Below are 57,671 nucleotides of genomic sequence, written 5' to 3' on the forward strand. Positions count from 1 at the left end.
AAGCGCTCTATCAGGCTTTTGACAGCCATCCCGAAGGGCTGATGCCCAACGAAGTCCGTCAGGCACGATTAACCTACGGAGAAAATCAAATCCCCGGCGAACGGGCCGCCCCCTGGTGGCTGCATTTGTGGCGCTGCTATCGTAACCCCTTCAACCTGTTGCTGACGCTGCTGGCGCTGATTTCCTACGCAACGGAAGATCTGACCGCGGCACTGGTCATTGGGCTGATGGTACTGATCTCGACGCTACTGCATTTTATTCAGGAAGCGCGTTCGGGAAAAGCCGCGGATACGCTGAAGGCGATGGTCAGCAATACCGCCACCGTACTGCGATGCGATGAGCAGACCGGACGCAGCGAGTATCAGGAAATCCCGATGGATCAGCTGGTGCCTGGCGACATCGTCAAGCTGGCGGCCGGCGACATGATCCCGGCCGATCTGCGCGTGTTGCAGGCGCGCGATCTGTTTATCAGTCAGGCATCGCTGACCGGCGAGTCGCTGCCCGTCGAAAAAGTCGCGCAAAGCCGTCTGGCGAAAAACGCCCCGGCGCTGGAAAGCGACACGCTGTGCTTCATGGGCACCAACGTCATCAGCGGTACGGCGCAGGCGATAGTGATCGGTACCGGCGCCAACACCTGGTTCGGCCAGCTTGCAGGCCGAGTAACGAATCAGCCCGGGCAGGAAAACGCCTTTCAGAAGGGCATCAGCCGCGTCAGCTGGTTGCTGATCCGCTTTATGATGGTGATGACGCCCATCGTGCTGGTCATCAATGGCTACACCAAAGGCGACTGGTGGGAAGCGGCGCTGTTCGCGTTGTCGGTCGCCGTCGGCCTGACGCCAGAAATGCTGCCCATGATCGTTACCTCAACGCTGGCGAAAGGCGCGGTAAAACTCTCTCGTCAGAAAGTGATCGTCAAACGTCTGGACGCCATTCAGAACTTCGGCGCGATGAATATTCTGTGCACCGATAAGACCGGCACGCTGACGCAGGACCATATTGCGCTGGAAAGTCATACCGATGCGTTCGGACGCTGCAGCCAAAAGGTGTTGCGTCTGGCGTGGTTGAACAGCGCGCATCAAACCGGGCTGCACAATCTGCTGGATCAGGCCGTGCTGGAAGGCATATCCGATAAAGAGCAGCGCGACGTCCTCTCCCGTTGGCGCAAGGTGGATGAGATCCCCTTCGACTTCGAACGCCGCCGGATGTCGGTCGTCGTCGCCGAAAACGATCGGGAACATCGGCTGATTTGTAAAGGCGCGCTGGAAGAAATGCTGAGCGTGTGTTCCTCCATACGGCTCGGCGAAGAAACCATGATGCTGGATGAGGATCGGTTGCTGCGGATCCGCCATCTCACCGACGACTGGAATCGCCAGGGCCTACGCGTCGTGGCCGTCGCCAGCAAGGNGGTCGACGCCGAGCCGCGGGATTATTCCCGCGTCGATGAGTCGGACCTGATTCTGGAAGGCTATATCGCCTTCCTCGATCCGCCGAAAGAGAGCACCGCGCCCGCGTTGAAAGCGTTGAACAACAGTGGGATCGCGGTCAAAATCCTGACCGGGGACAGTGAACTGGTGGCCGCCAAGGTCTGTCGCGATGTCGGCATCGACTGTTCGCAGACGCTGCTCGGCAGCCACCTCGACGAAATGACCGATGAGGAACTATCGACTCAGGCTGAGACCACCACGCTGTTCGCGCGACTGACGCCGATGCACAAAGAGCGGATTGTGCGTCTGCTGCGGGCGCAGGGCCATGTCGTCGGCTTCATGGGCGACGGCATTAACGATGCCCCTGCCCTGCGGGCGGCGGACATTGGCATCTCCGTCGACTCCGCGGTGGATATCGCCCGGGAAGCCGCCGATATCATCCTGCTGGAAAAAAGCCTGATGGTGCTGGAGCAAGGGGTTGTCGAAGGGCGTAGAACCTTCGCCAACATGCTGAAATACATCAAGATGACCGCCAGCTCGAACTTCGGCAACGTGTTCAGCGTTCTGATCGCCAGCGCATTTCTCCCGTTCTTGCCCATGCTGCCGCTGCATCTGCTGATACAGAACCTGATGTACGATATTTCGCAGATCGCTATTCCGTTCGATAACGTGGACGATGAGCAGATTCGCCGTCCTCAGCGCTGGAATGCCGGAGACATAGGTCGTTTCATGGTGTTCTTCGGCCCGATCAGCTCTATTTTCGACGTGGCGACGTTCGCCCTGATGTGGTGGGTATTCCAGGCCAACACACCGGAGATGCAGACGCTGTTCCAGTCCGGCTGGTTCATTGAAGGACTCCTGTCGCAGACGCTGATTGTGCATATGATCCGTACCCGTAAAATTCCATTTTTCCAGAGCCGTCCGTCATGGCCATTGGCAATGATGACGCTGCTGATTATGGCGGCAGGGATCGCGCTGATATTCTCACCGCTGGCCGAGTTCCTGGAACTGCAGTCACTGCCTCTGAGCTATTTCCCGTGGCTCATCGCCATCCTTTGCGGCTACATGATGCTGACGCAGGTAATGAAAGGCTTCTTCGCTCGCCGCTACGGCTGGCAATAAACGCCCCTCTCAACGGCTGCGCCCCTCCTGGGAGCGCAGCCTCCTTCTCTCTTCTCCCGTTTCTGGCCTGCCACAGCCCCGTTTTTATGCCACATCCGCTATTATCTGTCGCAGAACACTTAACCGGCGGCGGCGCTTCCCCGCCTTGCTGTCGTACGCGCCGTCCCTCAAGGAGACTCTTTCATGACCATTCGTTTCCGTCTGCTTACCTTGCTGCCGCCCCTGATCGCGCTGGCAGGCTGCGCCCATCAGCAACAGCTGCCCCAAGTGCAGCAAGAGATTAGTCAGTTGAACCAGCGCTTGCAGACGCTGGCTGAACAGGCCGTGGCGCTCGAGCGCCAGAACACCCTCAACGCACACTCCAGCGCAGGTGTTCACTTGCTGCCGGCAGCAAAAAATTATGCGTTGGTGGACAGTGCGATAGGCCGACTCAGCGTCTCTCTCAGCCAGGTTTCACAGGAAGCCGAGACGTATGCCCAGTTGCATATCCGACGGCTCGATGGCGGAGCGCTGCCCAATTTCCGCGCCCTACTGGATTGGGGCTTGCTGGATGCGTCGGGAAAGCCGCTGACAGAGAGCGCGCAGACCCAATCCTTTACGGTGACGCAAACCATGCTCCCCAAAGGGGAGGTCACGATCGCGCTGCGCCTGACCGGCCTATCGCTTGAACAGCTGGGTTTCATCCGCCTGTATGATATCGAGAAGGTCTCCGCCTCTGCGCCGCAGACGGACCACATTTCTCCGCCCGCGCGATGACGAACAGCGCCGGTAAGCGCGTCTCGCTTGGGCCACGGCTCTCTATCGAATGCCGTGGCCCAAGCAAAAAAAAACCCGCCGTCACAGGCGGGNTTTAGCGTTTCACCGAGGACGTTACGGTAACAGCGACGGCTGATCCGCGCCCTCTTTCTCGACTTTCTGCTGGAGCATGTGCTCGCGCTTCATACCCAGCTTCAGCGCCAATGCGGACGCGACGTAAATCGAAGACACCGTACCGATGGAGACGCCGATCAGCATCGCCAGCGAGAAGCCCGACAGCATCGCACCACCGAAGATATACAGCATCAGCACCACCACCAGCGTGGTGGCGGACGTCATGATGGTACGGCTCAGTGTCTGCGTCAGCGACACGTTCATGATCTCATACGGCGTACCGCGGCGGATCTTACGGAAGTTCTCACGGATACGGTCGGAGACCACGATACTGTCGTTCAGCGAGTAGCCGATAACCGACATCAGCGAGGCCACAATCGTCAGATCGATCTCGATCTGAAACAGCGACAGCACGCCCAGCGTGATGATGACGTCATGCGCCAGCGCGATAACCGCCCCCAGAGCCAACCGCCATTCGAAACGGAAGCCAACGTAGATCAGGATGCAGATCAGCGCCGCCAGCAGCGCCATGCCGCCCGCCTGCGCCAGATCGTTACCGACGCTCGGTCCAACGAACTCGATACGTTTCACTTCGCCGTGCTGGGAAGTGCTCTGGTTAATCACGTTCAGCACCTGATTGCCCAACTCCTGCCCGGAGTTGCCGACATTCGGCGACATACGCACCATCACGTCACGGCTGCTGCCGAAGTTCTGAACCAGAGGGTCGGCGAAGCCGGCCTTCTCCAGCGCCAGACGCATTTCGTCCAGATCGCCCGGTTTTTCCAGATGAATTTCGATCACCGTACCACCGGTGAAATCCAGTCCCCAGTTGAAGCCGCGAGCGCCGATCAGCACCAACGAAATCACCAGCAGAATCCCCGAGATCAGGAACGCCAGATTGTCCCAGCGCATAAAGTCGATGACTTTACGGCCGTAGTTGAGTTGCTCAACAGTATATTCCTGTGCCACAACGCACTCCTCAGATAGACAGCTTGTTAATGCGTTTACCGCCGTAAAGCAGGTTCACGATGGCACGGGTACCGACAATCGCCGTAAACATCGAGGTTGCAACCCCGATCGTCGTGGTGATGGCAAAGCCTTTGATCGAGCCGGTACCAACCGCATACAGAATCACGGCAGTGATCAGGGTCGTCACGTTGGCATCCACGATACTGGAAAACGCGCCTTTGTAACCCTCATGAATCGCCTGTTGCACCGTTCGACCGTTTTTCAGCTCTTCCTTGATACGTTCGTTTATCAACACGTTCGCATCAACCGCCACCGCCAGCGTCAGCACGATACCGGCAATCCCCGGCATGGTCAGCGTCGCGCCGGGCAGCAGGGACATAATCCCGACAATCAGCACCAGGTTAGCGATCAGCGCCGTGGTCGCGATAATCCCGAATTTGCGGTAGTAGACCACCATGAACACAATGGACGCGATCAGCCCCCACAGGCAGGCTTCCAGACCCTGAGTGATGTTCTGCATCCCCAGCGTCGGGCCAATAGTCCGCTCTTCGACGATCTGAATCGGCGCAATCAACGCACCGGCGCGCAGCAGCAGCGACAGCTGACGAGCTTCGTTCGGATTGTTGATACCGGTGATACGGAAGCTGTTACCCAGGCGAGACTGAATGGTCGCGACGTTGATGACCTCTTCCTGTTTCTCCAGGATAGAGCGGCCGTTGGCGTCTTTCTTACCGCTGTCCTTATATTCCACGAACAGCGTCGCCATCAACTTGCCGATGTTGTCCTTGGTGAAGTTGGACATGATATTGCCGCCGGCGCTGTCCAGAGAGATGTTGACCTGAGGACGGTTATATTCGTCGGAACTGGACGTGGAATCGGTGATGTGGTCACCGGTCAGGATCACACGCTTGTACAGCACGACAGGACCGCCTTCGCGCATCTGCTTCACTTCCGAGTCACCCGGGACGCGGCCGCTGGCTGCCGCCGTGGAATCCGCGTTAGCGTTGACCAGACGGAACTCCAACGTCGCCGTCGCGCCCAAAATTTCTTTCGCGCGCGCCGTATCCTGAATACCCGGCAGTTCGACGACGATACGGTCAGCGCCCTGACGCTGAACTAACGGCTCCGCAACGCCCAGCTGGTTCACACGGTTACGCAGAATGTTGATGTTCTGCTGGACCGCGTACTCGCGGGCTTCGCTCAATCGCGCATCGCTCATGACCGCACGCAGCGTCGCGTCGCCATTGGCGTTAATGACCAGGTCGCGGTGGCGGGACGTCAGGTAGCTGACGCCTTGATCGCGAGTCTGACCGTCGCGGAAGCGAATTTCGACGCCGTAGTTATCACTCTTGCGGACGGACGCGTAAGGGATGTTTTTCTCGCGCAGGTCGCTGCGCAGGGAGTCCATGGTTTGCTCCTGCAACTTGCCCAACGCGGTATCCATATCCACTTCCATCAGGAAGTGCACGCCGCCGCGCAGGTCAAGCCCCAGCTTCATGGGTTCAGCGCCGAGCACTCTCAGCCACTGCGGGGTCGCGGGAGCCAGATTGAGCGCAACGACGAACTTGTCGCCCAGCTCGCCGAGCAGCGCTTCACGAGCGCGGAGCTGTACGTCAGGGTTGGAGAAACGAGCCAGTATCGCGCCGTTTTCGAGCGCAATCGACTTGCTGGAAAGATTCTGTTCTTTTAAGACATTTTGGACCTGGACCAGCGTAGATTCACTGGCGGCGACACCGCGCGCGCCAGTGATCTGAATCGCCGGATCCTCACCATATAGGTTAGGAAGCGCATACAGCAGACCGATAAGAACAGCCACGATCAGCATGATGTACTTCCACAAAGGATAACGGTTTAACACGGTAGTTCCCTTTGGGAAGAAGCAAAAATTACAGGGCTTTCATAGTACCCTTCGGCAGCACGGAGGCGACGAAATCACGTTTGATCACGACTTCGTTATTTTCGTTCAGTTCGATGGCGATATAGCCATTCTCGGAGACTTTAGTCACACGACCTACCAGGCCGCCGTTGGTCAGCACTTCATCCCCTTTGCTGATGGAATCCATCAACTTTTTGTGTTCCTTGGCGCGCTTTTGCTGAGGACGCAGGATCATGAAGTAGAAAATCAGACCGAACACAACCAGCATGATGATCAGAGAGTAAGGGCTTCCCTGCGCCGGAGCCCCCGCTGTTGCTGCAACGGCATCGGAAATGAAAAGACTCATGTAAATTTCCTCTTTATAAAAACGAAAAAGTGATCAAACCAAAAAAAGTCAAGGGAGCGACGTCCGCCGCCGCCCTCATACTGCTTATACGACTTATACGACTTATGCTGCGTCGATCGCCGGCGGAACCGGCTTACCAAGACGCTGGTAAAAGGCGGTGACAAAGTCATCCAATTTACCGTCTTCGATAGCCTGACGTAAACCCGCCATCAGCCGCTGATAATAGCGCAAATTATGGATGGTATTGAGACGCGCGCCGAGTATTTCGTTACAGCGATCAAGATGATGCAGATAAGCACGGCTGTAATGGCGGCATGTATAGCAATCACATTCGGCATCCAGCGGCGCGGTATCATCCTTATGCTTGGCGTTGCGAATTTTCACCACGCCGTCGGTCACAAACAGGTGACCGTTGCGGGCGTTGCGAGTCGGCATCACACAGTCGAACATGTCTATGCCGCGTCGCACGCCTTCCACCAAGTCTTCCGGCTTCCCAACGCCCATCAGGTATCGGGGTTTGTCTTCCGGAAGCTGAGGGCAGACGTGTTCCAGAATGCGATGCATATCCGCTTTCGGCTCACCGACCGCCAGGCCGCCCACAGCGTACCCATCAAAACCAATGTCTACCAGCCCTTTTACCGACACATCTCGTAAATCTTCGTAAACGCTGCCCTGCACGATGCCGAACAGCGCATTGCCATTGCCCAGTTCGTCGAAGCGCTGGCGGCAACGCTTTGCCCAGCGCAGCGACATTTCCATCGAGCGTTTAGCGTAGTCCCAGTCGGCGGGATACGGCGTGCATTCGTCGAAGATCATCACAACATCCGATCCCAGGTCGTGCTGAATTTCCATCGATTTTTCCGGGCTAAGGAAGATCGCATCCCCGTTGATCGGGTTACGGAAATGAACGCCTTCTTCGGTGATCTTGCGGATATCGCCCAGACTAAATACCTGGAAGCCGCCGGAGTCAGTCAGTATCGGCCCCTGCCAGTGCATGAAGTCATGCAGGTCGCCGTGCAACTTCATGATCTCCTGCCCCGGCCGCAGCCACAGATGGAACGTGTTGCCCAGAATGATCTGCGCCCCCGTCTCTTTCACTTCTTCCGGCGTCATGCCTTTGACCGTGCCGTAAGTCCCCACCGGCATAAAAGCCGGGGTCTCGACGACGCCACGTTCAAACACCAGTCGTCCGCGGCGGGCACGACCATCCGTCGTAAACAATTCGTACTTCACTTAACCTCCAGCACCAGAGAAACAGTCTGATGTCGTTGTTGATGACCTATAAATAATAGGGATTGCTGGCGGCCTACGCCGCCGGTAATCGTCGGTTTATTCGCCGACGCTTTCCTGTTCTGCTCCGGGATTGCGAGTAATAAACATCGCATCACCGTAGCTGAAAAAACGGAGCTGCTCCGCCACGGCCAGACGATAGGCGTTCATGGTATGACGGTAGCCGGCGAAAGCGGAGACCAGCATGATCAACGTGGACTCCGGCAGGTGGAAATTGGTGACCAGCGCATCGATGACGCGGTAGTGATAGCCGGGATAGATAAAGATGCGGGTATCGCCGAAGAACGGGGCAATAATGGCCTCCGAACTGGCCTGCGCCGCGCTCTCCAGCGAACGGACGGACGTCGTGCCGACCGCAATCACCCGGTTACCGCGCGCTTTACACGCCAGCACGGCATCCACGACGTCCTGCGGGACTTCCGCATACTCGGCGTGCATAACGTGATCTTCGATGCTGTCGACCCGGACCGGCTGGAAAGTCCCCGCGCCCACATGCAGGGTGACGAAGGCCATTTCAATCCCTTTGTCGCGCAACGCGGCCAGCAGCGGCTCGTCGAAATGCAGGCCGGCGGTCGGCGCCGCCACCGCGCCGGGACGCTGGCTGTAGACAGTCTGATACAGTTCCCGGTCGGCATCCTCATCAGGACGGTCGATATAGGGCGGCAGCGGAATATGGCCGATGTCGTTGAGAATAGTCAGGACGTCGCGCGGATCGTCGAAACGAATTTCGAACAGCGCGTCCTGACGGGACAGCATCGTGGCCGCCACGCTTTCATCCTCGCCCAGCACCAGCTCAGCGCCCGGCTTAGGCGCCTTCGAGGCGCGGACATGCGCGAGCACGCGATGCGCGTCCAGCACCCGCTCCACCAGGACTTCCAGCTTACCGCCGCTCGCTTTGCGTCCGAACAGGCGGGCTGGGATCACGCGTGTATTGTTGAAAACCAGCAGGTCGCCGGGTTCCAGCTTATCCAACAAATCGCTAAAGATGCCCAGAGAGGTCTCGCCGCTCGGCCCATCCAGCGATAACAGACGGCACCCGCTACGCTGCGCCTGGGGATAATGGGCGATGAGGGACTCAGGGAGTTCAAACGAAAAATCGGCAACACGCATGACTATTCACTTAGCTATCTGACAGAGGGAAAAAGAGGCGGCCTAGTCTAGAGCCGGGAACGGCCAGCTGCAAGAAATAAGCGGTCTGCAAAGGGAATTGCACTTATACTGCCGGGATGAATTTTCTTGCCCATCTCCATCTAGCCACGCTGGCCGATAGCTCCCTGCTGGGAAACCTGATGGCTGACTTTGTGCGCGGCAACCCCGACGGCGTTTTTCCCGATGAGATCGTCGCCGGTATTCGGCTGCATCGTCGAATTGACAGCCTGACGGACAGCCTGCCGGAAGTCCGTGCCGCATGCTGCTATTTCAGTCCGAATTATCGCCGTGTCGCGCCGATTACGCTCGACGTGCTGTGGGATCACTTTTTGGCTCTGCATTGGTCGAGGCTGGCCCCTCACGTCACATTGACGCAGTTCGTCGCCGNCGCACGTCATGAGATCGAGCCTCAGTTACCGCACACCCCTGAACGTTTCCGCAATCTGAACAATTATCTGTGGAGCGAACGTTGGCTGGAGCGCTATGCCGAGCTGCCATTCATCGGCGAAGTTTTGTCCCGCATGGCGCAACGTCGCCCTCGACTGGCGGCGTTGGCCGGCTCTTTCGAGGATATTGAGCGCCACTATCATCAGCTTGAACCCCTGTTCTGGCAGTTTTATCCCGTGATGATGGAGACCGCCAAAAGCGGACGACTGTCATCGCCTGACCCGCGGTAACAGGACGACTTCGTAAACTAATACCAATTGATGCAATAGGCTAAACCTATCTCATTGATTGGCCGACCATCCCTTTATTCACCCTGGCGAAATNCCTATACTCGACAGGGTTTATATCCCTCCGCTTTACTCATTTAACACCACGGGAGTTATTATGGTTCTGGTTACTCGTCCCGCCCCCGATTTCACTGCCGCCGCCGTTTTAGGCAGCGGAGAGATCGTTGAAAATTTCAACCTGAAAGAGCACATCAACGGTAAGCCGGCCGTCATCTTCTTCTGGCCGATGGATTTCACCTTCGTGTGCCCGTCAGAGCTGATCGCCTTCGACCATCGTTACGAAGAGTTCCAGAAGCGCGGCGTTGAAGTCGTCGGCGTCTCCTTCGACTCCGAGTTCGTCCACAACGCCTGGCGTAACACCCCTATCGATAAAGGCGGCATTGGCGAAGTGAAATACGCGATGGTAGCAGACATCAAACGCGAAATTCAGAAAGCCTACGGCATCGAACACCCGGACGCGGGCGTCGCGCTGCGCGGTTCTTTCCTGATCGACCAAAACGGCATCGTGCGCCATCAGGTGGTCAACGATCTGCCGCTGGGTCGTAATGTTGATGAGATGCTGCGTATGGTCGATGCGCTGCAGTTCCACGAAGAGCATGGAGAAGTTTGTCCGGCGCAGTGGGTGAAGGGAGAAGAAGGCATGGGCGCGTCTCCGGACGGCGTCGCCAAATATCTGTCTCAGAACGCCAACAAGCTGTAATTCANCGGCCTGTAACGTCAAAAACCCCGCGGTGATGGCCGCGGGGTTTTTTATTGGCTGAGATTCAAGCCGGACCGAGCAACACGGTCACGCCATCCGGCCTGCGGTCATCAGGCGGCTTTACGTCGCAGGAAGACGAAATAACCCGCCAGTAACAGCGCAATCCACAGGCAACCGGCATACAGCGAGATACGCGTGTCCGGGAAGTAGCCGATCAGGCCGATGATAAACGCCAGGAAAACAATCCCTACTGCGGACGTTACCGCCCCGCCCGGCACCGGGAATGCCAGCGCTTTAGCCTGTTCGCGGGTGAGCTTGCGGCGGAAGGCGATTTGGGAACACAGGATCATAATCCATACCCAGACCGTCGCGAAGGTCGCCAGCGACGCAATAACCAGGAACACTTTTTCGGGCATGATGTAGTTCAGATAGACCGCCGCCAGCAGCGCCACCATCATCACCACGACCGTCACCCACGGAATGCCGCCACGGGACAGGCGCATGAAGACTTTCGGCGCATGACCTTGTTCAGCCATGCCGTGCAGCATCCGCCCTACCCCGAAGACATCGCTGTTGATCGCCGACAGCGACGCGGTGATCACGACGAAATTCAAAATACCGGCCGCTGCATTGATTCCCATGTGCTGGAAGGTCATCACGAACGGGCTGCCGCTGGTACCCACCTGATTCCACGGATAAATGGACATGATGACGAACAGCGTCCCGACATAGAACACCAGAATGCGCCAGGGAACAGAGTTGATGGCGCGCGGGATGGACTTACGCGGGTCCTGCGCTTCGCCGGCGGTAATACCGATAATTTCCACGCCGCCATAGGCGAACATCACCATTTGCAGCGACAGTATCATCCCCATCACCCCGTGACTGAAGAAGCCGCCGTTGGTCCAGAGGTTATGGATGCCGGTCGGTTCGCCGCCGTTGCCTATCCCCCAGATAATGATGCCGATACCCGCGGCAATCATCAGAATGATCGTCGCGACCTTGAAGAAGGACAGCCAGAACTCCAGCTCGCCGAACACCTTCACGTTCATCAGGTTTATCGCGCCAATGATCAGCACGACGCTCAGTACCCAGACCCAATGCGGCACCGCAGGGAACCAGACGCCCATATAGATGCCGAACGCCGTGACATCGGCAATCGCCACGATCAGCATTTCAAAGCAGTAGGTCCATCCGGTGATGTAACCGGCCATCGGACCGAGATAATCGCGAGCATAGCGAGAAAAGGAGCTGGCTTGAGGGTCGTTGACCGACATCTCTCCCAGCGCGCGCATAATGATGTACGCCGCTACGCCGCCAATGAGATAAGCCAGCAATACGCTGGGGCCTGCCATCTGAATGGCGCTGGCGGAACCATAAAACAGACCGGTTCCTATCGCCGAACCTAAGGCGATAAAACGGATATGCCGCGCGCTTAAGCCACGCTTGAGCTTGGACTCTTGTTCCATATTTAAAGCAACCCTGTTTTACAAACGAAAAAAACCACAGGCGGGAGCCTGTGGTGAAAATCCCTCTTGCCGTACTAAGTGCGCGCGGCAGCCGTCTGACGAGCGATCAATCGGTCGTAAACGGCAGCCACCAGCAACACGGCCAGAGACGGTAACAGCCAGGCCAGTCCTTGTTTACTCAACGGCAGGTAGTTCGCCCACTCTGGCAACCAGGACGCAAAGGCCGACGATTTTACGCCATCAATCACGCCGAAGACCAGACTAATCAGCATGGTGGGCGCGACGATATAGCTGCTGTTATTCCACCAGCGCAGGGTGAAGCTCAGCATCACCAGCACGATACAAGGCGGATAAATCGCGGTCAGCACCGGAATGGACAGCTGGATCAAATGGCTCAGTCCCAGATTGGATACCACCATAGAGAACAGCCCCAGAATGAAAACCAGCGTACGGTAGGAAAATGGCAAGTGCTCGGCAAAAAACTCCGCGCAGGCACAAGTCAAGCCGACCGCCGTGACCAGACAAGCGACAAAAATCAGGATCCCCAGGAACGCGCTGCCCATATTGCCGAACGTATGTTGGACATACGCATGCAGAATCTCGGCGCCATTCTGAGCTTCCGGGATCAACTGACCGCTATGCGCCCCCAAGTGGAACAGACTCAGATAAACCAGCGCAAGACCGATGCCGGCAATCAAACCAGCCATAATGGTGTAACGGGTCAGCAGCTTGGCGTCGCTGACGCCGCGTGAACGGGCCGCGTTAACGATGACGATACCGAACACCATCGCACCTAACGTGTCCATTGTGATATAGCCATTGAGGAAACCGCTAGAGAAGGGAATGGACTGATACGCTTCCGCCGGCGGGATAGACGAACCGGCGGGCCATAACAGGGCGGAAACCCCAAGGATGCCCAATGCAATGATTTTCACCGGTGCCAAAATATGACCAACGGTATCCAGCAGACGGCCGGGATAGAGGGAGATGCCGATGACAATGGCGAAGTAGACGAGGCTATAAATCAGCAGCGGCATGCCGCCGGAGCCGACTAGCGGCGCAATACCGGCTTCAAAGGAAACGGTCGTAGTACGCGGCGTTGCAAACAGCGGACCGACAGCGAGGTAACAGACCGTCGCCAACACGAGACCCGCTTTTCGGCCAATCGGCGTACTCAGAGCATCGATCCCGCCGCCCACGCGCGCCAGCGCAACGACGGTAATCACAGGCAGACCCACGGCGGTAATCAGAAAGCCTAGAGCGGCGATCCAAACGTGAGGACCCGCTTCCAGTCCGACAATGGGCGGGAAAATAATGTTGCCCGCGCCAACAAACAAGGCAAAGGTCATAAAACCTAATGCCACGATATCTCTGGTTTTTAAACGATAATTCATACGTATGTCGTGTTGCCTGTAAAACGAACTGAAAAAAGACCGGAACGAGGTCGTCGCCGGTATGGATCCGCTCTTGATTTCGGATGGTGCGCAGAAGTATAGGAATGGTTGTTTTCCACACAGCGTTTGTGGTGGCTAAGTAAACCGTTTATAGCGAAAAAATACAAGGCGCGATCATAAAAGCAGAATATCGAACTGAATTATTTATTCTACCCAGTGAATGTGATTAGTTTTTCTTTATTGGCTAACACATGATTTGTGCATTTAAGGCCCATCCAGAGCAATAATATGGCACTTTCATGCCGCTCTGCGCTAAACACAGTCATAAACAAAACTTATTGATATAAAAAACGCCGATATTCACTATCGGCGTTATAAAAACAACACGCATACGGCGTTACCATACGCGTTTAGCAATCTCCACAACCCGCTTCAGCTTCTCCCACTGCTCTGCTTCGGATAGGGTATTGCCCTCTTCGGTAGAAGCAAAACCGCACTGCGGGCTGAGGCAAAGCTGATCCAGCGCGACATATTGCGCGGCTTCGGCAATCCGTTTCTCCACGTCGGCCACCGCCTCCAGCTCGCCGGTTTTGGTGGTAATCAACCCCAGCACGACCTGCTGATGGCCCGGACGAATAAATCGCAGCGGNTCGAAGCCGCCGGCCCGTTCCGTGTCATATTCCAGGAAGAACTCATCCACGTTCACGCCGCCAAACAAGGTGCTGGCGACAGGCTCGTAGCCGCCTTCGGCGATCCAGGTGGAGCGAAAATTGCCCCGACACACATGCAGGCCAATGACTAAATCGGCCGGTTTGTTGGCCAGCGCCTGATTCAGCNCCCGCGCATACGTGCTGGCGAGGACTTCAGGATCTTCACCGCGCTCGCGGATCTGGCGTTTCTGATCTTCGGAGCAGAGATATGACCACACGGTGTCGTCCAATTGTAAATAACGGCAGCCCGCATCGTAAAAGGCCTGAATGGCGTCCTGCCAGGTCTGAGCCAGGTCGTCGAAATAAGCGTCCAACGTCGGATAAACGGCGCTGTCGATCGCGGCGCGGCCGCCCCGGAAGTGCAATACGCTGGGACTGGGGATCGTCATTTTAGCGGCGGCGTCTCCCGCAATGCTGTTCAGATAGCGAAAGTCGTCCAGCATCGGGTGGCGCGGATTGAACCCGACCTTCCCTGTGACCTTGATGCTGCGGGATTTGGTCTGAATACCGTTGAACTGGATACCGTGGTCGGCTTCATAGCCTTCAACCCCTTCCAGCCCTTCGAAGAAGTCAAAGTGCCACCATGAACGGCGAAATTCGCCGTCGGTGACCACCTGCAACCCCACCGCTTTCTGACGCTCGACGGCGTGCAGAATTTCTCGGTCTTCCACTTCGCGCAGCTGCGCCGCATCGATTTCACCCGCCAGGCATTGCTGACGCGCCTGCTTGATCGCCGCCGGGCGCAGTAGACTACCCACGACATCAGCACGGAACGGAGGTTTAGGTTGTGTCATGTTTGACTCCTGAGTCGCTGCTGGCGGTGGCTGACCGCAACAGACAGGGTTAATGAGAAACCGTGGAATATCGCACTTAAACCGGACATCCAGACGGCTATAGCGATTTCATCCTGACATGAATTGCGCCATCGGACAATAGAATAGTTTTCATTCCGCGTAACAGCGTTGCACAGAGGAGCAAAGAAGCAGGGGACGTTTAGCAGGCCATCGGACAATGATGGCCTGCCAGGTTATAACAAGGAAGGCGTCGAATGGGACTCCGGAGAAGGCGACGTCACAATCAGACGGTTGGGCAGCGTGAATAAAAAGCGGGAACCGGCTCCCAGATCGCTGAGAATTTCCAGTCGGGAGTCGTGATGGCTAAGCGCATGTTTGACGATGGCCAACCCCAGACCGCTACCGCCCGTCTGGCGCGAACGCGCCTTGTCGACGCGATAGAAACGTTCCGTTAGCCGAGGCAGATGCTCCGGCGCGATGCCCGGCCCGTTGTCGCTGACCTGGAATTGCGCCCCCTGAGACGTCCGCTGCCAGGTGACCTCGATTCGTGTCCCTTCCGGCGTGTGGTTAATGGCGTTATACACCAGATTGGAGACGGCACTGCGCAGCTGTTCTTCATTCCCGAACACGTGTAGTTGTTCGTTGACGCGAAAGACAATCTCGTGCCTGTCCTGACTTAAAGTCTGCGCCTCGCGCTGCAACACCCGCAACATCAGGGGAATGTCGACCTTCTCATCGAGATTGATGGTCGCAGCCGCTTCAATCTTGGAGAGCGTCAGCAGCTGTTTTACCAGACCATCCATCCGCCGCGTCTGCTCTTGCATGGTGTTGAGTGCCTTTGCCTGCGGCGGCCCCTCCATCGGACCGTCGTGCATCATCTCCAGATACCCTTGCAACACGGTGAGCGGCGTACGCAGCTCGTGGCTCACGTTGGCGAAAAAGTTGCGGCGAGCGCCTTCCAAATGATGCATTTGGGTGACGTCACGCACCACCATCATCGTTTGGCCTTCAGAATACGGCATTAGCCGAAATTCGACGTGGTGGCCATTGTTCAGCTGCAGCGTCAGCGGGCGATCGAACGTCTGCGACTGCATGTAGTGGGAAAATTCAGGGTAACGTAAAAGATTGAGTACATTTTGCCCGTTGTCGTCTGGCCAGCGCAGCCCCAGCAGGTGTTGAGCCAGACGGTTGCACCAGATGATCCCGCCCTCTTCCGTCGTGATGACGAGTGCGTCGGGAAGCGACTCCGCCCCGCTGCGAAAACGTTTGATCAGCACCGCCAGCTCGCGACGACGACGACGGCTGCGCAATTGCATTTGGTACAAACCGTAGAGCAACGGCTCCCAGCTGCCGCGACCGGGAGGCGGCGTCATGCTGCGGTCGACCCAGAGCCAGTGAGACAGACGCAGCTGGTTATAGTAGTTCCAGCACAGGGCGGCCAGCACCGCCGCCAGCAAGAACCACGGCAGATAACCGATTATCAGCCCCAGCAGCAGCGCGGGAAGACAGAAGAACGCCAACTCCGCCGCCAGCCTTTTCCAGGATAAACGTTCTAACACGTGAGGTTGTCTCCACAGCGTCCGGGATCAGTAGCGCGTCGAGAATCGGTAACCGGTTCCCCGGACAGTCTGCACCATTTTGTCGTGCCCGCTGGCTTCCAGCGCTTTACGCAGGCGGCGTATATGAACATCGACGGTACGATCTTCCACATAGACATTCGTGCCCCAGACATGGTTCAGCAATTGTTCTCGACTATATACCCGTTCCGGGTGAGTCATAAAGAAATGCAATAGCTTGAACTCGGTCGGCCCCATGTCCAGCGCCCGGTCCTCGGTGGTGACGCGATGCGACGAGGGGTCCAGGCTGAGACCACGCATTTCGATCACCTCTTCGACGGCCATCGGAGAAATGCGGCGCATCACCGCCTTGATACGCGCCACAAGCTCCTTGGGGGAGAACGGTTTGGTGATGTAGTCGTCCGCGCCGACTTCAAGACCTTTGACGCGGTCTTCCTCTTCGCCGCGCGCGGTCAGCATCATGACGGGAATATCGCGGGNCAACGTTTCACGCTTCATGTGTTTGATGAACTGCAAGCCGGAACCGCCTGGGAGCATCCAATCCAATAAGACCAGTTCAGGATAAGGTTCCGACAGGCGATTGATCGCACTGTCGTAATCTTCGGCTTCTACAGGCTGATAACCGTTCTGTTCCAGAACGAAACACACCATCTCACGGATAGGCGTCTCATCTTCTACTACCAAAATGCGTCTTGCCATCGTTAATCCTGCCGTTAATCGTCGCTATTGGCGTGCGGTAGGGATTATGCGTCAGTTTTATGACAGATTTATGATAAAGCGGTTCCCTCGTCATCCTCGGTTAACTGACTGCGTGGGGGCGGATATTCCCTGAGACAGCCCTAAACTGTCTGTCTATAATCGCCGATAATCGTAACACTCAGCTATCCCGACGCCGCAACAGGACGCGCCATGCAAATTATTCATACCTCCGACTGGCATCTTGGACAGTACTTCTACACTAAGAGCCGGGCCGCGGAACATCAGGCGTTTCTGCGCTGGCTGATTGAGCAGGTGGAGCAGCATCACGTCGATGCCATCATCGTGGCCGGCGACATTTTCGACAATGGCACGCCGCCGAGCTACGCCCGGGAGATGTACAACCGCTTCGTGGTCGAACTGCATAAAACCGGCTGTCAGCTGGTTATTTTAGGCGGCAATCATGATTCCGTCGCCACCCTGAACGAGTCCCGACTGTTACTTTCCTGCCTGAACACGCAGGTCATTGCAAGCTGCGAAGGCGATCTTGAACAGCAGGTCATCGTGCTGAACAACCGAGAGGGCAAGCCCGGCGCGCTGCTATGCGCTATTCCGTTCCTGCGACCACGCGACGTGCTGACCAGCCAGGCCGGGCAGTCGGGCGCCGACAAGCAGCTGGCGCTCCAGGAAGCGATCGCCAACCATTATCAGCGCAGCTATCAGCTTGCCGTGCGCCGACGCGAAGCGATGGGCCTCGCGCTACCGATCGTCGCCACCGGCCACTTGACCACGGTGGGCGTGACCACGACCGATTCCGTGCGGGATATCTACATCGGTACGTTGGATGCCTTCCCCGCTCAGGCGTTTCCGCCGGCGGACTATATCGCGCTCGGTCACATTCACCGTCCTCAGCGCATCGCGCAGACGGAACACATTCGCTACAGCGGCTCGCCTATCCCCCTCAGTTTCGACGAGTTGAACCACGAGAAATCGGTCTATCTGGTGCGTTTCGAGCAGGACAGGCTCGAAGACGTCTCGCCCCTGNCGATCCCCGCCTCTCAGCCGATGCAACTGGTTAAAGGCAGCCTGTCCGAGATCGAACGTCGCCTGGCCGGTTTTCGTGAATACGACGGTGAAAAGCCGGTTTGGCTGGACATTGAAATCGCTACTCAGGACTACCTGAGCGACATCCAGCAGCATATTCAAAACCTGACGGCCGATTTGAACGTGGAGGTGGTGCTCTTGCGCCGCGCGCGCGAACAGCATCTACAGATGCTGGTTCAACAGGAGAAAGAGACGCTGGACGAACTGCTGCCCGGTGAAGTCTTCGAGAGACGGCTGGCGCTGGAGCCGGATTTGGAGGAGCGCCAGCAGCAACGTTTGCGTACGCTGTTCAATCAGGTGCTGCAAGACGTGGAAGACGATAGCCAGGAGGCAACCGCATGAAGATTTTGAGTCTACGGCTGAAAAACCTCAACTCGTTGCAGGGTGAATGGAAAATCGACTTCACCCGCGAGCCGTTTGTCAGCAATGGTCTGTTCGCTATTACCGGCCCCACCGGCGCCGGTAAGACCACGCTGCTGGACGCCATTTGCCTGGCGCTGTACCACCAGACGCCGCGACTGAAAGTCACCCCCAGTCAGAACGAGCTGATGACCAGGCACACCGCGGAATGCCTGGCCGAAGTCGAGTTTGAAGTGAAAGGCGTCGCCTATCGCGCCTTTTGGAGCCAGCGCCGTGCGCGCAACGCGCCGGAAGGCAACCTGCAGGCGCCGAAGGTGGAGTTGGCGTACTGCGCGGACGGCAAAATCATCAGCGATAAAGTCAACGACAAGCTGTCGACCATCGCGCAGATTACCGGGCTGGACTTTGACCGTTTCACCAAATCCATGATGCTGTCCCAGGGGCAATTTGCGGCTTTTCTCAACGCCGACGCCAATGAGCGCGCCGAATTGTTGGAAGAGTTAACCGGCACCGATATCTACGGGCGGATCTCCGAGCGCGTCTTTGAGCAGCATAAAGCCGCGCAAAACGCGCTCGAACAGCTACAGGCGCAGGCCGGCGGCATTGAATGTCTGAGCAGCGAGCGGCGTGCTGAACTTGAACAACAGCTCAGCGAACTCCAGCAGCAAGAGCTGGAGAATACACGCCATCGTGACGATATCACCGCCCATCAGCGCTGGTTTGAGACGCTGCACGAACATCAGCGGGCGCTCACCTCAAGCCAAGGAAAACTGCGGTCGCTACAGTTGGACTACGTTCAGGCGAAGCCTCAATTGGAACGTCTGGAGGCCAGCATTCCTGCAGAAAAACTGCGCCCGCTCTACAATGAACGCCAACGTTATACAGAGGAAAAGACGCAACTGGCGAATCTTATCGCCAAACTCGATCGGCAAATGACGCAGCAGCAGAGCACGCTGACGCAACTGCAAACGCAGAAAGAAAATGCCGCAGCACGTCAGCAACAGCACGCCGAAGAACGCCAGCGTCAAGAAACGCTAATCAGCGAGCAGATCCAGCCACTGGACCAGCGCATCGCCACGCTGCGAGAACAACGCGACCAGCAGCAGCAGTTGCAAGACCAGCAGAAGCAACTGCAAAAAGTTCTGATCGAAAACCAGTCCGAACTGCGTCAGGAACGCGATCGCGTTCAGACGCAGCTGGCTCAAATCGCCGAATTCAGACAGCAACATAGCCTTTATCAATACTGGGGCAGCCACATTCCGTTATGGGAAGCGCAGTTTCCCCAGTTGCAGGCACTGCAACAGGAGCTGAAATCACAGCGAACCAAGGCGGACGAAGAGCAGGTTCGCGCCGATTATCTTCAGCAACAGCACGCTGCGCTGTTAGAAAAACAGCAGGCGCAACGGACAACGACGGAAGGCGCTCGGCAAAATTACGAACAGTTGCAGCAGCGCGTCCGAGAGCGTGAAGCGTCGCAACCGACCGACGACCTGCGTCAGCAGTTGAGCGATTTAGCGGCTCAACGTCAAGACCGTCAGCAGTTCGCCNCCCGCGCTACTGTTCTGCAACGTTTGCTGAGCCAACACACGCTGCTGGAATCTCAGCTACTGGACGACCACCACCGTATTCAGCAGTTAGAACGGGAACAGGAGCAGCAACGGGGAGAACATCAGCAGCGCGTCGGCCACCTGGACGATCTGGAAAAACGCCACGAACTGGAACTGCGCATCGCCAATCTTGAAAACGAGCGTACACAGCTGCAGCCCGGTAAAGAGTGCCCACTGTGCGGCTCTACGCATCATCCGGCGATCGAACGCTATCAGTCGCTGCGCCCGTCCGAAACCCAACGGCGGCTGCATTCGCTGCGGCAGGAAGTGGATGCCTTGCAGGCTAAAGTGGTGCAAACCACCACCCAATTGCATCTGTTGCAGCAGCAGCGACAGCAGCAGCATCTGAGGCTGAATCAGGTCAACGATGAAATCGCCGACCTGCGACAGGAGTGCCAAAACGTCAGTGAACGCTTGCACATCGACTTTGACCTGAATCAGCCGGAAGCACTGAGCCGCTGGCAGGAACAGTGCGACGCGCAGGAGAAAGCGTTGCAGGCGCAGCTCGCCGAGCGTGAACAAACTCGACGACAAATTCAGGATAGTAAGGATTTACTGACCTCCGCGCAGCAGTCGCTGCAACAGACTGAACAGCAGCTGGCGCTGAATGCCCAGCAACGGGAAGCGTTGACCCAGTCCCGCCAGGCATTACAGCAGGCGCAGGAAAAAACCGAGAAAGAGCTGGCCCGACTGAATGACGCCCTGAGTCATAAGCTCGCCGAGTTTACTCTCGACGCCCCCGCTGACGGCCGGCAAGAAGAGTGGCTGAATCTTCGCCGGCGCGAATGGCAGCGCTGGCAGGAGAGCGAACACGAACAGCACGTGTGCGAACCCAAACTATCGGCGCTGATCGCCGACACCGAACATACGCAACAGCGTCTGAAAGACACGGAAACGGCCCTCGCCACGCTACAGCAACAGCTGAAAGCGACGCGGCAATCGCTGGAAACGGCGCAACAGTCGCGCTGGAATTTGTTGGGCAATCAGAGCGTTAAAGAGGTACAGGCGCACCTGCGTCAACAGGCGCAGGAGGACGAGCGCGATCTTAGACTGGCACAGGATCAGTGGCAGTCAGGCCAGTCACAACTCAGCCGGATGACCGGCGAAAGACAGTCGCTGAAACAGCAGAGACAGCGCACCGAGAACATGCTGAATGAGGCGGAAAGCCGCTTTACCGACGCGTTGCGGGCTAGCCCGTTCGATGATGAGAGCGACTTTACCCGCGCGCTATTGAGCGAAGAGATCCGCGAGAAACTCATCATACTGAAAGAGCAGCTCAATCAGCGTCAGCAGCAGGCCGATGCGCTACATGCGCAGGCGGAAGAAAAACTCACTCAGCATCAGGCGGCCAGACCGGCATCGCTGCAGGAGAACCTGGTCTATGCGGACGTGCTGCAAATGCTCGCCGAACTCGACAATATGCTGAAGAACGGCGCGCAACGGCAGGGCGAGATCCGTCAACAGCTGCAAAGCGACCAGCAGTGGCAGGACAAGCAGCGCNCTTTGCTGGAAGAGGTCGCGCGGCGCCGACAACAATGCGAAGACTGGGCGCAGCTAAATCAGCTGATCGGCTCTCAGAAAGGCGATAAGTTCCGACGCTTCGCTCAGGGGCTGACGCTGGATCACCTGGTATTTTTGGCCAACCGCCAGCTGTCGCGCTTGCACGGACGCTACCTGCTGCAGCGTAAAGCCTCCGACACGCTGGAACTGCAGGTGGTCGACACCTGGCAGGCCGACGCCACGCGCGATACCCGCACGCTCTCCGGCGGCGAAAGTTTCCTGGTCAGCCTGTCGCTGGCGCTGGCGCTTTCCGATCTGGTCAGCAACAAGACCCGCATCGACTCGCTGTTCCTCGATGAAGGCTTCGGGTCGCTGGATGGCGACACGCTGGACTCAGCCTTGGACGTGCTGGACAACCTCAATGCGACGGGAAAATCCATCGGCGTCATCAGCCACGTCGAAGCGATGAAAGAGCGTATTCAGGTGCAAATTCGGGTGAGAAAACGCAACGGGTTGGGGATCAGCCAGTTGGACAGTCTCTACGCGGTCAAATAACCCCGGCGTGATACTTGCGCCAATCCGGCGGGCGACGGCAACCACCTTTTTATCTTAACGTCGCCCGCCTCAGTCGTTATCATGCGCGCTGACATTAATCCTGCGCGCGTCTTCTTTTTGCGCATCAGCCTGGAATAACAGAATGCTGTGGTTTAAAAATTTAATGATTTATCGCCTCAGCCGCGACGTCCGCTTGTCTGCGGATGAAATGGAAAAGCAGCTGGCCTCATTCTCTTTCACGCCGTGCGGCAGTCAGGACATGACCAAGAGCGGCTGGGTGTCGCCGATGGGCTCCCACAGCGATGCCCTGACGCACGAAGTTAACGGCCAAATTCTGATCTGCGCCCGCAAAGAGGAAAAGATCCTGCCGTCGCCGGTCATCAAGCAGGCGCTGGAAGCCAAAATCGACAAGCTGGAAAACGAACAGCACCGCAAACTGAAAAAAACCGAAAAAGACGCCCTCAAGGATGAAGTGCTGCACAGCTTGCTGCCGCGCGCGTTCAGCCGGTTCAGCCAGATCTGGCTGTGGATTGATACGGTCAACGGCCTGATTATGGTCGACGCCGCCAGCGCTAAAAAAGCGGAAGATACGCTGGCGCTGCTGCGCAAANCACTCGGCTCCCTGCCTGTTGTGCCGCTGACGATGGAAAGCCCCATCGAGCTGACGATGACCGAGTGGGTTCGCTCCGGCCAAACCCCGCAGGGCTTTGCCTTGATGGACGAAGCCGAGCTGAAGGCCATCTTGGAAGACGGCGGCGTGATTCGCTGCAAGAAACAGGATTTGGTCAGCGACGAAATTGCCGTACATATCGAAGCGGGCAAGCTGGTGACCAAACTGGCGCTGGACTGGCAGGAGCGAGTTCAACTGATGCTGGCCGACGATGGGTCGCTGAAACGCCTGAAATTCTCAGACGAGCTGCGGGAGCAGAATGACGATATCGACCGTGAGGATTTTGCACAGAAATTCGATGCGGATTTCATTCTGATGACGGCGGAATTGGCCGCGCTCATCGCTAACCTGATCGAAGCGCTGGGCGGCGAAGCCCCGCGTTGATCCCTCCCTGATCTCCTTCGTTAACATTCCCCCGCCTGTAGGCGGGGGAATGTCGATTACAGTTTGAAGTGACCGACCGCCGAATTNAGCTCCTCGGTTTGCGATTGCAGCGAAGCAAACGCGGCGGCAGATTCCTGAACTAACGCCGCATTCTGCTGCACCATCGAGTCCAGCTGCGCCATCGCCTTGTTGATCTCCTGAATTCCCCTCATCTGCTCTTCCGATGCATGGGTGATCTCTGACATCACCGTCGTGACCGTCGATACGCCGCCGACAATTTCATTCATGGTACTGCTGGCCTGACGCACCTGTTTAGAGCCTGCGCCCACGCTGCGCACCGTGGACTCAATCAGCGCCTTGATCTCTTTGGCTGCCTGGGCGCTGCGCTGAGCGAGCGCTCGCACCTCACCCGCAACGACGGCGAATCCCCGGCCCTGCTCGCCGGCGCGAGCGGCTTCGACTGCGGCGTTAAGCGCCAGAATATTGGTCTGGAACGCAATGCCGTCAATCACGCCGATGATGTCGCCGATTTTTCCGGAGGCCACCACGATATCGTCCATGGTCACAATCACATCCGAGACCACTTTGCCGCCGCTGCGGGCATCTTTCGCCAGTATCAGTGAGCGCTCATTGACATGCTGGGCCGACCCCGCCGACTGAGTGACCGTCGCCGAAATCTGTTCCAGCGCCGACGCCGTTTGCTGCAAGCTCGCCGCAGAGGCTTCGGNACGAGAGGACAAGTCGTTATTGCCCGCGGCAATCTCGTTGGCCGCCATTTGCAGCGAGGCGCTCACATCGCGGATTTGCAACATAATCATGCTGAGTTTATCGACGAAGCGGTTAAACGAACGTGCGATCTGCGCCACTTCATCATGGCCTTCATCCGGCAACCGTTGGGTCAGGTCATTGGTTCCGTTGCTGATGTCGTCCATCGCATCGCGCACCTGTAGCAGACGTCTCAGCGACGAATTCACCATCACGCTGACAATCAGCGAGCCGAGTAGCGCAATGACCACCAACGTAATCACCGACGTCAGAAGCAGCGAATGCATCCCCGCCGTCGCCTGCGCCTTGTCGAGCGCGACGAGCACATACCAGTCCGTCCCCGCGACAGGTCTGGCAAGCACCAGTTTGTCGACGCCGGAGAGCTTTACCTCGACGGGAGTTTTAGCGGACAAAATGCGATCTAAGGCCACCTCTGGCGCGATCTCCTTCAGCGGTTTCATCGTCAGTTCAGGGTTGGGATGGGCGATGATGGTGCCATCGGCCTGAATGAGCAGGCCGTAACTCTCGGTGGTGGGATGAATGGCATTGACGTTGGCGATCACATTTTTCATCGCCATATCACTGCCGACAACGCCTATCAGGGTACCGTTATCAATAACCGGCGCGACAAACGACACCACGATGGTATTGGTAACCATATCCACATAAGGTGCGGTCACCAGCGGCTCGCCCTCTTTTACCGCCTGCTGATACCACGGCCGTACCGTCGGGTTATAGTCTGCGGGAATGCCGCCGGTCTCGACGAACTTGGCCGTCCCGTTAGCGTAGCCCATATACACGTTGATAAAGTCGCCCGACCGGGTTATCTGCCGGAATATCGGCACAGGGTCGTCGCTGCCAGCGGCGACGTCATACAACGAAGCCATCATCTGTTTTTTCGATGCCACCCAATCGCCAATAGCCAGGCTGTGGCTTTCCGTCACGGCAGACAGCATATTATCGATGGATTTATCGTTATATTTCCCTGCCACTTGGTAATTCAGGAAGGTATTAATGATCAGAGATAAAACGATAATTGCGGTACATACAGCCAAAATACGAGCGCGTGTAGTTTTGAGCATAGTAGTCAACCATTTGTAATAACGTTTTGAATATCCAATGTAATTTCCTCAATTGAATACCAGAGGATTTCTTTTCTTTATATACTTGGCCAGCGTCCTGTTTTTCCTCCTGATACACCCCATTTCCTCCCCGCGCGGNCGCGCCCCTTCAGCAAAATACAACGGAAGGGAATTTATTCACAGCGTTATATCCTTTTTTTAATATAAGAAAATAGCATCAAGATCGATAAATCAGGCTCGCATGAACCCCTTTAATAAAAAATAAGACCCAGGTTCCCATAGGGGATTTTTATATTTAACCAAAGCGAGTAAAGTTTTTATTTTGACTGCCGATAATGCGCCGAGAAAAATATCACCTCAAAGATCAAGGGTGATAATAAAATAGTGTTACGTCGACATTTAATTTATTTCATTAGGTACTAAATAACGCTCGGCGCATGAACACGGAAATAACCATTTCCACAGAAAAAACATTCAGAGAAAAGGGATGAGACGCTGTTGCTGACCGAGCGACGGTGCGGTGAAGAGACCGTAAGGCGAATAACACACGGGTTGAGACGGCGGCTTCGGCGCGGNGGACACCGTATCTGACGGTGCCCGCCTGTCAGACGACCTGGATTAGAGGTATTTGCACAGATAGGCCGTCGGTTCGGCAACCTGTAGATTAAACTCGCTATGCCCCGGCACGGAGAACATCTCCCCAGCGGAGAACAGCTGCCATTCCACCGCACCCGGCAGAAGTACATTTAACGCGCCGCTGATGACCGTCATTTCTTCGGCCTGACCGGTGCCGAAGGTGTATTCGCCTTCCGCCATGACCCCTACGCTCGCTCGGCCATCAGTGCTGTTGTCAAAACCAATCGATTTCACTTTTCCTGAGAAATACTCGTTCACCTGCAGCATACAAACATCCTCTTATCGAACAGTCATCATGTTATGAAAAATCATCCTGGAACAAGGCCGCACCGGCTGTCGCCGCGACGCAGGCTCAGGCCGCCGCCATCCTGAGCGCCTGCAAGACATCTGCAACGATGGAGTCAGGGGTCTGTGTCGCATCAATGACGTGGTGCGCGACAGACTGATAGAGCGCCTCACGTTCTGCCAGTACCGCCGCCATTTCCGCCGCAATTGGGCGCCCCGTCAACGTCGGCCGTTGTTCGGCCTGGGGGTCGACCACCAGCCGTTGAGCCAATAACCCTGCTGGCGCATGCAGGTAGATGACTCTCCCCTGCTCCCGCATAAAGCGACAATTTTCGTCCAGCAGCACAATACCGCCGCCGGTGGCAATCACGTACTCAGGCTGAGTCACCGCCTGAAGCGCGGCACTTTCACGACGGCGAAATCCCGGCCAGCCTTCCGCTGCTACGACCTCGGCCACCGTCATCTGACTGGTTTCCTGCATGAAAATATCGGTATCAACGAACTGATAGCCGAGCGCGCGCGCCAGCTCCCCGCCCACGGTAGTTTTGCCACACCCTCTGGCGCCAACCATAAAAATCGGTCGTGTCATTTAACGACGAGTCCTTAATTATTCATAGAACCTATCCCACAAGGCGTTATTGCCGCCGCCAGTCTGGACACATACAGTGCGGAGAAACCGGCGCGCACAGGGATATGCGTGAGGGTTTCGAGCACCGCGTGGTCCGGAATGACAGGTGACATCGCCCGTATGGGAAAGGTGCTTAGTCGACGGCCATCGCATCAGCCGTCTTCTGTCATACCAAGAGTTGAATCATACAAGCAAAGCGGGGGAATAAGAATATCGAACCGCAGCAACACGGCGATTATGCGGGCGTCTTCGAAGCGCCGAGCGGAAGAAGCGGCTTGTCAGCGCGCGCCCCCTTCCTCGCAACGGTTGATCCTCGCGACGGCATCGCGGCTGGCGTCGGCACGCGCCTGNCCGGTCAGCTCCACCAGTTGACCGGCGCGCATCTCCAGTAACCGATCCGCCTGACCGAAATAGTGATCGTCGTGGCTGATGGCGATGACCGTTTTGCCTTCGGCCATCAGATGCGGCAACAGCACCTGATAAAACACGCGTCGAAACTGAGGATCCTGATCCGCGGCCCACTCGTCCAACAGCAGGACCTCTCGCTGCTCTGCCAGCGCCAGCAGCAAAGCGACCCGCTTCCGCTGCCCTTGAGACAGCGATAAGTCTTCAATTTGGGTCCCGTTCAGCCGCAGTTTATGCTGCATATTGAGACGTTCCACCCAGCGTTCGATTAGCGCCGTTGGCGGCGCCTCGCCTTGCGGTCCCATCAATCGGTCAAACAGGTGACAATCGGTAAAGACCGCCGAGAACAGCGCCTGATAGTCCGGCAACGATACCGGATTGCCATCCAACAAAATTTGTCCGCTGACCGGCGTATACAGTCCGGTCAGCAGCATCGCCAGCGTGGATTTTCCGCTGCCGTTGCCGCCGATGACAAACACCTGTTCGCCGCGCTGAATGCGCACGTTGATCGGGCCGATCTCGAAGCCGGATTGACCATAGCGGAAGCGGACGTCGCGTAGCTCGATCAACTGCCAGTGCCGCGGAGCGGCGAACGCCGGAAAACCTTCCTGATAAGGGTTCAGCTTGAGCCGACGCAGCTTATCGAACGCCACCTGTGCGCTGAGCAACGTCGGCAACGCGCCGACCGCCTGCAACAAGGGCGTGCGCAGGAATAACAGCGTCAGCGAATAGGTCGCGGCCACCGCGTTGTCCGCCCACCCGAGACCGTTGGCCATGAAGAACGCCGCACCAATAGTGCCCAACATCATAATATTCGACCAATTGATCGCGCTGAGATGGTAGGAGTCGGCACGCACGATATGGTGCTGATATTCCCTGGCGTGCTGTTGATAATCCTCCTCGTACAGCCGTTGAGCACGGTCCCGATTCAGCGCCAGCTCCTTACATCCCGAAATGACCCGCTCATAGTCTTCGTGCAGGCTATCTTCCATTTCCCGAACGCGGTTGAAATGGCGGTAGACGCGGGAGACCAGCCAATAACCTCCCCAGATGGTGACGGTCACCCACAGCGTGGTGAACAGCATCATGCGCGGCGACAGCCACGCCAGATAACAGGCCGCGCCGACGGTCAGAACAACGCCCTGCACCAGTTCCGGCAGGCGAACGAAGGCGATAGTGATACTGCGGATATCATTGGAGAGGCTGGCCAGCAGCTGAGCATGGCCAATGTGGTTCATGCGCTCCAGACTGGNGTCCAGGATGCGTTTGATGAGCTGCCCGCGCATACGGCTGACGAAATGGTGCCCTAACAGGGTCAGCGCCAATTGGGCGCCCAGCGTGATCCCCATCAGAAGCAGCAGCAAACCCAGAAACTGTGGTAACACCCAGAGGTCCGAATGCGATGTGACAATCAATCGTTGGTTAATAAACGCAATCAGACCAATTCCTAGCGCCGCGCTGGCCAGACTTAGAAGAATGACGGCGATGAAAGGCCAACGATATTGCCGGTATACAAGATGAATCAGCTCCATGGGATCCCGCATGCTGAGAAGTTGGATGCAGCCAGTTTAGTTAGCGGCGAAATGATATCAATCAGTTATTGCAGGCGGCAGCGAATGGCGCCGCCTTTCTCGATATGATTCTTCTGGATCCGTTGACTTAATCAGGGATTATCCAGATGGTTTTCGCGATGTCGACGACGTGTTTGAGCTTAGCCCACTGCTGCGCTTCACTCAGGACGGAGTCCCGGTTTCCGGGGCAAGCGAGGGATAACACGCGGTGTTATGCAGGGAGGGATGCAGGAGCATGGTCGGGCTGGGCAGCGTCTGCTTGGCCAGCAGTTTGGCATCATGACTGATAGCCTGATGCAGAAAGCGAATAATGCGCCAGGAACGGGTGCGACGCATCGAATGAAATCTCCCCCACAACCTCATTGCTGCTCGCTATGGGCTTGCACAAAAGGTTTAGGCGTCACGCTGATGACAGGTTACTCGTCCGACAATGACTTGAAAGTGGGCGGACTGAAAGAGCCGTCCGCCGATAACAGCGTGAACAACAAGGTGCGTAATATGAAGATTTATGAGTAGCTAATGACATATTCATCCAGGCTGATCAACAAAGGATAAATGCTCGAGTTCCGGTCGCCGTTCAATACGGCTGATTCAGTTGATGGGGTGCAACAATTATCTACATCAGGAGCCACGCCTGACTGGCCGGAATAGCCTTTAATCAGAACCTGTTACACCCTGACAGGTTTGCAAACGGCAAAGCGTTCGTTAGGCGTTTGTCGAGGCGACTTTAGAAGACCCGACAATGCCCCAGGTCATCTCGTCCGCCCCTCCCCCCATCATCTGCTGGATCTTTTCGTAAATTTCAGCGGCGGAGAGGCCTTTATATATCCCTTTGCTATAGAAGCTGAACATATCGCTGTCCGCGCTGCTACTCTCTTGCCCCATCTTCACCCGCTCTTCGGTGGTGACCGGCTCGCCGGAGAAGGCGTCGTACGCTACCCAACTCCCGTCGGGGTAGCTGATCATCGACACCAACGTGCCGCCGTACATCGGGATCCCATTTATCATTTGCAGAGAACGTTCAAGCGAGTCGGACTGCACTTCCTCTTTATCGTCCTTAGCCTGTTGGGCTTCGCGAGACTCTAGCTGTGCCTCAAGATCTTCCAGCCGCTCATCTGTCGACTGGGTTGAATCGGACGCGCTTACCGTCCCCGTCGTGAACGTCTGTGTGGAAACGTCGCCAAAGCTGGCTCCCGTCTGACTGTTAAGCGGAAAACCGCTCTCGCTATCCGCTGTGGATGAGCCGCTCTTATTCGCCGCGCCGATTGATGTCACGAGGGGATAGTAAGGCTTTATATTTTGACTGTGTGTCTCAATACCAGATATAGCCACAATACGTCTCCTTGTTATATTTCAATTAATACCATCACACCGTAAAAGCGACGAGTTATCGTAATAACTAACATCGAAGTATTGAAATAAAGTTCAAATGCTTTCATCCCGAAAGCGATTATTGGAAATGTAAACAGGCTCCTGGTGGCGAATATCAAACAGCGGAGAAAATAGGCTCAACCGCCACCTTGGCATGAAAGAACATTCTGTAGTAGAAACAGCTGATATCAGAGTCAAAAAAAGTCTGTTCTCTAAAATATATCGGCTAATGCATTTTTTCGTTAAGACTAAAAAAGAATAAAAATAGAGAATTGATGGCGTACGCCACTATTATCCCTTTGCGCCACTTCCCCGACGAAAGCAGATGCCAGGCTTCCGTTTCGCGCTGTTATGGTTTTACCCATGACTCACCGCTTAAAGATAATACGCTATGTGCTCATTCGCCATGTTTCTCATGAGGTCCGCACAACGCATGGCTTGCGGGTACCGAGGCGCACGATATATTTGTTTCCCGGTCTCCCCCTGAGACGGCACAGACGCTTTTTACGAGATTGAAGCACTGGTCAGCCTGCCGGTCGTGAAAGACCGTCGCCCCTGCGGGCTGTTCAATCCCCCTCTTTTCTATCTCAGACAGCGCGTCAGTCTTTTCTCGGGCTTATACGACCGTCAAGGTGGCGTCACGTTCATGGACAGCGCAGCGCTGTATGTTGAAGCCGCTACAGCGCAATCAGTCAGGGCCGCCAAACCGGGGCGATGCCTGACGAACGGCGTCAGTCTCGACGTTATGGCCGCGGTATTGGGACTGGNGTGAAACTCAAGATGTTAAACCCAGGGCGATATTTTCAGCGCTCACGGACGGGGAAGACGGATATGTTTACTACCAGGAATGGATGAAGGGATCGGCGAGGATAGCTTGTGTGGAACTCATCAATGGAGATGCTTCCTGAAATCAATACGGCTACTTCAGGAAGCGAGAGCACGGCGATTAGTTTTTCTTCACGAACTCGGACTTCAGCTTCATCGCGCCGAAGCCGTCGATTTTGCAGTCGATGTTGTGATCGCCTTCCACCAGGCGGATCCCTTTCACGCGCGTACCCATTTTCAGCGGGGTAGAGCTTCCCTTCACTTTCAGATCCTTAATCACAGTGACCGTGTCGCCATCAGCCAGCAGGTTGCCGTTAGCATCGCGAACGACCAGTCCTTCTTCCTGCTCCGCGGCTTCNCCCGCCATTGACCAAACATGCCCGCACTCAGGACAGTTCAGCATGTCGTTGTCCTGCCAGGTGTATTCGGATTGGCATTTTGGGCAATTGGGTAGCTGTTGCATGATAAAATTCCTAAAAATAAAAAATGTATGTAAAAAACCAATAAAATCAATAGCAGTATATTCAGCTGAGCATATTTTAACGTTTTAAAGCCTCGCTGAGTAGCCATCTTTACGTAAAGGACTTTATGGCAGCACGAAAACGGGGCCATCAACCTAGGTTAAAGGCCCCGAAAAAGGAGAAAAAACTTTTATTACAGAGGATTATACGTATCTGTCGAAACGGATTAACGAAACGTCACGTCCGCTATCCGCCGAATATCACACAAACGTTACTTCATTACCGAGCCGTCGCGCAGGATAAACATCAGATTGCCGTCCCAAAACTCCGCGATAAAGATGTCATCTTCTTCAAGTTCATGCTCACGAAGCTTGTTTTGCAGCCAATCCTCATCTTTTTCAATTTGTTCCAACTCTCTACTCCTGATTTCACCGTCTTTCATGACAATGACCGAAGGCATTTCGTTGTCTTCGCAGACCACCGTCAACTGGCCACTCGGCTCGATCTGAGCATAGGTAATTTGTTGGAATGAACGAATTCCTTGAGAATGAAGCTGCGAGGCGACATTAAGAATGTCGATTTTGTTCTTCTGTCGCAGGATGTTTTCCATCAGAAAACGACCTTTTTTGACGATCGGTAAAGGATCGCCAATGGCGATAGAGCGAAAAAGATGAAAATGCTTGCTGATAAAATTCAGCAAAGAAATAAGCCCAACGCCAATAAATAACACGATGATGTATTGGTAGAGTGGGATGCTGTCGCTGTAAATAACGCCGCCGATAATCCCCCCGAGAACGAAGTTACCGATGAAGTCCACCGGCGTCATTTGCGATAACTGTGTTTTACCTGAAACATTCAGGTGCGTGATGACAATAGTAAAACCAATAATGAATTTGATTAATACGAAGCAATAATATTCCATCTCTGCTCTATTCACAGCTGCTGCTGCGCCTCAGTTTAATGACCGAAGACAGTATAATAGATAAAAAAAAATTCGGATGAATTCAGAGCGCAGGCAATGAGTTCACGTGGAACAAACAAANCCTCATACCGCTCGATGCCAGTGCCGCCGATTAGCAGTGAAAATCCCATGCATTGCGCACGGTCCAGGAGAAGAGAGGTCAACAGACACGTGCCGCATAAAGCGGAAAAGCGGCAACAAGCCAACCCGGCAATAGGGCTGGCATGAGGACGCAGCGACAAGCGTTAGGCTTTCGCTTTGTAACGCTCGGCCAGGCTGTTCGCCGCGACCATTGCGTTATAGACATCCTCTTCGGTCACCGCCATCGGCATGTTGCCCAGCGTGTCGTCTTTATGGCAGGCAATTTCCGCCACTTTACGCCACTCAGCCTCAACAAACGTTTTCAGGCCCATATCTTCCAGCGTCAACGGCAGACCGGTGGTTTTGATGATGCGGATAACGTCATCGAACTCGGCGACCGGCGCGTTTTCAAGCACCAGTTGCGTCAGCAGGCCGAAGACCACTTTTTCACCGTGCTGGGCTTTGTGCAAATCCGGTACGACGGACATACCGTTATTCACCGCATGGGCGGCCGCCAGACCACCGGATTCAGCGCCGACGCCGCTCAAATAAATGGTGGCTTCGATGGTCTGTTCCAGCGCAGGCGTCGCCACCTTGTTTTTAATAGCATCCATGGCGGATTCGACGTTTTCACTTAGAAGCTGGTAACACAGTTTGGCCAGCTCTAGCCCCGCCACAGGGTGTGAGTCCGCAACGCCCTTCGCCAATCACTTGTCGGCCCCCGGGAAGTCCATTCGCCGACCGTACCTCCCTTGTACGGCTTGGCCCGTTTCCCAGGTCACCACCACAGCGTAGGAAAACTCAGCGATGGTGAGTGATTGGCGCACCTGTTTTTAGAACTTTTCCCAGTTATCCTCGCCCGTCTTTTTACCGTCGGTGCTCGAAGGCAGCGCTTTGACGCTGGAGGACGAAGGCGTTTTTTGGGTTAATGTAGGCCGTAACAGCGTGTTTTCATTCGTCGGGAGTTTGAAAGAGGAGACGGCGTGAGTCAGATGATGCACCTGCTCTTCCAGCGACGCAGCGGCCGCGGCGGATTCCTGAACCAACGCCGCATTTTGCTGCGTCACACCGTCCATTTCCGTCACGGCTTGTTCTATCTGACCGATGCCGCGGCTCTGTTCGTCCGACGCCGTTGCAATTTCACCCATCAAATCGTTAATCCGCGTGATGGAGGTGATAATGGCAGACATCGCGTCTCCGGTCTTAGTGACCTGCTCCGACCCCATGCGTACGCCGTTCGCCGATTCGCTGATCAGCCCTTCGATCTCTTTTGCCGCCTGAGCGCTGCGCTGCGCCAGATTGCGCACCTCACCGGCCACGACGGCGAATCCCCGCCCCTGCTCTCCGGCTCTGGCCGCTTCTACCGCCGCGTTCAATGCCAATATATTGGTCTGGAATGCAATACCGTTGATGACGCTGGTGATGTCTTCGATTTTCTTGGAACTGGCGGTGATGCCCTGCATGGTTTCACCCACCGCTTGAGCAACCTTTTCCCCTTCCTGCGCGGCTTTCACCGCGTCCTGGGTCAGGCTGGTGGCCTGATATACGTTCGCCGTATTCTGTTTTACGGTCGCCCCCAGCTCTTCCATGCTTGCCGCCGTTTCCGCCAGCGCGGACGCCTGCTGTTCGGTGCGGGAAGACAGGTCAATGTTGCCCGCCGCAATTTCCTGAGATGCGTGAGCAACGGTGTTGCTCGAGTCGCGCACCTGCCCGATAATCTGCACCAAGGAGAGACGCATTTGCTCCATCGAACGCATCAGATCGCCAATCTCGCCTTTCAAACGCCCATTCACCGAGGTTTCCAGATGACCGTTGGCAATCTGACTACAGTGATCTTTGGCAACACCCAGCTGATCCAGAACGAAGCGCTTCAGCAGGATCATCATCCCGACCATGATGGCGATAAACACGATGGCGAAAGTAACGATCAGGCCCATTGAGAAGGTGAAGTTACTCTGAGCGTCCTGATTCAGCTGTTTCGCATAATGCTCACGGAATTCCAGGAGCTTATCCAGGGCAATTTCGTACTGACGATCCAGCTTACGTACGATGGCCAGCTGCGCATAAAATGTGGTTTCGTCATTTTTGGCCGCCGCATCCAGCAGAGGCTGCAATCCATCCTGGCGGTAGGCGAGATAGGTGGTGCGATATGCGTCGGCCAGCGGNCCTTCCGACGGTTGTTTCGGCGCACTGAGGTAAGCCTGAAACGCCGCATCGGCTTTCGCCAGCACGGCTTTCGCGCCTTCCAGCGTCGACTGAGTATTCTGACTGTTCCCTTTTTCCAAATCTTCCATGTATTCCATGAGATGCACGCGCAAGGTGCGGCTATGGTTGATGGGGTCAATGACCGACAGCACAACGCGTATTTCTTTATTCACACTATCCAGAGAATTGTTGCTGCGTATCAGCATCCATACATTCGATAGCGTACTGGCGAAAAAGATAAGCAAAAGTGAAGCAAGAATGATGAGAGAGAAGCGTTTAATTGACATATTAAGTCCTATATATATGAGCAAAACAACGATATTGCCGACATCATTACTATCGGCAGAAAAAGCACGTAGTTAAGCTCGCCAGGACGGTAAACAGGGGCTGCGGCTGACTTTTTATTAAAAGCCCAAGCAAGATCAACAAAACCCAATAAAGCCATTGAATAAAAAGGATAAATACGTTATTTGCGCGCTAATATAGCGGTCTTCAAGATTAGATTTGATACGGAGTTCATTCGGAAAGGCATTGAAATCATTACCTATATCAACACCCGATGATAGAGAGAGACTGAGTCAAAATTTAATCAAAAATTAATCTAAATGGCTGCCGCGCAGAAGCGTAAATTCCCCCGAGCTATCGTAAACGATCATTCATCTTTAACATGGGGTATTATTCAACATACATTCATTAGACTATGCGTTTTTTCAGCACAAACGCCGTGAAATAGCGCAGAAAGACAGCATATACGATCATCAGCGCCCCGCTTCAAAGAACAATCAACGTATCGAAAAAGTGTGGCGTAAGGGGTTAAAACGCAGGCGGCCGCGTGGTGGAGTCCAGAATCAGTACAACGCGTGTCACGAAAACAGAATAAGACGCAGCGTACCCCTGCCAGCTGGCGTACTGACTCAGATAGCACCAGCCCGCCGCGTGGGCAGTGTTGAATAATTGAAATGCCCTGGTCGTACCTTAAAAGACGATCCAGTCCCCCCCTTTTCCCCTTCCCCCTTTTGGGGTCTACGGCTGTTTTTACCCTATTGCCGCATGAGCTCTGTTGATGAGAATCGGAGGGATACAAACAGTGAGCTTTCAGGCAAACCGCCATTAACCACTCAATTCAACAGGTTATTTATCGCGTTGATATTAAGGCGTTATGATATCAATAACGGTGTTGAGAGGGATGATTGCGTAACGGTGTCAATCAGAGGGTTATGCAATGGAAACACGTTTTATGGCGTGGAGATTATGGGCGTTCTTTCCGGTGGAAATAGGCTCAACGAAAGGTTGCCTATTTTTCTTAAGGACAGGCTGAATTACCTGATTGATAAACAAATTAAAAGACCCGCCTACAGTTACATACCGCAAATCGTCGAAGAAAGGTTCGCGCCATTTGTGCAGCTTGACTCTTATAAAGAGCACCAAGGGCTGCAAAGAATGGCCATACCGGCGCTCATCTTTACCACCAGACATAAAATGGATGATTATGAAGCGGATGACATGAAGTGCGGCGATCTCGATATTGAAACGCTGAAAAGTAAATATAATATCGATGTCAATAATGCATCTTCCGTTGTGGATCCCGTAGAACTTATAAAAAAACAGGCCGACATAAGGNCAATACGATCTTTAGATGCCGAAACACCTATGCTAGAACCGTTATATCTATCGATATCAGAAAACTTTTTTAAAAAAAACGCATCTCCTATCGAAAAGGTGACTCAGGAAGAAGCAGCCGCAATGATGTTTGATGAATTCAGGGAGAGTGCAGCGGATCTTACTCCTTTAGGGGGGAGTGAGAATATCATCATGAAGATGATCAAACACATGCAAGAAAACACGGGTAAGCCATTCAGTAGCCCGTTTCTGGACAATGCATTGAAAGAACAGATCCTGGAAGACAATTCCAGCAGCAGTACACTTCTCAATATCAAAAAGACGCTTGCATCCTCAATCGATTACGACAACGGATTTATCCCTAAGGATAAAGAGTCGCGTTTTCGCGAAAATATTCAGAAACATACCGTATTACCCAAGTTTGATCGTTGGCTAGACTATGTAAATGCTCTTGGCCTCTCCGTTCACGATACCTGGGCGACCCATATCACACTTGAGTCCCTGGACATACAGGGGATTCCTACAAAGCCGTCGTCCATTATCGTGTCCAAGACCATTTTGGACTCGATGATAAAGATATCCTAAATACTAATTACAATCATAGTTTTCCATCTTCAAGTTGTGGTTTGTATTACAGCGCTCAAAACAGTACGGGTATAAGCCTTTTATTACCGAAATGAATACCAGAGTGGAAATTAGCGGGAGACGAGGTGAATAAACGAATAGTAGCTAGCTTGATTGCAGCTGTGGCCAGTGGTTATTTACTTTGGGAGTCCCTGACCCCTGTGGAAATCGTAGCCGTACATGATGGCGACATCATTCTCGTCAAACATTTCCCCTACTTGAAAAACCGCCAGATCGCTTGGTGGGAAGCTAATAAAGATAAAATCCAAGCAACCTATGGCATCCCTCACAGACGTAACGACGGAAGCTATGATTTATTCATCCAAAACTACGGTGAGGGCTACCGTGTAGACCAAGGAACGGACGAAGATACTGACTTACTGTGTTTTGACGACATGACCGTTGAGACAAAATGTATCGAGAAAGCCCCCTTGATGTGGTTAGGCTGGAGCCAAAATACCGGGCAGTTTTATTGGTAGATAACATTGGGGGAAGCCATATCGCGCGGGAATAAGCGAGAAATAGCATGAATGAACCACGTCGCGAAACGTTTCCATATTGACGATTCGTACAATCATTACTGTAGGTGGCTGCGATGCTCTTTCCTAGAACCGGCTACTCCTCATGTGCTGTGGCCCCTTCCCCGTTTCTTACAAACGAACACAAGTCTCTGCCATTTCCAAATAAGCTATTTCACACAAAGTTTGCGGGACGCTTCCAGGTTTTACCTATGTCAGTTTGCAGGGCGCTGAGCTAGTATAGCGCTCAATAAGGGTCGCGATATCCGTTGCCGCCGATGCTTTTTCAGCTTGGTATTCTCGCCAGCAACGGCCATGAGTGAATCTCCTGGCTCATCGCGTCGCTGGCCTTGAGCGAGAACGCTTTGTTGATCGGTTTTCCTGTCGAACGCGCTCCGCTATGATAGCCCGTTGATTGATTGGCAGGCGTCGCATTCCGACTTCACGACGAACACAATCGGCTGCTCGCTGCGATACACCGGTGATGCCCTACAAGAACAAAAAAAATCACCATCGAACGTAAATTCAATGGATTATGAAAATAACCGCATGAAAACCACCGACAACCTCGATAGTCATACCCCCATGATGCAGCAGTACCTGAGGCTGAAAGCAGAACACCCGGACATTCTGTTGTTCTACCGCATGGGCGATTTTTACGAGCTGTTCTACGATGACGCCAAGCGGGCATCTCAGCTGCTGGATATCTCATTAACCAAGCGCGGCGCCTCGGCGGGTGAGCCCATTCCGATGGCCGGCGTTCCTCATCATGCGGTGGAAAACTATCTGGCCCGGCTGGTGCAATTGGGTGAGTCCGTCGCCATCTGCGAACAAATCGGCGACCCCGCGTTGAGTAAAGGCCCGGTAGAACGGAAAGTCGTGCGCATTGTGACACCGGGGACCATCAGCGACGAGGCCCTGCTTCAGGAGCGTCAGGACAATCTGCTAGCAGCGATTTGGCAAGACAGCCGCGGATTCGGTTATGCCACGCTGGACATCAGTTCTGGACGTTTTCGACTGGCGGAACCCGCCGATGCCGAAAGCATGGCCGCTGAATTACAGCGCACCAATCCGGCAGAGTTGCTCTATCCCGAAACCTTTGAATTGATGTCGCTGATTGACCATCGCAACGGGCTGCGCCGCCGCCCCCTGTGGGAATTTGAGCTGGATACGGCCCGCCNGCAGCTGAATCTGCAGTTCGGTACGCGCGACCTGACGGGCTTTGGCGTCGAACAGGCCAAGCTCGGGCTGCGCGCCGCCGGATGTCTGCTGCAATACGCCAAAGATACGCAGCGCACTTCGCTGCCGCATATTCGCGGGATCACGATGGAGCGCCAGCAAGACGGCATCATCATGGATGCCGCGACGCGACGTAATCTCGAACTGACGCAGAACCTGTCCGGCGGCCCCGAGAATACGCTGGCGGCCGTGTTGGACTGCACCGTGACGCCGATGGGCAGCCGGATGCTGAAACGTTGGGTGCATATGCCAAGCCGCAACGTTCAGACGTTAACGCAGCGTCAGCAGGCCATTGGCGCGTTACAGGATTTGGCCGTCGAATTGCAGCCTTTTCTGCGTCAGGTCGGCGATCTGGAGCGTATTCTGGCCCGGCTGGCGCTGCGAACGGCGCGTCCGCGCGATCTGGCGAGAATGCGCCATGCCTTCCATCAACTGCCGGACATTCATGCCCTGCTGTCATCGATCGACGCCGATGCGATTCAGCGGCTTGCCAGCCAGATAGGTCAGTTCGACGAACTGCGGGATCTGCTGGAACGCGCGGTGGTTGAAACGCCGCCGGTTCTGGTTCGGGACGGCGGCGTTATCGCCACCGGCTACAACGAAGAGCTGGACGAATGGCGCAGCCTTGCCGCGGGCGCCACCGACTACTTGGACAAGCTGGAAATCCGAGAACGCGAAAAGCTCGGCATTGATACGCTGAAAGTCGGCTTCAACGGCGTACACGGCTATTTCATCCAGGTTAGCCGCGGCCAAAGCCATCTGGTGCCAATGCACTATGTGCGCCGTCAGACGCTGAAAAACGCCGAGCGCTATATCATCCCTGAGCTGAAAGAGTACGAAGACAAGGTTCTCACCTCTAAAAGTAAGGCGCTGGCGCTGGAGAAAGCGCTGTACGACCAGCTGTTTGACATATTGCTTCCCCATCTGGCGGAGCTACAGCAAAGCGCCAGCGCGCTGGCGGAACTGGACGTGCTGAGCAACCTGGCGGAACGTGCGGAAACACTGAACTATGTCTGCCCGACATTGAGCGATCGCCCCGGTATCAAGATCACAGGCGGCCGTCACCCCGTCGTAGAGCAGGTGCTCAGCGAACCGTTTATCGCCAATCCGTTGTCGCTGTCCCCACAGCGTCGACTGCTGATTATCACCGGTCCGAATATGGGCGGGAAAAGCACCTATATGCGTCAGGCCGCGCTTATCGTACTAATGGCCCATATCGGCAGCTATGTTCCAGCGGAGCAGGCCATCATCGGCCCGGTCGATCGCATCTTTACCCGCGTCGGCGCAGCGGACGATCTGGCGTCGGGTCGCTCCACCTTCATGGTGGAAATGACCGAGACCGCGAATATTCTGCATAACGCGACGGAACACAGTCTGGTGCTAATGGATGAGATCGGCCGTGGAACATCAACCTATGACGGCCTGTCTCTGGCCTGGTCGTGCGCAGAAACGCTGGCAAACAAGATCAAAGCCATGACGCTGTTCGCCACCCATTACTTCGAACTGACCAATTTGCCAGAAAAAATGGAAGGTGTTGTCAATGTCCACCTGGATGCCTTAGAACACGGCGATACCATCGCCTTTATGCACAGCGTACAAGATGGAGCTGCCAGTAAGAGCTACGGGCTGGCGGTAGCGGCGCTGGCCGGGGTGCCGAAAGACGTAATCAAACGCGCGCGCCAAAAGCTGAAAGAGCTGGAAACGCTGTCTAATAATGCCTCGAGCAGCCATATCGACGGGGCGCAGTTGATGCTGCTGGCGCCCGAAGAGCCATCGGCCGCGATTGAAGCGCTAGAGACGCTCGACCCGGATATGCTGACGCCGCGTCAGGCGCTAGATTGGCTCTATCAGTTGAAAAAGATGTTATAAATTAAAAGAAAATCATCGCACGGCCGTCGTAAGGCGGTCGTAGCTTACGCCTGTACCCCCCATTGATCACGACTCATCGCCTTCCAATCTTCGTCCCCGCCTATCCCGTCATTCCTGGCACCAGCAAATTGTATGTTTGTGAGTCATTCAACGCTGTAAGTTCAGAAAACCCTGATGAGGGGAAACTTTTTGAGCGGGAAACAAGGGATGTCTTAGCGCAGGATAGCGATAGCGCCGACGTCAGGCCTTGAGGTCGGAAGTAGTCTTTATCTCGCGCTCCACGGGCTATCCCTATCCGCGTTGGATGCATGCTTTGCCGTGACTGCAAAGTCACAACTCCGATGTTTACGCGGGGTTTACGGCAAACAGATGGTATTGCTGAGAGGAACGCAACGGGCGGCCATTATCATCCAGTACCGTTAAATCGTTATTTTTAGCTAAAAAGTAACGTTTGCCGCCGTGGGTATTCGTGAGCACCAGCTTATCCGCGGTACGCAGCCATTGACCTTTCTCTATCCGGCGCAGAGGACGCCCTTCGCCATCAACAGCATGCGTATTCAGAACGAAACTGCCGTCGGCGTCGAGATACAGCACAATGTTCCGGCTATCGGGCAACGTTCCCCGATAATGTTGCGCCATAGGCTGGAGTGACTCAGACTGAACGGCCGGATGCGAATGGCAGCCGATAAGTCCCGACAGACCGAACATCAAAACACCACTGATGATCAGCTTATGCATCATAATCTCCCTGCTTTTCTGCGCGTAACAAACCTGCGGTCGAGGTCTGTTTTGCTTAAGTTCAACGTAACGGCGGCTCTTGATATAGCCATCCGTTCAGCGCAGAAATGAAGGAAAGGATGGCGTAAATGAATAGCGATCATCCCTATTGCCGCGCCAATTGCCAGTCATCAAAAACGACTTCCAGATGATTCTGATCATCTGACAACCAGATGGTGCCTTCCTGCAAGGTGGCCTGCAGCGACATGTTGCGGCGGACCAACGTGGTCAACTGCATCAGTTGCTTATCATCGAGAAAATGTACCGTCAGGTTGGAAAGCTGCGCAGTTTTATCCGCCATCGTCTGCCACCAGACCCGCGCCGCGCGCTCGTTGTAGGCATACAGCACCACTTCACGCGACAAGCTGCACGCTTTCTTTAAACGCTTTTCATCCGGCAATCCCAGTTCAATCCACAGTTCAATCTGCTGATCGTCACTGTGCCGCCAGATTTCAGGTTCGTTGTCGGCACACAGTCCTTTCGTAAACCGCAATGTTTCGTCGGCATGGCAAATCCAGGCCAGGAGCCGCAACATCATTCGCTGATCGGTTTCGGAAGGATGCTGCGCTATTGTCAGTGCAGCATCGTGGAAAAAATGGCGATCCATATCGGCAATATTGACTGCCGCTTTGTACACCGTTGCTTTTAACGCCATGTTTCACCTCTTGGTTTGGGCCGACATTGTACTGGAGAACCGCCGTGCCTCACACCCCGGCTTTGGTAATACGCCTTGGGCATAATACTGATAACCCCTCAATGCCTATGCTATAGTCGGCTGGCAAGATAGCGTTCATTTTCGTCTTAGGCTTATCACCTCCGGTGAAGTCATTTTGAAGGCTACCAGGCTGAGCTCTTAGGGAGGATATAGTGCAACAATATGGTGAATTAGTACGTCGTCTCTATGCAGAGATCGCCGGCGGTAACCTGGCTTATTTACCCGATGCTCTGGGTTGTGTATTGAAAACCCTGGACGAAATCGCCCTCAATAGCGATTTGCCGTCCTCAGTCAGGGAACAGGCGGCTTTTGCCGCCGCTAACTTATTGGTGAGCGATTATGTCAATGAGTCATGAATATCAACCCATCAATTGTGATGATTACGAGAATCTTGAAGCCACCTGCCAACAGCACCTGACGTTGACGGTGGAATTGCGTAACGGTGAGGTGGTGTCCGGGATAGCCAACGACATCATCTCTCGCAAGCACGTCGAATATCTGCTGCTTGATGATGCGGGCGACGTCAGGGAAGTTCGGCTTGACCATATCCTTAGCTTCAGCCATCCCGAAATAGGTAAAGTCGTGGTTAGCGAACCCTGACCAAATTTTTCCCAAAAATTCAAACGGACAACCTGGTTGTCCGTTTTCACTTTAAAACCCCTTTTACGGTAGAGACGCAGGATGCCAGACAATACGCCAGGCCGCCTCTTCTGAATCGGGCCGCCCTTCACGCGTGACAAACGTTCCCACCGCCGCGATAAGCTGTTCGCCGTAGAAAATCAACGGCGTCCGTTCCCTCAACCAGGGCGCAACCCCTAACTCCTGCCACAGTTTTTTTAACTGGCGCCCGTGTTCGCGTCCGACGATATGAAATTTTCCCTGCGCATGAAAGCGAACGGTTACCGCTTCATTGGGATAGGGCTGGCGAACCGCAACCCCCTGCGGCCCCAACGCCAACGATCCCAGCCCGGAGGGCAGTGCCAAAGGCGCTGACGGCGGGTCCCAGGTCAAAATCGCCTCTCTGACCGACGCACGCAGCGGCAACACATATAAACAATCGCGAAAACGTCGAATCTGCCACTGTCCCAGCAGCAACTGCGGTTCCGCGTCCCGCCGGCAGAGCGCCNCTTCCCGCCACAAGCGCTGTAGCTGCTCCTGAGAAGGCATCCGCACGCCCTCAGCCGCCAGCCAACGTCGTAACAGTGCTGAGCGTCGCTGCGGGCTGTAAGATGCCAGATCCGTAATCGACAATCCGCCGTCGGTGCGGCGAAGCGATTGCAGCGACTCGGCCAGCAACTCGTCCAGCAGTTGCTCTTGTTCCGCGCAGAGCCTGGCGCTGCGTGAGACCGCAGTCGGAAAATGGGGCCAGCGCCGCGTCAAGATAGGTAAAACGTGGCGACGCAAGAAATTACGATCAAAGCGATCGTCGCTATTGCTGTCGTCTTCAATCCATTGCAGGCCGTGATGCGCCGCATACTCGGCAAGTTGAGCGCGGCTACAGTCCAGCAAGGGGCGTAAATGCGTCTGCTCGCCGAGTCGTGTCGACGATGCCATCGCCGACAGCCCTGCAGGACCACTGCCCCGTTTGAGCGCCAGCAGGAACGTTTCACTCTGATCGTTGAGATGCTGCGCCGTCAGCAGCGCTTCTTCCGGGGACAGATGTTGACGGATGGCCTGATAGCGCGCCTCGCGGGCCGCCGCTTCAATCCCCCCCTGCTCCGCCTCTACTTTCACCCGCAGGGTGCTGAATGGAATATCCCAGGTTGCACATTGCCTTGCGCAGTGCAATGCCCAGCTGTCGGCGAACTTACTAAGTCCGTGGTGGACGTACGCCGCCCGCAGTAATAGCCCGCGCTGTTCGCGTAACGTTACCAGAAGATGGAGCAGCACGGTGGAGTCCAGCCCACCGCTGTAGGCGAGCAGGTAACGACCGCCAGACGTCACGTGACGCGCAACCGCGTTCAACAGGACTTCATCGATAGGAGCAGAGGCGTTATCGTTCATACAATTCCAACGGCAAATCATCCGGGTCGGCAAAGAAGGTAAATCGTCGCCCGGTCTCTTCATCGATACGAATAGGCTCGCAGTTTACGCCCCTGCGGGTCAGTTCGCTGACCGACTGGTCGATATCCTCAACAGCAAAGGCCAGATGTCTGAGTCCCTGGGCCTCGGGACGACTCACGCGCGAAGGCGCATCCGGGAAAGAGAACAGCTCAATGACGTAGTGGCCGTTCAACGCCAAATCCCCCTTCCAGGAGTCTCTGGCGGCACGATAAATCTCGTGCTGCAGGGTGAATCCCAGCAGGTCGCAGTAGAAGCGCTTACTTCGTTCGTAGTCAGATGCAATGATGGCAATATGATGAATTCCTTGAAGTTTCAGCATAGCGACTCCCGGCAACCGCGGTGTGAGGAATACATGAGGGCCATCATAACAAAAAAAGTCCGAGGNCATTGCTGACCTCGGACTTTTTCAGACGGAGAGAACAATCAGCAGTAGCCGTAGTTCATCAACCGCTGGTAACGACGATTCAACAGTTCCTGATCGCTGAACGCATCCAGCTCACGCAGGTCAGCCAGCAACTGAGATTTCAGTGATGCCGACATAGCGTCTACGTCGCGGTGCGCGGAACCCAACGGTTCAGGGATCACCGTGTCGATCAGGCCCAGTTCTTTCAGACGCGGAGCGATAATACCCATCGCCTCTGCGGCTAACGGCGCCTTGTCCGCGCTTTTCCACAGGATAGAGGCGCAGCCCTCAGGGGAAATCACGGAGTAGGTGCTGAACTGCAGCATGTTGACCTTGTCGCCCACGCCGATCGCCAGCGCGCCGCCAGAGCCACCTTCACCGATGACGGTGCAGATGATGGGAACGCTCAATTCGGACATCTCACGCAGGTTACGCGCAATCGCTTCAGACTGGCCGCGTTCTTCCGCGCCCACGCCCGGATAAGCGCCCGGGGTGTCGATGAAGGTGATGATCGGCATTTTGAAACGCTCGGCCATTTCCATCAGACGCAGCGCTTTGCGATAGCCTTCCGGGGCCGGCATACCGAAGTTGCGGCGAATTTTTTCTTTGGTTTCACGGCCTTTCTGGTGGCCGATGACCATCACGGGACGGCCATCCAGACGCGCAATACCCCCAACAATCGCTTTATCGTCAGCGTAGGCGCGGNCGCCTGCCAGCTCATCGAAATCGGTGAAAACGCGTTTGATATAGTCGAGCGTGTAAGGACGCTGAGGATGACGTGCCAGTTGAGCAACCTGCCATGCGCCCAAATCGGCGAAGATTTTACGCGTCAGCTCTACGCTTTTTTCGCGTAAACGCTTAACCTCTTCATCCAGGTTAATATCCAATTTTTCGTCTTGACGGCTGACGGCGGTCAAAGAGTCAATTTTCGCCTCCAACTCTGCAATCGGCTGCTCAAAATCAAGAAAATTCAGACTCATAGTAATCCTATATTAGTCAAATTCCAGTTCTACCTGTTCATTACCCACTACGGTGCGCAGATCGTTCAGGAGCACGTCGGTCGGGGTCACGCGCCATGCTGCGCCGAAGCGTAGCCGAGCTCGCGCATCCTCCCGCTGGTAATAAAGATGCACCGGAATCGTCCCTGATCGATGGGGATCCAACGATTGACGGAGACGGTTTAACAACTGGTCATCAATTTGCCTGTCAGTCAGCGAGATAGCAAGTCCACGCGCATATTTTTCCCGCGCTTCGCTGATATCCAGAATCTCACGCGCGGTCATTTTAAGCCCGCCGCTGAAATCATCAAAACTGACCTGTCCACTGACGATCAAAATTCGATCTTGCTCCAGCAAATGCTGGTATTTATCCAATGCATCGGTGAATAACATCACTTCCAGACGACCGGAGCGATCGTCCAGGGTACATAAACCGATGCGGTTGCCTCGCTTCGTCACCATGACGCGGGCGGAAAGCACGAGACCCACCGCAGTGGTGATTTTGCCCCGATCCGTTGGGTGCATATCTTTCAAACGCACGCCTGCGGCATAACGTTCGATTTCCTTCAGATATTGGTTGATGGGATGGCCGGTCAGATACAGACCCAGCGTTTCCCGCTCACCGTCCAGTACTACCTGTTCCGGCCACGGGGGAACCGTGCTGTAGGACTGCTCAACCTGCTCGTGCGTCTCCGCCAGCACGCCGAACATGTCCACCTGACCAATAGCCTCTGCTTTCGCATGCTGTTCGGCCGATTTCATCGCATCCTGCAATGAGTTCATCAGCGCCGCGCGATGCGGGCCGAGACGGTCGAACGCGCCGGACATGATCAGCTTTTCCAGCACACGGCGGTTGAGCTTTTTGATGTCCGTGCGCGCGCAGAGGTCGAACAGATCGCGGAAATAACCGCCTTGATTACGGGCTTCGATGATGGCCTCAATCGGCCCCTCGCCAACCCCTTTAATCGCGCCGATGCCATAAACGATTTCGCCGGCGTCGTTGACGTGAAAATGGTATAGGCCGCTGTTAATGTCCGGCGGCAGGATTTTTAGGCCCATACGCCAGCATTCATCGACCAGCCCGACAATCTTGTCGGTGTTATCCATATCCGCCGTCATGACCGCAGCCATGAATTCCGCCGGATAATGCGCCTTCAGCCACAGCGTCTGATAAGACACCAGCGCATAAGCGGCCGAGTGCGACTTGTTGAAACCGTAACCGGCGAACTTCTCCACCAGGTCGAAAATCTTCATCGACAGTTCGCCGTCGATGCCCATCTTTTCTGAGCCGGCTTTAAACACCGAGCGCTGCTTGGCCATCTCTTCGGGCTTTTTCTTACCCATGGCGCGACGCAGCATATCCGCGCCCCCCAGTGTATAGCCGGAGAGCACCTGGGCTATCTGCATCACCTGTTCCTGGTACAGGATGATACCATAAGTCGGTTCGAGCACCGGTTTCAGCGACTCGTGCTGCCACTCGATATCCGGATAAGAGATGGCTTCCCGACCGTGTTTACGGTCGATGAAGTTATCCACCATTCCTGACTGCAGCGGGCCTGGCCGGAACAGGGCCACCAACGCGATCATATCCTCGAAGCAGTCGGGTTTGAGACGTTTGATCAAGTCCTTCATGCCGCGGGATTCCAGCTGGAAAACCGCGGTGGTTTCCGACCGCTGCAGCATGTCGAAACTTTTTTTGTCGTCGAGCGGAATGGCGGCGATATCGACCGGCGGCAACCCTTGCTTTTCCTGACGCGGGTTGATCATCCCCAGCGCCCAGTTGATGATGGTCAGCGTGCGCAGGCCAAGGAAGTCGAACTTCACCAGCCCGGCGTATTCCACGTCGCTCTTGTCAAACTGGGTGACCGGATGCTGCCCTTCCGGGTCACAATACAGCGGCGCGAAGTCGGTAATTTTGGTCGGCGAGATCACCACGCCCCCGGCGTGTTTGCCGGCATTGCGGGTCACCCCTTCGAGTTTGCGCGCCATGTCGATCAGCGCTTTGACTTCTTCATCCGCTTCGTAGATTTCGCCCAGCTGCGGCTCCGCGGCAAACGCTTTTTCCAGCGTCATTCCCGGATCGGGCGGCACCAGCTTGGAGATGCGATCCACGAATCCGTAGGGATGACCCAGCACCCGCCCCACGTCTCGGATCACCGCCTTCGCCGCCATGGTACCGAATGTGATGATCTGCGATACCGCATCACGACCGTACATATCCGCCACGTGATCAATAACCAGGTCGCGTTTTTCCATGCAGAAGTCGACGTCGAAGTCGGGCATAGAAACACGTTCGGGGTTCAGGAATCGTTCGAACAGCAGATCGAACGCCAACGGGTCGAGGTCGGTGATTTTCAGCGCATAGGCGACAAGCGACCCGGCACCGGAACCTCGTCCCGGCCCGACGGGCACGTCGTTATCTTTCGACCACTGAATAAACTCCATCACGATCAGAAAGTAGCCGGGGAATCCCATCTGGTTGATGACCTGCAGCTCGATATCGAGGCGCTCGTCATAAGCCGGCCGCCGCTGCGTTCGCTCTTCTTCGTCCGGAAACAGGAACGCTAGACGTTCTTCCAGCCCTTCCCGAGCGCGCATGACCAGATAATCTTCCGTCGACATATCACCCGTGGGGAACTGCGGCAGGAAGTACTCGCCCAGTCGAATGGTCACGTTGCAGCGTTTGGCGATTTCAACGCTGTTAGTTAGCGCTTCGGGAATGTCGGCAAACAGCTCGCACATTTCCTCTTCGCTGCGCATGTACTGCTGGGGACTGTAGTTGCGCGGCCGCTTGGGATCGTCCAGCGTGTAGCCGTCGTGGATCGCTACGCGAATTTCGTGGGCGTCGAATTCGTCGGCGTTGATGAAACGTACGTCGTTGGTCGCAACGACGGGCAGGCCGTGCTTGGTTGCCAGCGCCACCGCCGCATGCAGATAGCTTTCTTCATCCGACCGACCGGTACGGATCAACTCCAGATAGTAACGCTGCGGGAAATGTTCCTGATAAAAAGCCAGACACTGTTCCACTAACGCGTCATTGCCACGCAGCAGGAATTTGCCGATGTCACCCTGACGACCGCCGGACAGCAACAGCAGGCCTTCCTGATGCTCCACCAGCCAGTCGCGATCTATCGTCGGGCCAGCAGCGCCATAGCCGCGCTGGTAGGCGCGCGATATCAGCAGCGTCAGATTCTGATAGCCGGCGTTGTTCATCGCCAGAATAGTGAGGTGCGCCAGTTCGTCGGCCAGTTCCTCGCTCTGGAGATAAAAATCGGCGCCGACGATCGGCTTGACGCCAGCGCCATGAGCGCCGCCGTAAAATTTCACCAGACCGCACAGGTTGGAGTGGTCGGTGATCGCCAGCGCAGGCATGCCCATCGACGCTGCTTTTTTCACCAACGGTCCGACCTTCGCCAGCCCATCGATCATGGAATAGTCACTGTGAACACGCAGGTGAACAAAACGTGGTTCGGCCATCTCCAGATCCCAGTATTGATTAAATCGAATGTCGCCTGCGACTCATACGCCCACAGGCATCACATAATTTGTGCTGACGCTACGCCAGCCCCAGCGCCCGCTTCACTGGAGCAAAACTGCGGCGATGATGATGAGTTGCACCATGCATCGCCAGTTTTTCCAGATGGTAAGGCGTGGGATAACCTTTGTGCTTCGCAAAACCGTAATGCGGGAACAGTAAATCCAGCGCTTCCATCTCTCGGTCTCGCGTCACCTTCGCCAGGATGGACGCGGCGCTGATCTCCGGCACCCGGCTATCGCCTTTGACGACCGCTTGTGACGGCATTGGCAAGGCTGGACAGCGATTGCCATCGATCAGCACATAGTCGGGCGTCAATGACAGACCGGCCACGGCGCGCTGCATCGCCAGCATGGTAGCGNGCAGGATATTCAGGCTGTCGATTTCGTCCGGCTCTGCCCGGCCCAGGCTCCACGCCAGCGCTTTTTCTTTGATTTCATGATACAGCGCCTCGCGCCGTTTCGCGCTGAGCTTTTTGGAGTCGGCCAGACCGACGATTGGTCGAGCCGGATCGAGAATGACGGCGGCGGTCACGACGGCGCCCACCAGCGGGCCTCTTCCGACTTCATCCACGCCGGCAATGCAGGTTGCCTGCGGATAAACGAAAACATCATTCATGGTTTTGCCAACTCCAGTACCGCCTGAGCCGCCTGCTCATCGGCATCACAGCGTATCTGCTGATGCAGATGTAAAAAGGTTTCTTGTAATTCGTGGACCTGAACGCTGTCCTGTAACCAAGGCAGCAAAGCCTCTGCCAGCTTATCCGGGGTGCATTCGGTTTGCAGCAGCTCTTTCACCAGTTCACGCCCGGCCAGCAAATTGGGCAGTGAAACCCACGGCGTTTTGACCAGCTTGCTGGCCAGCCAGAAGGTGAACGGCTTCATCCGATAACCCACCACCATCGGACATTTCGCCAGCATGCACTCCAGCGCCGCCGTCCCCGAGGCCAATAGCGCCGCATCGCTGGCAATCATCGCTTCGCGCGCTAACCCATCCAGCAGACGGACATTCAAATCCGGCGCGACCTCATTTTTGATCTCTTCGAACTGCTGCCGTCGCCTGGCGTTGACCAGCGGTACGACAATCTCCAGATCGGGGCAGGATTCGCGCAAGAGTCTGGCCGTCAGAAGGAAATCTTTGCTCAGCATGTCGACTTCTGCGCCGCGGCTCCCCGGCAGTATCGCCAGGCAGCGAACATCGGGAGCGATCCCCAGCGTCGCCCGGGCGGCCAGCTTGTCAGGATGCAGCGGCATCGAGTCGGCCATGGTATGCCCAATGAAGCGGCAGGGAACGTTGAAACGATCGTAAAACGCCTTTTCAAAAGGCAAAAAGGCCAACACCAAATCGGTAGCTCGACCAATTTTGAAAACGCGTTTTTGGCGCCAGGCCCATACGGAAGGGCTGACGTAATGAATGGTTGTGATCCCGCGCTGCTTTAACCGCCCTTCAAGCGTGATGTTGAAGTCCGGCGCGTCGATGCCCACGAAGACATCAGGCTGCAACTCGGTGAAACGTTGGGTCAGATCCCGTCGGATTTTCAGCAGGCGCGGCAGGCGCTCCAGCACCTCCACGATGCCCATCACCGCCAGCTCTTCCATTTCGTACCAGGGTTCACAACCTTCGGCTTGCATGCGCGGACCAGCCACGCCGACAAAGCGCGCATCCGGGACTTGGTTTTTGATGGCGCGAATTAAACCGGCGCCAAGAATATCGCCGGAGGTTTCTCCGGCGACAAGGGCAATAGTCAGGGGACGGGTCATAAGCGTCAGCGAATAATGCCGCGCGTAGAGCGGGTGAAGAAGTCCAGATAAGCCTGAACCGCAGGATGGTCCGCGGCCAGCGCTTCGATTTCCGGCTTGACCTCATCCAGCGTCTTACCGCTACGGTAGATAAGCTTGTAGGTATTGCGTATTGCGTGCAACGTCGCCTTATCAAAACCACGGCGCTTCAACCCTTCAATATTGATACCGAACGGCGTGGCGTGATTCCCCTGAGCAATCAAGTACGGCGGTACATCCTGAGCCACGCCGGAGCAACCGCCCACCATGACGTGCGCGCCAATGACGCAGAACTGATGTACGGCGGTCATACCGCCGATGATAGCGTAATCATCAACGGAAACATGGCCGCCCAGCGTCGCGTTATTCGCCAGGATGCAGTGATTTCCCACGACGCAGTCATGGGCAATGTGCGTATTGATCATCAGCAGGTTATCGCTGCCGACTTTAGTCAACCCCTCGTCCTGCGCTGTGCCGCGGTGGATGGTCACGCTTTCGCGGATGCGGTTGCGATCGCCTATCTCAACGCGGGTCGGCTCGCCTGCGTATTTCAGATCCTGATTAACTTCACCGATGGAAACGAATTGATAGATCTCGTTATCGTCTCCGATACGGGTGACTCCGTTAACCACGACGTGCGATTTCAGCACCGTTCCCGCACCGATCTCTACCTGAGAACCGATCCAGCAGAAGGGGCCGATGTGTACGCCGGCACCGATGACGGCTCCGTCTTCAACAATCGAACTGGGATGAATAAAGGCGGTTTGATCAATCACGTTATCAGGCCTCCCGACGACGAGCGCACATCATCTCTGCTTCACAAGCGATTTCACCATCCNCTTTCGCAACGCCTTTGAAACGAGCGACGCCACGGCGTTCTTTGATGAACTCCACTTCCAATACCATCTGATCGCCCGGCTCAACAGGACGTTTGAAACGCGCGTTGTCGATCGCGGCAAAATAGTACAGCTCGCCGGGTTCCAGTTTACCGACGCTTTTAAACGCCAGAATACCCGTAGCCTGAGCCATGGCTTCCAAAATCAGCACGCCGGGGAAAATCGGTTTACCTGGGAAATGCCCCTGGAAAAAAGGTTCATTAAAGGAAATGTTTTTCACTGCACGTAAAAATTTACCTTCCTCGAAATGCAGTACGCGGTCTACCAGCAAAAACGGATAGCGGTGCGGCAACAGTTCCAGAATCTCTTCAATGTGCAGAGTATGGGTGTCAGTATTCAAAATACTCTTCCTGTCTTAATAAAAAACGTCATCAACAATGCAGACCGCGGCTCCCCAATAGAGGGAGCCTCACACAGTCTGCCAATAACAAAGCAAAACAGCTTTGCCCGTCCCTGCAGCAAAGCCCAGTAGAACTGAAGCCAACGGACTTAACTTTTATCGAGTTTTCGCTCTAAGGCCTTNAATCGCTTGCTCATGTCATCAATATTCATGACCAAAGCCGCCGTTTTACGCCATGCTTTATTCGGCTGCAGTGGTATGCCCGAGGAGTATACACCAGGCTCGGTGATAGGACGCATAACCATCCCCATTCCCGTCACCGTAACTTTGTCACAAATTTCCATATGGCCATTTATCACACTGGCGCCGCCAATCATGCAGTAACGTCCGATTTTCAGACTTCCCGCCATGATAACGCCTCCGGCAACTGCGGTATTGTCGCCAATCACCACGTTGTGTGCAATCTGGCATTGGTTATCGATGATGACGCCGTTACCGATGATCGTGTCATCCAACGCGCCACGATCGATCGTCGTATTGGCGCCAATCTCGACGCGATCGCCAATAATGACCGTACCTAACTGAGGGATCTTCACCCAGTTGCCGCGATCGTTGGCATAACCGAAACCGTCCGAGCCGATGACCGCCCCTGACTGAATTAAGCACTGTTCGCCCAGAACGACATTGTGATAAATCGTGACATTGGCCCACAGACGGCTGCCCGCGCCGATGCGCGCATTCTTGCCGATGAAACAGTTAGCGCCGATTACGGCGCCGTCGCCCAGCTCAACGCCAGACTCAATCACCGCATTCGGGCCGATTGAGACGCCTTTACCCACGCGTGCGTCCGACGCAATCGTCGCCGCAGGTGAGATATCTTCGGCCGGCGCCGGCGTCGTATCCATCACCTGCGCCATACGCGCATAGGTTAGATAAGGGTTTTTCACCACCAAGGCGGCGGTATGACAGAAAGGTAAATCAGCTTCGGTCACCACGACGGCGGAAGCCTGAGTGGTTGCAAGGCGATCCCGATAGCGGCTGTCAGACAAGAACGTGATCTGACCTGACTGAGCAGAATGCATTGATGCGACAGCGGTGATGACGATATCGCCATCACCGTGCAACTGTGCATCCAACTGTTGTGCTAAAGCATCCAGTCGAATTGAAAACATCGAATTATTTAACCTGTTTCAGCACGTCGGCAGTAATGTCTTTCGCGTTGTCCGCATAAGCGACAGCGTTAGCATCGATGACGATATCGTAACCCTGTTTGCTGGCAACACTTTTCACAGCATCCTGAATACGGCTCAGGATTTTGTTACGTTCTTCCATCTGGCGACGACGGTTGTCCTGATCAAATGCCTGCGCTTTAGTAGAGAACTGTTCGCGCTGTGCCATGACGTCTTTTTCCATCTTGCTGCGTTCGCTGGCTTTCATCGTAGAGCCATCGCGCTGCAGTTTCTGCATTTTCTGCTGCAGACCACGTTCCATATTTTGAAGTTCTGACGCACGGCCACGGAACTCACTGTCCAGCTGCTTGGCGACGGTTTCGCGTTGCGGCAATTGCTGGAAGATGCTGGATACGTTTACCACTGCAATTTTATCAGCAGCCTGAACGCCCGCTGATGCAGCTAATGCCAGGCCAAGACCTGCGGCACACAACCACTTTTTCACTATAAACTCCTCACGCTAACCTATTTGTGTCTTAACACACTCGTATATGCACAACAGGCAGCGCTGTAACGCTCCATAAAGGCCGGCGTCCTCAACTCTGCCTGCCGTGCGGCTTGCCTGCATACGTTCTGCCGGCCTCAGATTACCAAGTCTTGCCTATATTGAACTGGAACTGCTCCGATTTATCCCCGTCGTATTTCTTGATCGGCTGGGCATAGGAGAAGACCAACGGCCCCAGCGGAGACATCCACTGCAGCGCAATACCACTCGATATACGGAAATTACCCGGCTTGCTGTAATCCGGTACACCCGCAGCAAGCGTCGCCGGGGTGTTTTCCCAATGGGTATCCCACACCGTACCACCATCGACAAACAAGGACGTACGCACGGAGTTCGCATATTTTTCGCTGATAAATGGCGTAGGCACAATTAGTTCGGCGCTCAGCACCATGACCGCGTTACCGCCCACCGCATCGTCAAGATTATCTTTGTCGATCGGACAACCGGCATAGGACGACTCCGTACCGTTACATTTGTAGTAAGCGGCTTTCGGGCCGATGGTGTTCGACTGGAAACCACGAACCGAGCTTGAACCACCGGCGTAGAAGTTGTCGTAGAACGGCATCTCCTTACCGCCCAGTCCATCGCCATAACCCAGACGAGAGCGGCCCATCAGCACCCAGTCACGATTCTCGCTCAGCGGCAGATAGCTGGTCGAGTCCAGAGTGACTTTATAATACTCGTTGTCAGACCCTGGGATTGTCACCTTACCGTTCAGCGTTACGCGGCTACCCGACGTCGGGAAATAACCCCGATCCAAGTTGTTATACGTCCAGCCCTGCGTCAGGAAGAAATCGTCGGCCGAGAAGTCCGCGCTGTCGGAACTGCCGGAGACGACATTCGGTTCAACGCCGGATTTATTAAGGTAGCGCCACATTGCGACCTGCGGTTCCATATCGGACAGGTCGTTGTGCACGTAGTCGAGACCCAAACGCAACGAGTTGTTCTCGTTGATCGGGAAGCCCAGGGTCGTACCCGCGCCGTAGCTGCGGTTGGTATAATCAGACAGATCGGCGTCGTACGCCTTGAAGTCGTTATAGAAAAGACGACCGCCCAGGCTCACGCCGTCTACCGTGAAGTAGGGGNCAGTCATCGACAGTTCTATATAGGTCTGGTAGTCGTTTTTCGTGCCGGTGATCCCGACAGAATTCCCCGTACCCAGCCAGTTGTCCTGCTGGACCCCGGCCTGGAAGCTCACGCCGCTCTCAGTACCAAAGCCGATACCGAAGTTAAGGCTACCGGTGTTACGTTCTTTCACCTTGTAGACCACATCGACCTGATCCGGCGTTCCGGGAACGCGCTGCGTTTCCGTATCGACGCTTTCAAAGTAACCGAGACGATTCAGACGCTCTTTACCCTGGTCGACCAGATCATTGCCGAGCCATCCACCTTCCATCTGACGCATCTCACGACGCAGCACGGAGTCTTTGGAGGTATCGTTGCCTTCAAAACGAATGCGACGAACGGAGAAGCGGTTACCCGCGTCCACGCTGATATTCAGGCGCACCGTCTTGTCGGCGTCATTGATTTCCGGCTGCGTGATGACGCGCGGATAGGCGTAACCATAGCGGCCCAGCAGTTTCTTAATGCTTTCTTCCATCCGGGTCACTTTCGTGCCGTTGTACAGCTCGCCCGGCTGGATTTTGGTTAACCCTTCGATTTCAGCGGAGTGCCCGGCCAGATTGCCGCGGACATCGACGCCCGAAAGTTTGTACTGATCGCCTTCCGTCAAGTTGATGGTGATATAGATGCCTTTTTTATCCGGCGTCAGACTCACCTGAGTGGAATCGATATTAAAGCGAGCATAGCCGCGATCAAGGTAGAAGCTGCGCAACGTTTCAAGATCGCCAGACAGTTTCTGCTTCTGATATTTGCGGTCGCCGACGAGGTTCCACCACGGCACCTCGTCGCGCAACTGGAAGCGTGAAATCAGCTCATCGCTGCTGAACGCTTTGTTGCCAACGATGTTGATCTGTTGGATTTTGGCGGAAACGCCTTCGGTAAAGACCAGCTTGAGATCGACACGATTACGCGGCAGCGGCGTGACCACGGCTTTCACCGTCGCACTGTATTTACCGACGCTGTAGTAAAAGTCTTCCAATCCCTTTTCGATGTTGGAAATCATCGTGCGGTCAAGCGCTTCCCCCACGCGAACACCGGAAGCTTCCAGGTTCTCTTTCAGCATGTCCTCTTTCACCGACTTGTTGCCGGAGAAAGTGATGCTGGCGATGGTGGGACGTTCTTTCACCTGAACGAGTAGCGTATTGCCATCACGCAGTACTCGAACATCTTCGAAGTTTCCGGTCGCAAATAAAGCACGGATAATATTCCCGATGTCTTCATCGCTAACGTTATCTCCAACACGGACTGGCATGCTGAGCAATGCCGCACCGACGGCAACCCGTTGCAGGCCCTCGAAATGAATGTCTTTCACTACGAATCCGTCTGCACCGTATACGGTGGCGCTACTGAACAGTAGCGACGCTAAGAGCAACTTTTTAATCGCCATCGTTGTTATGCGTTTTTCCTAACTTAATCCACACCTTAAAGGCGGGAGAAATCATTGAAAAGTGCGAGTCCCATTAACATCATCAGCAACACTGTGCCAATGCGATAACTAAAGTCCTGCACACGCTCGGAAACCGGCCCACCCTTCAGCTTTTCTATCGCCAGAAAGAGCAGGTGACCACCATCTAATACCGGCAGCGGGAACAGATTGATGATCCCCAGATTGACGCTTATCAGTGCCAAAAACATCAGGTAATAAATCAATCCATAATCAGCTGACATTCCTGCTCCCTGAGCGATGGATATCGGCCCACTCAGGTTATTCAGCTTAACGTCGCCAGCAATCAGTTTCCCTATCATGCCGACCGTCAACTTCATCAACTGCCACGTTTTGTCGGTGGCTTCGTAAACGGCGCTGAACGGCCCGTACTGACGAACAGTCTTGTACTCTTCAGGCAGCGGCGTAACACGTGGGATAACGCCGGCAAACCCTTCAATCTTATCTTTTCCTACCGTTTTGCTGTCAGGGGTCAGAGTGAGGGTTAACGTTTCCCCTTCCCGCTCGACCGACAACTCGACGCGCTCACCGGGATGTTCGCGGACGGCAATGACGAACTGTTGCCAGCGCGACANCAGCTGACCATCGACTTTAACGATCCTGTCCCCAGCTTGCAAACCCGCTTTTTCAGCAGCTGAATGGGGCTGAATTCCGGCCAACACCGCTTCAACCTGCGGCCCGCGGGGCACTATGCCCAAAGAAACCGCGGGATCCTGCTTGTCTGGTTCAAAACTCCAGCTGTGCAGATCCAGTTTTTTTTGTTCGATAAGGGAAGACCCCAGCGGGGCCGTGCCTATCGTCATCTCGGCATCGCCGATCTTGCCGATAAAAGCAAGACGAACACTGTCCCAATCAGGCGTTTCGATACCGTCGATTGACTTTAGTTCCATCCCAGGCGAAATTTGCGCCTGCGCGGCAATCGAATTGGGTAAAACTTCACCAACCACCGGACGCACGCCCGGAACACCCAAAATGAAGACCAGCCAATAGGCGAAAACGGCAAAGATGAAGTTGGCGATAGGACCCGCGCTGACAATGGCCGCGCGCTGCCAGACGGTCTTACGATCAAATGCCTGTTCGGCCAACTCTGGCGGAACATCCGCCACGCGGCCGTCGAGCATTTTCACATATCCGCCCAGTGGGACGAGTGCAATGACATATTCTGTGCCAAGACGATCGCGACGTCGCCATAGCGCCTTTCCGAAGCCGATAGAAAAACGCTCCACCCGGACGCCGCAGCGACGGGCGACCCAGAAGTGGCCGAATTCATGAACCGTTATCAGCACGCCTAGGGCGACGATGAATGCGGCCAGACTCCAGAGAATATTCATCATAAACAGGCTCTACCGATATCCCTAAACGACTTTGAACAGTAATAGCATCAGGCAGGAAAACACAGGCNCCGCCGCCGTAAGGCTA

At 55.2% G+C, this 57,671-nt stretch carries 47 protein-coding genes and 1 pseudogene (2 of these 48 only partly in view); 13 read left to right on the forward strand and 35 right to left on the reverse strand.

The features are described from left to right. Both mgtA and RZ35_RS08305 read left to right on the forward strand, forming a co-directional pair. Positions 1–2,546, forward strand: partial view of a magnesium-translocating P-type ATPase gene (mgtA, locus tag RZ35_RS08300; RefSeq protein ID WP_026742886.1) — the 3' portion only. Its footprint begins 157 nt before the window's first position; only the last 2,546 of its 2,703 coding nucleotides appear in the window; the start codon falls outside the window, past its left edge; it ends in the stop codon at positions 2,544–2,546. Between the two features lie 183 nt (positions 2,547–2,729). Continuing rightward, positions 2,730–3,302: a DUF3251 domain-containing protein gene (locus RZ35_RS08305; protein WP_026742887.1), complete on the forward strand. Its 573-nt coding sequence runs from the start codon at positions 2,730–2,732 to the stop codon at positions 3,300–3,302. 114 nt (positions 3,303–3,416) lie between these two features. Here the strand turns inward: RZ35_RS08305 and secF are convergent, their stop codons facing one another. The 5 genes from secF to queA form a co-directional block, all read right to left on the reverse strand. Continuing rightward, positions 3,417–4,385, reverse strand: coding sequence for a protein translocase subunit SecF (secF, locus tag RZ35_RS08310; RefSeq protein ID WP_026742888.1), 969 nt, complete (start codon positions 4,383–4,385; stop codon positions 3,417–3,419). 10 nt (positions 4,386–4,395) lie between these two features. Further along, positions 4,396–6,243: a protein translocase subunit SecD gene (gene secD / locus RZ35_RS08315; RefSeq protein ID WP_026738806.1), complete on the reverse strand. Its 1,848-nt coding sequence runs from the start codon at positions 6,241–6,243 to the stop codon at positions 4,396–4,398. Positions 6,244–6,271: 28 nt separating this feature from the next. Further along, positions 6,272–6,607, reverse strand: coding sequence for a preprotein translocase subunit YajC (gene yajC / locus RZ35_RS08320; RefSeq protein WP_026738805.1), 336 nt, complete (start codon positions 6,605–6,607; stop codon positions 6,272–6,274). A 102-nt stretch (positions 6,608–6,709) separates the two neighbouring features. Beyond that, positions 6,710–7,840, reverse strand: a complete 1,131-nt coding sequence (gene tgt, locus RZ35_RS08325) for a tRNA guanosine(34) transglycosylase Tgt (RefSeq protein ID WP_026742889.1) — start codon at positions 7,838–7,840, stop codon at positions 6,710–6,712. A 96-nt stretch (positions 7,841–7,936) separates the two neighbouring features. Then, positions 7,937–9,007, reverse strand: coding sequence for a tRNA preQ1(34) S-adenosylmethionine ribosyltransferase-isomerase QueA (gene queA / locus RZ35_RS08330; protein WP_026742890.1), 1,071 nt, complete (start codon positions 9,005–9,007; stop codon positions 7,937–7,939). A 116-nt stretch (positions 9,008–9,123) separates the two neighbouring features. Here queA and RZ35_RS08335 point away from each other — a divergent pair, with 116 nt between their 5' ends. Next, on the forward strand, positions 9,124–9,723 hold the full coding sequence (locus tag RZ35_RS08335; protein ID WP_026742891.1) for an acyl carrier protein phosphodiesterase: 600 nt from the start codon (positions 9,124–9,126) through the stop codon (positions 9,721–9,723). A 154-nt stretch (positions 9,724–9,877) separates the two neighbouring features. After that, the gene (locus RZ35_RS08340; protein WP_026738801.1) at positions 9,878–10,480 is read left to right on the forward strand and encodes a peroxiredoxin C; all 603 of its coding nucleotides are present in this window, start codon (positions 9,878–9,880) and stop codon (positions 10,478–10,480) included. 110 nt (positions 10,481–10,590) lie between these two features. Here RZ35_RS08340 and proY read toward each other — a convergent pair whose 3' ends face one another. The 5 genes from proY to phoB all read right to left on the reverse strand — a co-directional run bounded on the left by proY (position 10,591) and on the right by phoB (position 17,123). Next, positions 10,591–11,949, reverse strand: a complete 1,359-nt coding sequence (gene proY / locus RZ35_RS08345) for a proline-specific permease ProY (RefSeq protein ID WP_026742892.1) — start codon at positions 11,947–11,949, stop codon at positions 10,591–10,593. Positions 11,950–12,023: 74 nt separating this feature from the next. Beyond that, on the reverse strand, positions 12,024–13,343 hold the full coding sequence (brnQ, locus tag RZ35_RS08350; protein ID WP_026742893.1) for a branched-chain amino acid transport system II carrier protein: 1,320 nt from the start codon (positions 13,341–13,343) through the stop codon (positions 12,024–12,026). Between the two features lie 397 nt (positions 13,344–13,740). Then, the gene (locus tag RZ35_RS08355) at positions 13,741–14,847 is read right to left on the reverse strand and encodes a cobalamin-independent methionine synthase II family protein (protein ID WP_026742894.1); all 1,107 of its coding nucleotides are present in this window, start codon (positions 14,845–14,847) and stop codon (positions 13,741–13,743) included. Positions 14,848–15,080: 233 nt separating this feature from the next. Next, the gene (phoR, locus tag RZ35_RS08360; RefSeq protein WP_026742895.1) at positions 15,081–16,406 is read right to left on the reverse strand and encodes a phosphate regulon sensor histidine kinase PhoR; all 1,326 of its coding nucleotides are present in this window, start codon (positions 16,404–16,406) and stop codon (positions 15,081–15,083) included. Positions 16,407–16,433: 27 nt separating this feature from the next. After that, complete coding sequence (phoB, locus tag RZ35_RS08365; protein WP_026742896.1) at positions 16,434–17,123, reverse strand: phosphate response regulator transcription factor PhoB; 690 nt, start codon at positions 17,121–17,123, stop codon at positions 16,434–16,436. 210 nt (positions 17,124–17,333) lie between these two features. Between phoB and sbcD the strand changes: the two genes are divergently transcribed. From sbcD to rdgC, 3 genes are all read left to right on the forward strand, one after another. Continuing rightward, the gene (sbcD, locus tag RZ35_RS08370; protein WP_026742897.1) at positions 17,334–18,566 is read left to right on the forward strand and encodes an exonuclease subunit SbcD; all 1,233 of its coding nucleotides are present in this window, start codon (positions 17,334–17,336) and stop codon (positions 18,564–18,566) included. Next, positions 18,563–22,246, forward strand: a complete 3,684-nt coding sequence (locus RZ35_RS08375; RefSeq protein ID WP_026742898.1) for an AAA family ATPase — start codon at positions 18,563–18,565, stop codon at positions 22,244–22,246. The genes sbcD and RZ35_RS08375 overlap by 4 nt, the downstream gene beginning before the upstream one ends. 142 nt (positions 22,247–22,388) lie before the next feature. Next, positions 22,389–23,300: a recombination-associated protein RdgC gene (rdgC, locus tag RZ35_RS08380; RefSeq protein ID WP_026742899.1), complete on the forward strand. Its 912-nt coding sequence runs from the start codon at positions 22,389–22,391 to the stop codon at positions 23,298–23,300. 56 nt (positions 23,301–23,356) lie between these two features. Here the strand turns inward: rdgC and RZ35_RS08385 are convergent, their stop codons facing one another. From RZ35_RS08385 to RZ35_RS08430, 10 genes are all read right to left on the reverse strand, one after another. Continuing rightward, positions 23,357–25,147, reverse strand: coding sequence for a methyl-accepting chemotaxis protein (locus RZ35_RS08385; protein WP_026742900.1), 1,791 nt, complete (start codon positions 25,145–25,147; stop codon positions 23,357–23,359). Between the two features lie 618 nt (positions 25,148–25,765). Next, positions 25,766–26,050 carry a pyrimidine/purine nucleoside phosphorylase gene (gene ppnP, locus RZ35_RS08390; RefSeq protein ID WP_026742901.1) on the reverse strand — a complete coding sequence of 95 codons (285 nt, stop codon included), beginning with the start codon at positions 26,048–26,050 and terminating at the stop codon, positions 25,766–25,768. Positions 26,051–26,135: 85 nt separating this feature from the next. Beyond that, positions 26,136–26,657, reverse strand: a complete 522-nt coding sequence (gene aroL / locus RZ35_RS08395) for a shikimate kinase AroL (protein ID WP_026742902.1) — start codon at positions 26,655–26,657, stop codon at positions 26,136–26,138. Positions 26,658–26,974: 317 nt separating this feature from the next. Then, positions 26,975–28,633, reverse strand: coding sequence for a multidrug ABC transporter permease/ATP-binding protein (locus tag RZ35_RS08400; RefSeq protein ID WP_026742903.1), 1,659 nt, complete (start codon positions 28,631–28,633; stop codon positions 26,975–26,977). A 201-nt stretch (positions 28,634–28,834) separates the two neighbouring features. Further along, complete coding sequence (locus RZ35_RS17945) at positions 28,835–29,008, reverse strand: hypothetical protein (protein ID WP_157755373.1); 174 nt, start codon at positions 29,006–29,008, stop codon at positions 28,835–28,837. A gap of 369 nt (positions 29,009–29,377) precedes the next feature. Next, positions 29,378–30,004 (reverse strand): hypothetical protein, encoded by a 627-nt coding sequence (locus tag RZ35_RS08405; protein ID WP_051625513.1) that lies wholly within the window; start codon positions 30,002–30,004, stop codon positions 29,378–29,380. A gap of 985 nt (positions 30,005–30,989) precedes the next feature. Further along, entirely contained in the window at positions 30,990–31,331 is a 342-nt protein-coding gene (locus tag RZ35_RS08415; protein ID WP_026742905.1) for a zinc ribbon domain-containing protein YjdM, read from the reverse strand. A 269-nt stretch (positions 31,332–31,600) separates the two neighbouring features. After that, complete coding sequence (locus tag RZ35_RS08420) at positions 31,601–32,251, reverse strand: DUF421 domain-containing protein (protein WP_026742906.1); 651 nt, start codon at positions 32,249–32,251, stop codon at positions 31,601–31,603. Positions 32,252–32,535: 284 nt separating this feature from the next. Beyond that, a complete protein-coding gene (locus RZ35_RS08425; RefSeq protein WP_235195096.1) occupies positions 32,536–32,985 on the reverse strand; it encodes a dehydroquinate synthase/iron-containing alcohol dehydrogenase family protein in 450 nt (149 codons plus the stop codon). 219 nt (positions 32,986–33,204) lie between these two features. After that, positions 33,205–34,863 carry a methyl-accepting chemotaxis protein gene (locus tag RZ35_RS08430; protein ID WP_071999781.1) on the reverse strand — a complete coding sequence of 553 codons (1,659 nt, stop codon included), beginning with the start codon at positions 34,861–34,863 and terminating at the stop codon, positions 33,205–33,207. Positions 34,864–36,055: 1,192 nt separating this feature from the next. Between RZ35_RS08430 and RZ35_RS08435 the strand changes: the two are divergent. The 4 genes and pseudogenes from RZ35_RS08435 to mutS all read left to right on the forward strand — a co-directional run. Continuing rightward, positions 36,056–36,735, forward strand: a pseudogene (locus tag RZ35_RS08435) (DUF3289 family protein); the annotation flags it as partial. Positions 36,736–36,815: 80 nt separating this feature from the next. Further along, complete coding sequence (locus RZ35_RS18450) at positions 36,816–36,914, forward strand: DUF3289 family protein (RefSeq protein ID WP_268748623.1); 99 nt, start codon at positions 36,816–36,818, stop codon at positions 36,912–36,914. Continuing rightward, entirely contained in the window at positions 36,907–37,299 is a 393-nt protein-coding gene (locus RZ35_RS08440) for a DUF943 family protein (RefSeq protein ID WP_026742907.1), read from the forward strand. Before RZ35_RS18450 ends, RZ35_RS08440 begins: the two co-directional genes overlap by 8 nt. A gap of 588 nt (positions 37,300–37,887) precedes the next feature. Then, positions 37,888–40,446: a DNA mismatch repair protein MutS gene (gene mutS / locus RZ35_RS08445; protein WP_026742908.1), complete on the forward strand. Its 2,559-nt coding sequence runs from the start codon at positions 37,888–37,890 to the stop codon at positions 40,444–40,446. A 345-nt stretch (positions 40,447–40,791) separates the two neighbouring features. Here the strand turns inward: mutS and RZ35_RS08450 are convergent, their stop codons facing one another. Both RZ35_RS08450 and RZ35_RS08455 read right to left on the reverse strand, forming a co-directional pair. Further along, positions 40,792–41,184, reverse strand: coding sequence for a copper resistance protein NlpE N-terminal domain-containing protein (locus RZ35_RS08450; RefSeq protein WP_051625515.1), 393 nt, complete (start codon positions 41,182–41,184; stop codon positions 40,792–40,794). 145 nt (positions 41,185–41,329) lie between these two features. Then, complete coding sequence (locus RZ35_RS08455) at positions 41,330–41,878, reverse strand: YaeQ family protein (RefSeq protein ID WP_026742909.1); 549 nt, start codon at positions 41,876–41,878, stop codon at positions 41,330–41,332. A gap of 212 nt (positions 41,879–42,090) precedes the next feature. Between RZ35_RS08455 and RZ35_RS08460 the strand changes: the two genes are divergently transcribed. Both RZ35_RS08460 and rof read left to right on the forward strand, forming a co-directional pair. Continuing rightward, positions 42,091–42,294 carry a YaeP family protein gene (locus tag RZ35_RS08460; RefSeq protein ID WP_026742910.1) on the forward strand — a complete coding sequence of 68 codons (204 nt, stop codon included), beginning with the start codon at positions 42,091–42,093 and terminating at the stop codon, positions 42,292–42,294. Next, entirely contained in the window at positions 42,278–42,538 is a 261-nt protein-coding gene (gene rof / locus RZ35_RS17335) for a Rho-binding antiterminator (RefSeq protein WP_071999783.1), read from the forward strand. Before RZ35_RS08460 ends, rof begins: the two co-directional genes overlap by 17 nt. A 63-nt stretch (positions 42,539–42,601) precedes the next feature. Here rof and tilS read toward each other — a convergent pair whose 3' ends face one another. The 13 genes from tilS to cdsA all read right to left on the reverse strand — a co-directional run. Further along, on the reverse strand, positions 42,602–43,942 hold the full coding sequence (gene tilS, locus RZ35_RS08470) for a tRNA lysidine(34) synthetase TilS (RefSeq protein ID WP_051625516.1): 1,341 nt from the start codon (positions 43,940–43,942) through the stop codon (positions 42,602–42,604). After that, a complete protein-coding gene (locus RZ35_RS08475) occupies positions 43,932–44,321 on the reverse strand; it encodes a VOC family protein (RefSeq protein ID WP_026742913.1) in 390 nt (129 codons plus the stop codon). The genes tilS and RZ35_RS08475 overlap by 11 nt, the downstream gene beginning before the upstream one ends. A gap of 104 nt (positions 44,322–44,425) precedes the next feature. Then, positions 44,426–45,385 carry an acetyl-CoA carboxylase carboxyl transferase subunit alpha gene (gene accA, locus RZ35_RS08480; RefSeq protein ID WP_026742914.1) on the reverse strand — a complete coding sequence of 320 codons (960 nt, stop codon included), beginning with the start codon at positions 45,383–45,385 and terminating at the stop codon, positions 44,426–44,428. Between the two features lie 12 nt (positions 45,386–45,397). Then, on the reverse strand, positions 45,398–48,880 hold the full coding sequence (gene dnaE / locus RZ35_RS08485; RefSeq protein WP_026742915.1) for a DNA polymerase III subunit alpha: 3,483 nt from the start codon (positions 48,878–48,880) through the stop codon (positions 45,398–45,400). A gap of 79 nt (positions 48,881–48,959) precedes the next feature. Then, on the reverse strand, positions 48,960–49,556 hold the full coding sequence (rnhB, locus tag RZ35_RS08490) for a ribonuclease HII (protein WP_026742916.1): 597 nt from the start codon (positions 49,554–49,556) through the stop codon (positions 48,960–48,962). Next, positions 49,553–50,698: a lipid-A-disaccharide synthase gene (gene lpxB, locus RZ35_RS08495; RefSeq protein WP_036152984.1), complete on the reverse strand. Its 1,146-nt coding sequence runs from the start codon at positions 50,696–50,698 to the stop codon at positions 49,553–49,555. Before lpxB ends, rnhB begins: the two co-directional genes overlap by 4 nt. A 5-nt stretch (positions 50,699–50,703) precedes the next feature. Next, positions 50,704–51,492: an acyl-ACP--UDP-N-acetylglucosamine O-acyltransferase gene (gene lpxA / locus RZ35_RS08500; protein WP_026742918.1), complete on the reverse strand. Its 789-nt coding sequence runs from the start codon at positions 51,490–51,492 to the stop codon at positions 50,704–50,706. Between the two features lie 4 nt (positions 51,493–51,496). Next, the gene (gene fabZ / locus RZ35_RS08505; RefSeq protein ID WP_026742919.1) at positions 51,497–51,952 is read right to left on the reverse strand and encodes a 3-hydroxyacyl-ACP dehydratase FabZ; all 456 of its coding nucleotides are present in this window, start codon (positions 51,950–51,952) and stop codon (positions 51,497–51,499) included. Between the two features lie 149 nt (positions 51,953–52,101). Beyond that, positions 52,102–53,124 (reverse strand): UDP-3-O-(3-hydroxymyristoyl)glucosamine N-acyltransferase, encoded by a 1,023-nt coding sequence (lpxD, locus tag RZ35_RS08510; protein WP_026742920.1) that lies wholly within the window; start codon positions 53,122–53,124, stop codon positions 52,102–52,104. A 4-nt stretch (positions 53,125–53,128) separates the two neighbouring features. Continuing rightward, a complete protein-coding gene (skp, locus tag RZ35_RS08515; protein WP_026742921.1) occupies positions 53,129–53,626 on the reverse strand; it encodes a molecular chaperone Skp in 498 nt (165 codons plus the stop codon). Between the two features lie 142 nt (positions 53,627–53,768). After that, positions 53,769–56,195 (reverse strand): outer membrane protein assembly factor BamA, encoded by a 2,427-nt coding sequence (gene bamA, locus RZ35_RS08520; RefSeq protein WP_026742922.1) that lies wholly within the window; start codon positions 56,193–56,195, stop codon positions 53,769–53,771. 35 nt (positions 56,196–56,230) lie between these two features. Further along, positions 56,231–57,586 carry a sigma E protease regulator RseP gene (gene rseP, locus RZ35_RS08525; RefSeq protein WP_026742923.1) on the reverse strand — a complete coding sequence of 452 codons (1,356 nt, stop codon included), beginning with the start codon at positions 57,584–57,586 and terminating at the stop codon, positions 56,231–56,233. A 21-nt stretch (positions 57,587–57,607) separates the two neighbouring features. Continuing rightward, positions 57,608–57,671: the 3' portion of a phosphatidate cytidylyltransferase gene (gene cdsA, locus RZ35_RS08530; RefSeq protein ID WP_026742924.1), read on the reverse strand. Its footprint extends 794 nt past the window's final position; 64 of the gene's 858 nt are visible here — the last part of the coding sequence; the start codon falls outside the window, past its right edge — the gene reads right to left on this strand; the stop codon is at positions 57,608–57,610.

The sequence above is a fragment of the Lonsdalea quercina subsp. quercina genome (genome assembly GCF_000688655.1).
In the GTDB taxonomy this organism is placed as follows: Bacteria; Pseudomonadota; Gammaproteobacteria; order Enterobacterales; family Enterobacteriaceae; genus Lonsdalea; species Lonsdalea quercina.

What these genes read in the sequence shown, in the direction of transcription:
- proY (WP_026742892.1), bottom strand. Translation starts at nt 11,949, where the DNA reads ATGGAACAAGAGTCCAAGCTCAAGCGTGGCTTAAGCGCGCGGCATATC.
- aroL (WP_026742902.1), bottom strand. Translation starts at nt 26,657, where the DNA reads ATGACACGACCGATTTTTATGGTTGGCGCCAGAGGGTGTGGCAAAACT.
- brnQ (WP_026742893.1), bottom strand. Translation starts at nt 13,343, where the DNA reads ATGAATTATCGTTTAAAAACCAGAGATATCGTGGCATTAGGTTTTATG.
- dnaE (WP_026742915.1), bottom strand. Translation starts at nt 48,880, where the DNA reads ATGGCCGAACCACGTTTTGTTCACCTGCGTGTTCACAGTGACTATTCC.
- RZ35_RS08340 (WP_026738801.1), top strand. Translation starts at nt 9,878, where the DNA reads ATGGTTCTGGTTACTCGTCCCGCCCCCGATTTCACTGCCGCCGCCGTT.
- RZ35_RS08475 (WP_026742913.1), bottom strand. Translation starts at nt 44,321, where the DNA reads ATGCTGAAACTTCAAGGAATTCATCATATTGCCATCATTGCATCTGAC.
- RZ35_RS08305 (WP_026742887.1), top strand. Translation starts at nt 2,730, where the DNA reads ATGACCATTCGTTTCCGTCTGCTTACCTTGCTGCCGCCCCTGATCGCG.
- ppnP (WP_026742901.1), bottom strand. Translation starts at nt 26,050, where the DNA reads ATGCTGCAGGTGAACGAGTATTTCTCAGGAAAAGTGAAATCGATTGGT.
- RZ35_RS08450 (WP_051625515.1), bottom strand. Translation starts at nt 41,184, where the DNA reads ATGCATAAGCTGATCATCAGTGGTGTTTTGATGTTCGGTCTGTCGGGA.
- RZ35_RS08455 (WP_026742909.1), bottom strand. Translation starts at nt 41,878, where the DNA reads ATGGCGTTAAAAGCAACGGTGTACAAAGCGGCAGTCAATATTGCCGAT.
- RZ35_RS17945 (WP_157755373.1), bottom strand. Translation starts at nt 29,008, where the DNA reads ATGCGTCGCACCCGTTCCTGGCGCATTATTCGCTTTCTGCATCAGGCT.
- queA (WP_026742890.1), bottom strand. Translation starts at nt 9,007, where the DNA reads ATGCGTGTTGCCGATTTTTCGTTTGAACTCCCTGAGTCCCTCATCGCC.
- lpxB (WP_036152984.1), bottom strand. Translation starts at nt 50,698, where the DNA reads ATGACCCGTCCCCTGACTATTGCCCTTGTCGCCGGAGAAACCTCCGGC.
- RZ35_RS08420 (WP_026742906.1), bottom strand. Translation starts at nt 32,251, where the DNA reads ATGGAATATTATTGCTTCGTATTAATCAAATTCATTATTGGTTTTACT.
- rof (WP_071999783.1), top strand. Translation starts at nt 42,278, where the DNA reads ATGTCAATGAGTCATGAATATCAACCCATCAATTGTGATGATTACGAG.
- RZ35_RS08425 (WP_235195096.1), bottom strand. Translation starts at nt 32,985, where the DNA reads ATGGATGCTATTAAAAACAAGGTGGCGACGCCTGCGCTGGAACAGACC.
- yajC (WP_026738805.1), bottom strand. Translation starts at nt 6,607, where the DNA reads ATGAGTCTTTTCATTTCCGATGCCGTTGCAGCAACAGCGGGGGCTCCG.